This is a genomic window from Streptomyces sp. NPDC055749 (assembly GCF_053617235.1).
The window spans coordinates 1-57671 of record NZ_JBSHFH010000004.1 but is presented as its reverse complement, the minus strand read 5'-3'; the positions used below and the strand labels follow the sequence as shown (position 1 = coordinate 57671).

The 57671-nt window shown below is 71.0% G+C and carries 38 protein-coding genes and 1 pseudogene (1 of these 39 running past the window's edge); 26 read left to right on the top strand and 13 right to left on the bottom strand.

Features of this window, described 5'->3' with window-relative positions:
- Positions 1–757, bottom strand: the 5' portion of a protein-coding gene (locus ACWGO0_RS04240; RefSeq protein ID WP_453527690.1) for a carbohydrate binding domain-containing protein. The gene continues 2270 nt to the left of window position 1, outside the view; only the first 757 of its 3027 coding nucleotides appear in the window; its start codon is at positions 755–757; its stop codon lies beyond the left edge, outside the window.
- A 262-nt stretch (positions 758–1019) separates the two neighbouring features.
- Here ACWGO0_RS04240 and ACWGO0_RS04235 point away from each other — a divergent pair, with 262 nt between their 5' ends.
- Entirely contained in the window at positions 1020–1436 is a 417-nt protein-coding gene (locus ACWGO0_RS04235; RefSeq protein WP_453527688.1) for an acyl-CoA thioesterase, read from the top strand.
- A 28-nt stretch (positions 1437–1464) separates the two neighbouring features.
- Here the strand turns inward: ACWGO0_RS04235 and ACWGO0_RS04230 are convergent, their stop codons facing one another.
- The 3 genes from ACWGO0_RS04230 to ACWGO0_RS04220 all read right to left on the bottom strand — a co-directional run bounded on the left by ACWGO0_RS04230 (position 1465) and on the right by ACWGO0_RS04220 (position 6714).
- A complete protein-coding gene (locus tag ACWGO0_RS04230; RefSeq protein WP_453527685.1) occupies positions 1465–2055 on the bottom strand; it encodes a YdeI/OmpD-associated family protein in 591 nt (196 codons plus the stop codon).
- Positions 2056–2167: 112 nt separating this feature from the next.
- Entirely contained in the window at positions 2168–5368 is a 3201-nt protein-coding gene (locus tag ACWGO0_RS04225) for an alpha-L-rhamnosidase (RefSeq protein ID WP_453527682.1), read from the bottom strand.
- 125 nt (positions 5369–5493) lie between these two features.
- Positions 5494–6714, bottom strand: a complete 1221-nt coding sequence (locus tag ACWGO0_RS04220; RefSeq protein WP_453527679.1) for a Dyp-type peroxidase — start codon at positions 6712–6714, stop codon at positions 5494–5496.
- Positions 6715–6980: 266 nt separating this feature from the next.
- Here ACWGO0_RS04220 and ACWGO0_RS04215 point away from each other — a divergent pair, with 266 nt between their 5' ends.
- The 4 genes from ACWGO0_RS04215 (at position 6981) to ACWGO0_RS04200 (ending at position 10996) form a co-directional block, all read left to right on the top strand.
- The gene (locus ACWGO0_RS04215; protein WP_453527676.1) at positions 6981–8186 is read left to right on the top strand and encodes a cytochrome P450; all 1206 of its coding nucleotides are present in this window, start codon (positions 6981–6983) and stop codon (positions 8184–8186) included.
- Entirely contained in the window at positions 8110–9339 is a 1230-nt protein-coding gene (locus ACWGO0_RS04210) for a type III polyketide synthase (protein WP_453527673.1), read from the top strand. Before ACWGO0_RS04215 ends, ACWGO0_RS04210 begins: the two co-directional genes overlap by 77 nt.
- Before the next feature lie 102 nt (positions 9340–9441).
- Positions 9442–10614: a S8 family peptidase gene (locus tag ACWGO0_RS04205; protein WP_453527670.1), complete on the top strand. Its 1173-nt coding sequence runs from the start codon at positions 9442–9444 to the stop codon at positions 10612–10614.
- Positions 10615–10678: 64 nt separating this feature from the next.
- Complete coding sequence (locus ACWGO0_RS04200; protein ID WP_453527667.1) at positions 10679–10996, top strand: cupin; 318 nt, start codon at positions 10679–10681, stop codon at positions 10994–10996.
- A gap of 21 nt (positions 10997–11017) precedes the next feature.
- On the opposite strand, the gene ACWGO0_RS04195 is transcribed toward ACWGO0_RS04200, so the two are convergent.
- The 4 genes from ACWGO0_RS04195 to ACWGO0_RS04180 form a co-directional block, all read right to left on the bottom strand.
- The gene (locus ACWGO0_RS04195; protein WP_453527664.1) at positions 11018–11881 is read right to left on the bottom strand and encodes a M12 family metallo-peptidase; all 864 of its coding nucleotides are present in this window, start codon (positions 11879–11881) and stop codon (positions 11018–11020) included.
- 315 nt (positions 11882–12196) lie between these two features.
- Positions 12197–12991: a polysaccharide deacetylase family protein gene (locus ACWGO0_RS04190; protein WP_453527661.1), complete on the bottom strand. Its 795-nt coding sequence runs from the start codon at positions 12989–12991 to the stop codon at positions 12197–12199.
- Between the two features lie 797 nt (positions 12992–13788).
- Positions 13789–15957 carry a putative bifunctional diguanylate cyclase/phosphodiesterase gene (locus ACWGO0_RS04185; RefSeq protein ID WP_453527658.1) on the bottom strand — a complete coding sequence of 723 codons (2169 nt, stop codon included), beginning with the start codon at positions 15955–15957 and terminating at the stop codon, positions 13789–13791.
- A complete protein-coding gene (locus tag ACWGO0_RS04180; protein WP_453527655.1) occupies positions 15954–16760 on the bottom strand; it encodes an SAM-dependent methyltransferase in 807 nt (268 codons plus the stop codon). The genes ACWGO0_RS04185 and ACWGO0_RS04180 overlap by 4 nt, the downstream gene beginning before the upstream one ends.
- Positions 16761–16934: 174 nt before the next feature.
- On the opposite strand from ACWGO0_RS04180, the gene ACWGO0_RS04175 reads away from it, so the two are divergent.
- The 14 genes from ACWGO0_RS04175 (at position 16935) to ACWGO0_RS04110 (ending at position 35301) form a co-directional block, all read left to right on the top strand.
- Complete coding sequence (locus ACWGO0_RS04175; protein ID WP_453527653.1) at positions 16935–18707, top strand: glycoside hydrolase family 15 protein; 1773 nt, start codon at positions 16935–16937, stop codon at positions 18705–18707.
- A gap of 111 nt (positions 18708–18818) precedes the next feature.
- The gene (locus ACWGO0_RS04170) at positions 18819–19706 is read left to right on the top strand and encodes an ABC transporter substrate-binding protein (RefSeq protein WP_453527650.1); all 888 of its coding nucleotides are present in this window, start codon (positions 18819–18821) and stop codon (positions 19704–19706) included.
- Positions 19707–19792: 86 nt separating this feature from the next.
- Entirely contained in the window at positions 19793–20452 is a 660-nt protein-coding gene (locus tag ACWGO0_RS04165) for an ArsR/SmtB family transcription factor (protein ID WP_453527647.1), read from the top strand.
- Positions 20449–21792 (top strand): MFS transporter, encoded by a 1344-nt coding sequence (locus tag ACWGO0_RS04160; RefSeq protein WP_453527644.1) that lies wholly within the window; start codon positions 20449–20451, stop codon positions 21790–21792. The genes ACWGO0_RS04165 and ACWGO0_RS04160 overlap by 4 nt, the downstream gene beginning before the upstream one ends.
- Positions 21793–21941: 149 nt before the next feature.
- A complete protein-coding gene (locus ACWGO0_RS04155) occupies positions 21942–22205 on the top strand; it encodes a type B 50S ribosomal protein L31 (RefSeq protein WP_453527641.1) in 264 nt (87 codons plus the stop codon).
- 192 nt (positions 22206–22397) lie between these two features.
- Positions 22398–23414 (top strand): LacI family DNA-binding transcriptional regulator, encoded by a 1017-nt coding sequence (locus tag ACWGO0_RS04150; protein ID WP_453527638.1) that lies wholly within the window; start codon positions 22398–22400, stop codon positions 23412–23414.
- A 69-nt stretch (positions 23415–23483) separates the two neighbouring features.
- The gene (locus tag ACWGO0_RS04145; RefSeq protein ID WP_453527635.1) at positions 23484–25166 is read left to right on the top strand and encodes an ABC transporter substrate-binding protein; all 1683 of its coding nucleotides are present in this window, start codon (positions 23484–23486) and stop codon (positions 25164–25166) included.
- 82 nt (positions 25167–25248) lie between these two features.
- The gene (locus ACWGO0_RS04140) at positions 25249–26226 is read left to right on the top strand and encodes an ABC transporter permease (RefSeq protein ID WP_453527632.1); all 978 of its coding nucleotides are present in this window, start codon (positions 25249–25251) and stop codon (positions 26224–26226) included.
- Between the two features lie 25 nt (positions 26227–26251).
- Positions 26252–27217 carry an ABC transporter permease gene (locus tag ACWGO0_RS04135; RefSeq protein ID WP_453527629.1) on the top strand — a complete coding sequence of 322 codons (966 nt, stop codon included), beginning with the start codon at positions 26252–26254 and terminating at the stop codon, positions 27215–27217.
- Positions 27218–27220: 3 nt separating this feature from the next.
- A complete protein-coding gene (locus ACWGO0_RS04130) occupies positions 27221–28186 on the top strand; it encodes an ABC transporter ATP-binding protein (RefSeq protein WP_453527626.1) in 966 nt (321 codons plus the stop codon).
- Positions 28183–29211 (top strand): ABC transporter ATP-binding protein, encoded by a 1029-nt coding sequence (locus ACWGO0_RS04125; protein ID WP_453527623.1) that lies wholly within the window; start codon positions 28183–28185, stop codon positions 29209–29211. Before ACWGO0_RS04130 ends, ACWGO0_RS04125 begins: the two co-directional genes overlap by 4 nt.
- 2 nt (positions 29212–29213) lie before the next feature.
- Complete coding sequence (locus ACWGO0_RS04120) at positions 29214–30731, top strand: glycoside hydrolase family 32 protein (protein WP_453527620.1); 1518 nt, start codon at positions 29214–29216, stop codon at positions 30729–30731.
- A 38-nt stretch (positions 30732–30769) separates the two neighbouring features.
- Positions 30770–34372 (top strand): GH32 C-terminal domain-containing protein, encoded by a 3603-nt coding sequence (locus ACWGO0_RS04115; protein WP_453527617.1) that lies wholly within the window; start codon positions 30770–30772, stop codon positions 34370–34372.
- Entirely contained in the window at positions 34369–35301 is a 933-nt protein-coding gene (locus ACWGO0_RS04110) for a carbohydrate kinase family protein (RefSeq protein WP_453527614.1), read from the top strand. The genes ACWGO0_RS04115 and ACWGO0_RS04110 overlap by 4 nt, the downstream gene beginning before the upstream one ends.
- 60 nt (positions 35302–35361) lie before the next feature.
- On the opposite strand, the gene ACWGO0_RS04105 is transcribed toward ACWGO0_RS04110, so the two are convergent.
- The 3 genes from ACWGO0_RS04105 to ACWGO0_RS04095 all read right to left on the bottom strand — a co-directional run bounded on the left by ACWGO0_RS04105 (position 35362) and on the right by ACWGO0_RS04095 (position 42250).
- Positions 35362–38688, bottom strand: coding sequence for a S8 family serine peptidase (locus ACWGO0_RS04105; RefSeq protein WP_453527611.1), 3327 nt, complete (start codon positions 38686–38688; stop codon positions 35362–35364).
- Entirely contained in the window at positions 38685–39017 is a 333-nt protein-coding gene (locus tag ACWGO0_RS04100) for a sulfurtransferase TusA family protein (RefSeq protein WP_453527608.1), read from the bottom strand. Before ACWGO0_RS04100 ends, ACWGO0_RS04105 begins: the two co-directional genes overlap by 4 nt.
- Positions 39018–39109: 92 nt before the next feature.
- Positions 39110–42250 carry an ATP-binding protein gene (locus ACWGO0_RS04095; RefSeq protein ID WP_453527605.1) on the bottom strand — a complete coding sequence of 1047 codons (3141 nt, stop codon included), beginning with the start codon at positions 42248–42250 and terminating at the stop codon, positions 39110–39112.
- A gap of 158 nt (positions 42251–42408) precedes the next feature.
- Between ACWGO0_RS04095 and ACWGO0_RS04090 the strand changes: the two genes are divergently transcribed.
- Positions 42409–43428 (top strand): helix-turn-helix domain-containing protein, encoded by a 1020-nt coding sequence (locus tag ACWGO0_RS04090; RefSeq protein ID WP_453527602.1) that lies wholly within the window; start codon positions 42409–42411, stop codon positions 43426–43428.
- Between the two features lie 192 nt (positions 43429–43620).
- Positions 43621–47436: a S8 family peptidase gene (locus ACWGO0_RS04085; protein ID WP_453527600.1), complete on the top strand. Its 3816-nt coding sequence runs from the start codon at positions 43621–43623 to the stop codon at positions 47434–47436.
- A 531-nt stretch (positions 47437–47967) separates the two neighbouring features.
- On the opposite strand, the pseudogene ACWGO0_RS04080 reads toward ACWGO0_RS04085, so the two are convergent.
- Both ACWGO0_RS04080 and ACWGO0_RS04075 read right to left on the bottom strand, forming a co-directional pair.
- A pseudogene (locus ACWGO0_RS04080) lies at positions 47968–49011 on the bottom strand (AAA family ATPase); the annotation flags it as partial.
- A 336-nt stretch (positions 49012–49347) separates the two neighbouring features.
- The gene (locus ACWGO0_RS04075) at positions 49348–50391 is read right to left on the bottom strand and encodes a DUF2382 domain-containing protein (RefSeq protein ID WP_453527597.1); all 1044 of its coding nucleotides are present in this window, start codon (positions 50389–50391) and stop codon (positions 49348–49350) included.
- A gap of 592 nt (positions 50392–50983) precedes the next feature.
- Here ACWGO0_RS04075 and ACWGO0_RS04070 point away from each other — a divergent pair.
- From ACWGO0_RS04070 to ACWGO0_RS04050, 5 genes are all read left to right on the top strand, one after another.
- Positions 50984–52417 (top strand): NAD(P)/FAD-dependent oxidoreductase, encoded by a 1434-nt coding sequence (locus ACWGO0_RS04070; RefSeq protein WP_453527594.1) that lies wholly within the window; start codon positions 50984–50986, stop codon positions 52415–52417.
- The gene (locus ACWGO0_RS04065; protein ID WP_453527592.1) at positions 52411–53715 is read left to right on the top strand and encodes a KamA family radical SAM protein; all 1305 of its coding nucleotides are present in this window, start codon (positions 52411–52413) and stop codon (positions 53713–53715) included. Before ACWGO0_RS04070 ends, ACWGO0_RS04065 begins: the two co-directional genes overlap by 7 nt.
- A 201-nt stretch (positions 53716–53916) precedes the next feature.
- On the top strand, positions 53917–54726 hold the full coding sequence (locus ACWGO0_RS04060) for an IclR family transcriptional regulator (RefSeq protein ID WP_453527589.1): 810 nt from the start codon (positions 53917–53919) through the stop codon (positions 54724–54726).
- Positions 54727–54851: 125 nt separating this feature from the next.
- Positions 54852–56522 carry an OPT/YSL family transporter gene (locus tag ACWGO0_RS04055; RefSeq protein WP_453527586.1) on the top strand — a complete coding sequence of 557 codons (1671 nt, stop codon included), beginning with the start codon at positions 54852–54854 and terminating at the stop codon, positions 56520–56522.
- A 52-nt stretch (positions 56523–56574) separates the two neighbouring features.
- On the top strand, positions 56575–57639 hold the full coding sequence (locus ACWGO0_RS04050; protein ID WP_453527584.1) for a hypothetical protein: 1065 nt from the start codon (positions 56575–56577) through the stop codon (positions 57637–57639).
- Positions 57640–57671: the final 32 nt, after the last annotated feature.

The window sequence follows — 57671 nt, the reverse complement described above, 5'->3', positions numbered from 1 at the left end:
ACGGGTCCTTCGCGCCGGCCGTGACCAGCCGGTCCTTCACCGTGGTCAGGCCCGAGGGGATCGTGTAGTCGCCGCCGTTGTTGTTGTCCCACACGCCGTTGCCGTTGTTGAAGGCGGCCTGCATCCCGGTGGCCGAGCCGAGGTCCACCGAGCGCTTCACCCAGCCGGTGCAGGCGGGTTCCATGCCCACACCGGGGACCGTGGTCCAGGCGCCGCCCGTGGGCCGGTAGTGCAGGTTGGTGGTGGTCCAGCCGACCGTGGCCGTCGAGTAGTAGACGGAAGCCGTGTTCCCCTCACCAGGACCGGGGGTGGGATCCGGGTCGGGGTCCGTGCCCGCGCACGGGTCGCTGTGGGCGATCACGCCGTCCTTCACCGTGATGTTCCCGGTGCCCAGCGCGTAGTTCTTGCCGCCGTTGTTGTCCCAGACCCCGGAGCCGTTGTTGAAGGTGGCGGCCAGTCCCGACGCGGTGCCCAGCGGGACGGTCTTCTTCACCCAGTCGGTGCACGCCGCCTCCATCCGTACGCCGGGCACGGTGGTCCAGGACCCGCCGTCCGGTGCGTAATGAAGGTTGTACGCCGTCCAGTTCTTGGTCTTGGTGTAGTAGAAGACGGTCGCCGTGGACTCCACGGCGGCGACGGGCACGGAGGAGCCGGGGGTCACGGCCTGCGGCAGCGCCGTGAGGAGCCCCAGCAGCCCGGCGGCTGCCACGGCTGCTGCGAGGGGGCGTCTCAGCAGCCGGTGAGGGGTGCGTTTCATTGATCTCTCCAGGGGAGTGCCGCGGGCGGGTGGACCGCGGCTGCCGACAGCGCCGCTGCTCAGTGAGCAGCAGCGGTTGTCCCGCCGGAGAACCCTGACGCGCCTCGGGGTCCGGGCGAGCAATGCGTTCCGACAGCAAGCGCTGTCAGAATGTTGCTGCAATCTTTTGCGATCAGGAAGTTACCCGTGCATGACAGCTTCGTAAAGGGTTCTGACGCAGCGTCGCAGGAATGACAGAACGCCCGTCCGCGTTGCGGTGATCATGACCTTCTTTGTTGACGTGACAGTGCGTGGCTACGAACTCGACACCCAGGGACACCTGAACCAGGCCGTCTATCTCCAGTACGCGGAGCACGCGCGCTGGGAGCTGCTGCGGGCCGCCGGCGTGCCGCAGGAGAAACTGCTGGCCTCCGGCGTCGGTCCGGTGGCGCTGGAAGTGACGGTGAAATACGCGAGCGAACTGCGCGGCGGAGACAAGGTCCGGGTGACCTGCGCGTTCGTCTACGGGGCCGGGAAGACCTTCCGGATCGCGCAGCAGATCATCAAGGAGGACGGCACGGTCGCCGCCGAGATCACGGGGGTGGGAGGCATGCTCGATCTCACCGCACGCAGGCTGATCGCGGACCCGGGCGGCCACCTCGCTTCGCTGGCCGACGACCCGGAACTGCTCGGCGCCTGAAGCGGCGCGCCGCGGCCCGCCCGCCGGCTCAGCGGATCGGTTCGCCCGCCGCCAGACGCTCCGTCATCCGCCGGAGCCGCGCGGACCTGACGGCCGGGGTCCGCGCCGTCACGAGGCGCAGGATCACCAGGTAGCGGGCCGATCTGCCGAGCTGCTCGAAGTGGCTGGCCGCCTGCGCGTCGCAGGCCAGCGCCGCTTCGAGGTCGTCGGGTACGGATGCCTCACTCTGCGAGGGGTACGCGGCGGCCCACCGCCCGTCCGCCCGGGCCGCCCGCACCTCGGCGAGGCCCGGCTCCCGCATCCGCCCCGCCGCGGTGAGCTCCTCGACCTTGCGGACGTTGACCTGGGACCACAGGCTCCTCGGCCGGCGCGGCGTGATCTTCTGGAGGTAGTACACCTCGTCGCAGGACTTGCGCTGCCCGTCGATCCAGCCGTAACAGATCGCGGTGTCGATCACCTCGGCCGGACCGATCGACACGATGCCCGAAGCCTTCTTCGCGATCCTGATCCACAGCACCGAGCGCGTTGCGTGGTGGGTGTCGAGCCAGGACTCCAGCTCGGCGGCCCGCTCGAAGAACAGTGTCTCCGCGGCCGCTGTCCCCGTCGGTTCCGTCTGCATCGCCGCCTCCTGAGGGAGCGTGGGTGTCGCCGTCATGCGACACGGTAGGCGCCCATCAGGACAGAAGCTGTCCTGATGGGCGCCTACCTCGTGCGTCAGCCTTCCTCGTGCGTCAGGAGGAGAAGCGGTGCGTCCCCGACCCGGCGGTGAAGACGGCGCAGCCGTCCTCCTTCCGCAGGAACCGCGCGGAGCCGTCGGCGACCCCCGCCCTGCCGGAGTCCGGGATCCACACCTCGGCCGTGGTGTTGGCGGGCAGGGACAGGCTGAGCCGGAAGCCGTCCGCGTCCTTCTTCCAGCGGGTGGTGACCGCCCCGTAGAGCGAGTCGAACCGCCCCTGCGCCTCCGTCACCCCGCCTCCCGGACGAGGCCGGACGATGATCTTCCGGAACCCCGGGCCGCCGGGGGCGATGCCCGCGATGTTCGCGTACATCCACTCACCCACCGAGCCGTACGCGTAGTGGTTGAAGGAGTTCATTCCCGCGTCCTGGAAGCTGCCGTCGGGCCTGATGGAGTCCCAGCGCTCCCACATCGTCGTGGCGCCCCGGTCGATCTGGTAGCCCCAGCTCGGGAACGTCCGCTGGAGCAGCAGCCGGTACGCGACATCCGTGTGCCCGGTCTCGGTCAGGACGGGCAGTAGCCTGGGCGTGCCGAGGAAGCCGGTCGTCAGATGCCAGTCCTTCGCCTCGATGAGCGCGACGAGTCGGCTCGCCGCCGGCCCGCGCTCGCCATCGGCCAGCAGGTTCATGGACAGGGCGAGTACGTACGCCGTCTGCGTGTCGCCCTTCACCCGCCCGTCGGCGGAGACGTACGCGGCGCGGAACGCCTCGCGTACCTGGCCGAACAGGGTCCGGTACGGTGCCGGGTCCTTGCCCAGGGCCTCGGCGGTCCGGGCGACGAGATCGGCGCTGTGCGCGAAGTAGGCCGTGCCGATGACGTCCTTGGGCGTCTCGTCCTGGATGTTGAGCCAGTCGCCGTAGCCCTCGGCGGGGCGCAGCAGACCGCTGCTGTGGGCCTTGAGGTACTCCAGCCACTTCAGCATCGAGGACCAGGACTGCTCCAGCACCCGCACATCGCCGTACGCCTGGTACAGCGCCCACGGGACGGTGACCCCGGCGTCACCCCAGCCCGCCACCCCCTTGCCGACGGGCCCGATGTAGGGCGCCACATCCGTGAATGCCCCGTCGGCCGCCTGGCCGTCGCGCAGGTCCCAGAGCCACTTGGTGAGGAAGCGCGCCGATTCCATCGTGTACGCGGCCGTGGGCGCGAAGACGTTGATGTCCCCGGTCCACCCGAGGCGCTCGTCACGGGCGGGAGTGTCGGTGGGTATGGAGAGGAAGTTCCCCCGCTGTCCCCAAGTGATGTTGCTGTGCAGCTGGTTGAGCATGGGGACGTTCGTGGCGAAGTCCATGGTGAACGGCGCCGATGTGTGGATGACGCGCCCCACGACCGCGTCGCGCGGCGGCCTGCCGGGATAGCCCGTCACCTCGACGTAGCGGAAGCCGTGGAAGGTGAAGCGCGGTTCGTACGTCTCGGGGCCACCTCCCTTGAGGGTGTACGTGTCCGTGGCGCGGGCGGTGCGCAGATTGGTCGTGTAGATCGTGCCGTCCGGGTTGAGGACCTCGGCGTGCCGCAGCCGTACGGTCGTTCCTGCGGGGCCCGAGACCTTGAGCCGGGGCGTGCCCACCATGTTCTGGCCGAGGTCGAAGACGAAGACACCGGGCTTCGGCTCGGTCACCTCGCGGGCCGTCAGTTCCTGCTCGACGCGCGAGGGGCCGTCCACCGCCGCGACGAGCGCGACCTCGACGTCCTCGACCGCGTCGGCCGTGAGCCACCCGGCCTCGTCGAATCCGGCGCGCGTCCACCCGTCGGTCTCCAGCCGGGCGTCGTACTCCTCGCCCGCCATCAGATCGGCGGCGGTGACGGGTCCGGCCGCCGCCCGCCAGTCGGTCCCCGACACCACGCGCTCGATGGAGCCGTCGGTGAAGGTGACCTCCAACTGGGCCAGGACCGCGGGCTGTTCACCGTACTGATGGGGACCGAACCAGCCGATGCTCCCGGCGTACCAGCCGGTCGCCAGCGTCACACCGAGCGCGTTGGCGCCCGTCGAGAGCAGACCGGTCACGTCGTACGTCTGGTACTGGACCCGCTTGCCGTAGTCGGTCCAGCCGGGCGCGAGCCGGTCCTCGCTCACCCGCTTCCCGTTGAGGAACACCTCGTACAGACCGAGAGCCGTGGAGTACAGCCGGGCCCGCGCGACCTCCTTGCGGCCCATCCGGAACTCCTGGCGCAGCTGAGTGGCGGGGGAGTGCGCCACCTGCACCTTGCCCCAAGGGCCGGAGCCCCACGGGGCGAGGACCTTCGCGGCGGCCCACGCGCTGTCGTCGTACTCGGGCGACCGCCACTGCGCGCCCGGCTCCTTGTCGGCTGCCTTCCAGTCGGCGCCGGTGGTGAAGGTGCGCACACCGTCGGCAGTGGTCAGTTCCAGCACGCCGAGCAGTCCCGCCGGACCGGTCGTGGTGTTGGTCGCGGACACGGCGATCACATGGGCGCCGGGGCCGAGTTCCGCGGTGACATCGCTCAGGACGGGCCGCCGCCAGTTGTCCGCCGTGCTGTCGCCCTCGGTGCCGGCCACCTCGCGGCCGTCCACGTGGAGCGTGAAGCCGTCGTCGGCGGTCATGACGATGCGGGCGCGCGTGACGCCCGACGGGACATCCACCCGCCCGCGGAACCAGCGCCTGGCGGCCGGTGCGCTGACGGCCGGGTCACCCTCGGGGAACCAGATCCAGGAGGCGCCGTCCAGCGCGGGGGTTCCGATGAGAGCGGCCGGTGCGCCGATCCACTGTGCGGACCAGTCCGACGGGTTCAGCAGCCCGGTCTCCCACCAGGACGGCTCACTCCATTCGGAGCCCTTGCCCTCGGCGTCCCAGACGCGGACCGACCAGTAGTAGCGCGTACGGGACTTGAGCGCGGGACCCGCGTAGGGAACCAGGACCGACTCGTCCGACGCGACCTTGCCGCTGTCCCAGACATCGGGCGACGCGAGGCGCTGGACGCTGCCGGCCACCCGTATCCGGTACGCGCTCTGTGTCTGGCCCGGACGGTCCGAAGCCAGCGGCCAACTGAACCTGGGATGCGGGGTGTCGAGGCCCAGCGGGTGGCTCACGTACTCCACGACGGGTTCGGTGACCCGTACCGCCTCCGCGCCCGCCGCGTCCCGTCCGGCGGCGCGGGCACCGGGAACGGCGGAGGCGGCCAGTGCTGTTCCGATGGCGGTGCTTGCGGTGGTGCTGAGCAGTCGTCTTCTGCTGATCACGGCGCGACTCCGATGTGCGACTCGATGATGAATCGTTTCACGCGGTGAAGTTAGGGTGACGGGTGTTGCCTGTCAAGGTCCTGAACGGAAACTTGGAAGGGGGATTGAAACCGTTCACCGCATCGCTATACGCTGAGCAGCCCCGAAGCGAACCAGTCCGCCTTGTCCTTCACGCCGGGCAGGGTGAGGAAGTACCCGCCGCCCGTGGTGCGGGTGAAGTCCGCGAACCGCTCGCCCTCCAGGCGCTTCTGCACCGCGGCGAACTGCCGGTCGATGTCCTGCTGGTAGCAGCAGAAGAGCAGTCCCAGATCGAGCGTGCCGTCCTGCGCGATGCCCCGGTCGACGTTGTAACTGCGGCGCAGGATCTGCGAGTCGGCGGTCTCCGGGGTGCGCGGATTCGCCAGCCTGATGTGGGAGTCGAGCGCGATCCGCCGGCCGTCCGGGTCGGCATCGTAGGCGGGCACGTCCGATTCCTTCTTGCCGGTCAGGGGGGCGCCGGTGGCCTTGTGGCGGCCGAGGATCTTCTCCTGCTCCCGGATGGGCACCCGGTCCCACGCCTCCGCGTGCAGCCGGATGGTCCGGAGCACCTGGAAGCAGCCGTCCCGGGTCCAGGCGGGTCCGCCCGCCGACGCGCCGAGCCACAGCAGCCGGTCCGCGGCGCGGGACGAGCTGAGATCCGGGTGGGCGATCCCGTCCTTGAATCCGATGAAGGTACGGGGGGCGCCGGTCGGCCGGGGAGGATTGAGGAAACCGTCGACCCGCCACCGCGGGCTCAGCGCCCCGTGCGTCTCGCGCGCCAGGTCCCGGATCACATGCAGCACGGCATCGGGGTGCTGTGCGCAGATCTGCAAGGAGAGGTCCCCGTGACAGGCCGCCTCGTCCAGCTCGTCGCCCTGGAACGCCGGCATCGGAACCAGGCCCGCCGGCTTCCTCGATGCCAGCCCGAAGCGTTCGTCGAAGAGTGAGGCCCCCACGCCGACAGTGATGGTGAGGCGGTCCTGCGGGCCCTGGAGCGCGGCCACGTCCGGGTCGGCCGGTGTGAGTCCTGTGGTGAGGGCCCTGGCCCGCCGGGTCAGCTTCTTGAAGAAGGCGGCCAGTTCCTGCCTGCTCTCGCAGCGCACGTCGAAGGCGACGAACGCGGCGAACGGCTGCTGCGGAGTGAGGATGCCCGCCTGGTGCCGGCCGTGGAACGGGACACGGCCCGCGCCGCCGGACCCGGCGGTGAGCGCCGCGGCGTGCGGGGACGAGGCCATGAGACCCGCCAGTCCGGCGGCTCCCACGATGAAGGTCCGGCGGCCCCGACGGAGCGTGGGCTGCTGGTTTCCGCGGTCGTCGATGTTCTCCATGAGCACGCCTCGTCCGGGTCTGTGGCCTGGGTCCTTTGTTCCTGGAGCACTACCCGGGAGGGCCGCCGGCGAGCGGAAGTTCATCCGTGTGTGTCCCTCCCGCTCGGCCCATCGGCCCTGCCGTTCGGAATGATCACCCTCTGATCGGCTGATTACGGAGTGTGGGTGACATGTTTCCCAGAGTGACGGGGGACACAGGGGAGGTCTGTTCCCGGTCCCGGAGCAGGCACCCCCGCATTCCCTGACCGGTCCTTGGGAGAACCTCGGTGGAGAACACGGAAACCGTGCGCAGCTGTCCCTTCGATTACGCGCAGCAGCTCGACTTCGACCCCCAACTCAGGGAACTGCTCACCGAAGAGCCCGTTTCCCGTATCCGTATGCCGTACGGAGAGGGTGAGGCATGGCTCGTCACCCGGTACGAGGACGTCCGCACCGTCACCACCGACCGGCGCTTCAGCCGCAGCGCCGTACTCGGCAGGGACTTCCCGCGGATGACCCCGGAACCCATCGTGCAGGCCGAATCCATCAACCTGATGGACCCACCGGCCAGCAGCCGGCTGCGGAGCCTGGTGGCGAAGAGCTTCACCGCACGCCGGGTGGACCACATGCGCACCCGCACCCAGGGCATCGTCGACGAGCTCCTGGACGGGATGGAGAAGGGCGGCACCCCGTCCGACTTCGTGGCGTGCGTCGCCGCGCCGCTCCCGCTGATCACCATCTGCGAAGCACTCGACATCCCCGAGGCGGACCGACCCTGGCTGCGCGGCCACGCCCTCACCATGATGAACACGGGCGCCGCGGGCCGGGAGAACGCGGTCCGCGCCAAGGCCGAACTGCGCTCCTACTTCACCGAACTGACGGCCGAGCGCCGCCGTTCACCCGGCGAGGACCTCATCAGCACACTCGCCACCGCCCGGGACGGCGACGAGCTCCTCGACGACCAGGAACTGGCCGTCATGGCGATGGTCCTGCTCATCACGGGCCAGGACACCACGACGTACCAACTCGGCAATATCGCCTACACACTGCTCACCCGGCCCGCGCTCCTGGAATCGCTGCGGGCCGCGCCGGAGCGGCTGCCCCGCACCATCGAGGAACTGCTGCGGTACATCCCCTTCCGCAAGGGCGTCGGCATCCCGCGTATCGCCACCGAGGACGTCGAGCTCAGCGGCGTCACGATCCCGGCCGGCGACGTGGTCCACGTCTCCTACCTCACCGCCAACCGGGACGGCCGGAAGTTCGAACGTCCGGACGAGCTGGACCCGGACAGGCCGTCCATCCCCCATATGACCTTCGGCTGGGGCGCGCACCACTGCTTGGGTGCACCGCTGGCCACGATGGAACTGGAGGTGGCCTTCTCATCGCTGCTCGCACGCTTCCCGGCCCTGCGCCTCGATGTCCCGCCGGAGGAGATCCGCTGGAACACCACGTCGATCTGGCGTTACCCCCTCGCACTGCCCGTCACCTGGTGACGAGAGCCTCCGCATCCGAGAACGAGGAGAATCCATGGCGACCCTGTGCCGACCGGCCATCGCTGTGCCCGAAAACGTCATCACGATGCAGCAGACCCTGGACCTGGCCCGGGAGACCCACGCCGACCACCCCCAGCGCGAGCTGGTTCTGAGGCTCATCCAGAACACCGGGGTCCAGACCCGGCATATCGTCCAGCCGATCGAGGACACGCTGCGCCACCCCGGCTTCGAGGTGCGCAACCGGCTGTACGAGGCCGAGGCGAAGACCCGGGTACCGGAAGTCGTACGCCAGGCCCTCGTGAACGCCGAAGTGGAACCGGCGGACATCGACATGATCGTCTACGTGTCCTGCACGGGATTCATGATGCCCTCGCTCACGGCATGGCTGATCAACACGATGGGCTTCCGCGCCGAGACACGTCAGCTCCCGATCGCGCAGCTCGGCTGCGCCGCGGGCGGCGCCGCGATCAACCGGGCCCACGACTTCTGCACGGCGTACCCGGATGCCAATGTCCTCATCGTGTCCTGCGAGTTCTGTTCGCTCTGCTACCAGCCCACCGACATCGGAGTCGGCTCGCTGCTCTCCAACGGGCTCTTCGGCGACGCCATCTCCTCGGCCGTCGTGCGCGGCCGGGGCGGCGCCGGGATGCGTCTGGAGCGCAATGGCTCCCATCTGGTGCCGGGCACCGAGGACTGGATCTCCTACGCGGTGCGCGAGACGGGATTCCACTTCCTGCTCGACAAGCGGGTGCCCGGCACCATGGAAATGCTGGCCCCGGTGCTCCAGAGCCTGGTCGACAAGCATGGCTGGACCGTACCGGCCATGGACTTCTTCATCGTGCACGCGGGCGGACCGCGCATTCTCGACGACCTCTGCCACTACCTCGAACTGCCTCCGGAGATGTTCCGCTTCAGTCGCGCGACGCTCACGGAGCGGGGCAATATCGCCAGCTCCGTGGTCTTCGACGCCCTGGCCCGGCTCTTCGACGACGGTGGTGTGGCGGAGTTCGGTCAGGGCCTCATCGCGGGATTCGGCCCCGGCATCACCGCCGAGACCGCACTCGGACGGTGGGTCGGCACCGGCAGCGCGGATGAAGCCGACGCCGAACTGGCGGACCTGTCGCTGACCGCCGGTGTCGCCCTGTCCGGCTGACCCACCCGGGCCGCCCCGCTCTCCGCCCTGCCGCGCGCCCCGCGCGTTCCGTGCGCGGGGCGGCCCCTGTTCGATCACCCACACGCCCCGTAAGGAGAACGCATGCGCCTGCGCGCCCGTTGGGCATCAGCCGCTCTACTGCTGATCGTCCCACTGATCGGCTCCACCCCGGCCACGGCCGACACCGGGCGCTCCGCCGCTCCGGTGCGGCAGTCCGACCGAGCGGTCGTCGGCCAGTACATCGTCAGGCTCGCCCCCGGAATCTCGCCGGACACCGTCCTGCGGAGGCTCGGCCTCCGCTCGATGTTCAGCTACACGAACGTCCTGAACGGCTTCGCCGCCGTCCTCGGCCCGGCCCAGCTGTCCGCGGTACGCGCCTTCCCCGGCGTCGAGTCCGTCGAGGAGAACGGCCAGGTCGCCACCGACCCGCTGCCCGCCGAATCCCGTGCGGTGCCCGCGAGTTGGGGTCAGGACCGGATCGACCAGCAGGACCTGCCACTCGACGGTGCGTACACCACGACCGGTACGGGCCGGGGCGTGACGGCCTATGTCGTCGACACCGGAATCGCCTCCGGGCACCGTGAGTTCGGCGGGCGCGCGACCTTCGGGTTCGACGCCATCGCCGACGGACGCCGGGGTCAGGACTGCAACGGGCACGGCACCCATGTGGCCGGCACGGTCGGCGGCGCAACGGCCGGGGTGGCCCCCTCCACCTCGCTCGTCACGGTGCGGGTGCTCGACTGCCGGGGCAAGGGGACCTGGGCCGGGATCCTCGCCGGGTTCGACTGGATCGCCAGGAACGCCCAGCAGCCCGCCGTAGTCAACGCCTCGCTCGGCGGTCCCTCGTCGGAAGCGGTCGACCAGGCGGTCGGCGCCCTCTGGGACAGGGGCATCCTGCCCGTCGTAGCCGCGGGCAACGACAACGTGGACGCCTGCGACATCTCACCGGCGGGCGCGGACCGTGTGGTCACCGTGGCGGCCTCGGACGCCATGGACCGGCAGACGGACTTCAGTAACTGGGGCACCTGCGTCGAGCTGTACGCCCCGGGCGCGGCCATCGTCTCCGCCGCGCTCGACGGCGGCTACCAGCCGCTCGACGGAACCTCCATGGCAAGCCCGCACGTGGCGGGGGTGGCCGCCCTGTACCAGGAGCAGAACCCGGACGCGTCACCGCAGGAGATCGCGGACTGGTTCGACGAGCACTCCACCATGGGCGTGCTGTCCGGCCTGAGCCCCGGCTCACCCGACCGGCTCCTGTACACCGACGGACTCTGACCGGAACGCACACGCCGGGCCGCGCGGCCGAACGCGTGGCCCGGCAGCGTGGCACAGTGGGAATATGGACGATCTGAACGCCCTCGCCGTCGAGCACCTGGCCACGGCCCGTACCTCCGCCCACGGCCGCAGTGCCCACCTCCTGCTGCACGAGGACACCCTGCGGCAGACGGTCATCGCGCTCACCGGCGGCTCGGCCCTCGACGAACACAACGCGCCGCCCGCCGCGTCCCTCCAGGTGCTGCGCGGCGCGGTACGCCTCACCGCCGCCTCCGGCGACGTGGAGCTCGCCGCCGGGACGCTGCACCCGATCCCCCAGGAGCGGCACGGACTGCTCGCCCTGGAGGACGCGGTGGTGCTGCTGACCGCCGTGAACGACTGATCCGGCCTGGCGGCGACGCCCCTACCGGCCGAACGGGCCGGGGGAGGCGCGGTACCGCGCGACCACGGGCATCGTCTCGCGAAGCGCCCGCGCGCTGTCGTTCGACGCGTCGCCCAGCGGTTGCCCGTGCCAGCTCCTGTCCGGGTTGGAGAACTGCCCGACCCTGGCACAGTCACCGCACGAGGATCCGTACGCCATGATCGTGTAGAACTTGCGGTCCGGCGTGATCCAGCCCGTGTTGTACGGGCGGTCCTCGCTCACCTTCATCGCACCGCCGGGAGCGGTCGCTATCGTCGTGCGGTCGTGGGCGAGGCCCAGATTGTGCCCGATCTCGTGACTGACCGAGTCCAGCGCGATCCCCTCGACATCGGCGACCGAATAGGCGAATTCACTGGAGGACTCACCGAGCGTGGCCGTGTAGTCCGCGATGCCCCCGCCCTTCTGCTGCCGGTTCACGATGACGGCGACCAGATCGGCCGCGTGCCGATCGCGCAGCTCGTGGGCCGGTCCCCCCAGGGTCGGATCGTCCTTGTCCTTGAGCCGCTGGTGTGTCGCGGTGAAGTCCTCCGAGCCGTCGTACCCCGTCGCCGTGTAGGCGTGCGTGATCCGGATCGAGCCGCACACCCCGCTCTGCTTGAGCGAGCGGTTCATCCTGGTCGCGATCTGCTGCGCGGACACGGACACACGATGCTCCCCGCCGACATGGGCGGCGGCCTTGGGCGTATAGGCCACCATCACGTCGACGACGGCGCATGCGGCCTGGGCCTGGGCGGGCTCGGGGGCCGCGGACTTCCGGTCCGCCGGGGGGCTGTAGGGCGATATGGCGCAGAGCGAGGCTCCGACGGTCGCGGTCAGCGCGATCCTCAGCAGGGCGGTCGAGGGCATGCGGGGTCCCTTCACGGTGCGACGGGAGAGGGTGTCGTCGATGCGCGATGATCACGCCGGGTTGTTCATGTCTAACAGGTGGTGAAGGGATGTGCCTGTGTGCGGGTGTGGAACGAGTGAACTTCACCCCGACCACGGGCCGGGCCGCTCCGCATCCCTCACCCTGGCCGGTTGCCTTTCAACCTGCCGCCTTCGCCGCCGAGTTGACGATCCCGCCGGTCGCCGGCCGTCGCGTGCGGGGGCGGGCGCACAGCAAAACGCCCCGCGGGGCGTACGGCGGGGCTCGGAGGGTGACGTGGTGGTGAGCGGGAACTCTCAGGGGTAGTGCCCGGTCATGAACCTGGCCCTGCGGTAGAGCCGCCTCCCCCTGGTCCGGAGGGACTCGTGCGGTGATGCGACCGGGGCGCCCTCGCCGTGGAGCCAGCGGTCGAATTCCGCCGGACCGCTGTCGGCGCGGACCATCAGGCGGGAGATGCGCCACGGGTCGTCGGCCTCGGAACTGAACGCGTCACCCGCTGCCGCGGCCGAGCTCCAGCCGGCCTCCCGCACCGTGCGGCGCAGCGCGGTGCTGTGATAGCCGTGCGGGTAGGCGAAGGAACTCACCGGGTGGCTGAGCGCGTCCTCCAGGCGCCGCTTGCTGTCGGTCACTTCGCGGCGGGCGCGGGCCGCGGGCAGGATGTCCAGCTGCGCGTGCGTACGGCTGTGGCCGCCGATCTCGATGTCCAGGGCGTCCAGGGTGGCGATCTGGCGCCAGTTGAGCATGGCGGCGGGCGGCAGCAGGCTGCCCTCGGGGCCGGCGCCGGGTGCGTGCACGGCGCCGGTGGTGATGTAGAGCGTCGCGGGGAGCCCCCGCTCGGCGAGCATGGGGGCGACGGTCCAGTAGAAGTCGGCGAACCCGTCGTCGAACGTCAGCACGGCGGACCGTTCGGGAAGCGGCTTGCAGCCTCTCAGCGCGGCCACCAGCTGGCGCAGCGGCACAACGGCGAGCCCGGCATCGGCGATTCGGTCGAGCTGCTCGGTGAAGGTGCGCGGGGTCACCGAGAACGGGGCGATCCACGGCGCGGGTTCACGGGCCACCGAATGGTAGGCGAAGACGGGCACGGCGCTCATGATCAGTCCTTTTTCATACCCTGAGCTCGGGATCTCCGGGCCGGCAGGCGGCGGCCGAGGTGGAAGCCGCCTGCCCCGGAGGGCGGCGTAGACCGGTGCGGGGGCACTGACCTGCGGGATCTCATTTCGGAGTCGCAGGTGCCGGCCCGGCCCGAGCGGGTGTCGATGCGGTCGCACCAACGCCAACACGACTCCGCCCGGTGGTGGGCGGGTGTGCAGAGCGAATAGTGGGCGGCAGGGCGAGGACAGGCCGTGGGCTTGCGCCGGGCTGTGCCGGGTCACCGCTCAACCCGCACCAGGAGACTTCCTGGGGGCTGCGCGGCCGGCCGGTACCGCCGGACTGACGCGGCGCCGGACCGGTGGCGGGCCGGTCGCGCGCTGTTCGGGCCGGCGAACCGGAGAGCTGCCCTGTTCCGACGGTAGGACGGAACGCATGGGTGCTGCCTAACGGGAAGTAGCGGTCGCGGCCACGGCGTTACGGGCCGTGGCAGGGCCGCGGGGACGAGGGGGTACGAGGGCGGGGCGCCCATACGGACGTGCCCGGCACCCCCTGGAACCGAAAGTGGAGAGCGGCCTGCGAGGCTGCGGGGCGAGGGGAGCATCTCCGCTCGCCGGGCCTTCGGGCGCTGAGCGCCTGGCCGGTCTCGGACGCCTGAGAGGCGTCGACCACCACAACTGGCCAATGAACCGTGCGTACGGTGACCGGATCCGGTGTCCGTAACGCACTCGATGCCAGATATCCATCGTCGACCCGGTGGGGCGTCAGGTCAAGCGGAGCCGTTCGCCGGCAAGGCTCTTTACTCCGATTTCGCGTCGGGAGGTGCGCCCCGGCCGGCCCCGGCGATCCTCTTCGTGATCTCCGCGGGCCCGGCAGGGCGGCCGTAGTACCAGCCCTGGGCCCAGTCGCAGCCCATCGTGCGCAGCCGCTCCGCGTCCGCCGCCGCCTCGACGCCTTCAGCCGTCACGGTCAGCCCGAGCGTGTGCGCGAGCGAGACCAGGCCGCTGATGATCCGCCAGCCCACGTGGTCGCTGCCCGCGCCCGGGTGCAGGTCCGTGACGAACGAGCCCGCCAGTTTCAGTCCCGACACCGGCAGGTCACGCAGATAGGCGAGGTTCGACCAGCCGGTCCCGAAATCGTCGACGGTGAGGGAGACACCCATGTCCACCAGGGTGTTCAACGCCTGCAACGCGGGGTCCCGGGGGCCGAGCAGCACACTCTCGGTGATCTCCAGCTGGAGCAGGCCGGGGTCGAGTCCGGTGACCCGCAGCGCACGGTCGATGTCCGGGACGAGCGCGGAGTTCCGGGCCTGCCGTACGGCCAGATTCACATTCATCCGCGGCGCCGCCGGGCCGAACCGCTCCGTCCACCGCGCGGCCTGTTCGCACGCCTGCGTCAGGACCCAGCGCCCCAGCGGGATGATCAGCCCGCTCTCCTCGGCGCTCGCGATGAACTCGTCGGGACCCAGCACCCCCAGCTCCGGATGGCGCCAGCGCACCAGCGCCTCGACAGCGACCATCGAGCCGTCGGCGAGCGCGCACAGCGGCTGGTAGTCGATGAAGAACTCGCCGCGGTCCAGGGCCAGCGGAATCCGTACCGACATCGCGTACCGGGTCAGGGCGACCGCGTTGCGCCGCGGGTCGAAGAACGTCCACCGGCCGCGCCCCTCCTTCTTGGCCCGGTACAGCGTGAGGTCCGCCGCGCGCATCGCCGCACCGGGACTGGTGGCGGACACGGCCTGCTCCACGACGCCGACACTGGCCCGGACCGACAGCTTCTGGCTGTCGATCAGGAACGGAGAGGTGAGGGCGGCCAGCACCGTCTGGGCCACGGCAGCCGCTTCCTGCCGGCCCCGGCAGTTCTCCACCAGAATGATGAACTCGTCGCCGCCCAGGCGCGCCACCAGGTGGCCCAGCGGGGCCACGGCGACCTGCAGCCGCTGGGCCACGGCGCTCAGCAGCCGGTCCCCGGTCTCATGGCCGAGGCTGTCGTTGATGCTCTTGAAGCCGTCGAGGTCCACCGAACAGAGACAGAACCGGCCGCCCGCCTCCGGCGCGGCGAAGACCTGCTCCAGACGTTCGAAGAACGTCCTCCGGTTCGGCAGCCCGGTCAGCGGATCGTGCGTGGCCTGGAAGTGCAGCCGCTCCTGGAGCCGGTGGCGGTCGGTGATGTCCTCCAGCATCGCCACCTGGTAGCGCGGGCGCTCGTCCTCGCCCCGGATCAGCGACAGGACCAGATGGGTCCACACCACCTCGCCGTCCTGGCGGTAGTACGGCTTGTCGCACTGGAAGCTGTCCAGTTCGCCGTCGACGAGCCGCTGGTAGGACTCCCACACCCCGGGGCTGTCCTCGGGGTGGACCAGCATGTCGACACTGAACTTGCGGATGTCCTCGGCCCGTGCGCCGAACATGTCCTGGAGCGCGGTGTTCACCGCCAGGATGTTCCCGTCCAGGTCGCCGATCCCGATGCCGATCGCGGCGTTCTCGAACATGGCCCGGAATCGTGCCTCGGAGGCGTACAGAGCCCGCTCGGCGCCCGTGCGCGCCGCGTCGGAAGCCTGGCGTACCGCCTCCTGGTCGTGCAGCGTGCGGTCGCGCAGCGCGGTCGCCCAGCCGGCCGCGAAGGCGCCGGTGAGGGCGGGGCCGCGGTCGTCGTGGGCCGGCCAGCCCTGGAGGAGTTCGACGGAGCGCGCCAGCAGCTGCGGATCGGTGAACTGGTGCTGCACCAGCAGGGAGCCGACCCGTGCGGCCAGGGAGGCGTCGAACGGGTCGTCCTGGTGAGAGCGCATCAGGAGTTCGGTCGTGCCGGTCACCAGGTGGCTCAGCAGACCCGGGCGTACGGCTGTCCCGTGCCCCTCACCCAGGAGACGGGCCCAGGCCGCCGCGAAGCGGGCGGCGGAATCGTCGCCGGATGATCCCTCGCCGGAGTCCATGGCTTCACTGCCCCGCCCGGCCGGCGGAGCGCTCATGGCAGGAGCCCCACTCCGGCCAGACCTGTCATCCTCTCCGGGTGAGGTCCTACGGACGCCGGGTCCAGCGGCTTCCACTCGGGGAGGAAGACGATCCCGGGATCCTCCAGCTCGAATCCGTCGAAGAGCGTCGCGATGCTGCTCCTGGAGCGCATGGTCAGTGGCATCGTCGACCGCTTGTAGAGATCCTGGTGCTCCTTCGCCCGGTCCGGCCGTCCTTCGTCGGACGCGTGGGAGAGCGCGAGCGCGCTGCCGGGCGGCAGGGCGTCCCGCAGGACCCGGACGATGCCGGCCGGGTCCTCCTCGTCGGTCACGAAGTGGAGGACGGCCACGAGCAGGACGCCCACCGGTTCACCGGAGCTCAGCAACTCGGCCACGGGGGGCTCGGACAGCAGCCGCCCGGGGTCGCGCATGTCCGCACGCACCACCGCGCACCGCGGGTCGTCGCCCAGGATGAGTCTGCTGTGCTCGACGGTCACGGGGTCGATGTCGACGTAGACGACCCTGGCCTCCGGGCGGATCTCGCGTGCGGCCTCGTGCACCGTCCCGAACGTCGGAATTCCCGATCCGATGTCGAGGAACCGGGTGATGCCCGCACGGGCGAGGAACTGCACGGCCCGCTGGAGAAAAGCCCGGTTGCTGCGCATGATGAGCGGGAGGTCGGGCCACATCTCGATGGCCTTGCGTGCCATCGCGCGGTCCACGGCGAAGTTGTGGGAACCGCCCAGGTAACAGTCGTAGACGCGTGCCACATTGGGCCGTTCGAGGTCGGCTCCCTCCGGTACCCACTCCTCGTGCGCCATCGAAGTACCCCTTACGGGAAGGCAGCAGTCCGGGACCTCCAGAACGAGCCTCCAACGATCCCCGACCCACCGCAACCGTAACCACACAGCGTGGCCGCCCGTGCGCCGGAACGCGCGGGCCGTGCGGAGAACGCCCCGGCACCGGAGAATGAGAGAAGCTCTAGGGGGTCGCACATGCCCGGTCGCATCGAGGACTACGCCCTCATCGGCGATCTCAGTACCGCGGCACTCGTCGGCAGGGACGGTTCGGTCGACTGGTTCTGCGCACCGCGCTTCGACTCGCCCGCCTGCTTCGCCGCGCTGCTCGGCGACGAGGAGCACGGGCGGTGGCGGCTGGCCCCGGTCGGCGCCGGGCAGTGCACCGAGCGGCGCTACCGCGGCGACACACTCGTCCTGGAGACGCTGTGGGAAACCGGCGGCGGCACCGTCCGGGTCATCGATTTCATGCCCCACCGCAACGGCGTCCCCAGGCTGATGCGGATCGTCGAAGGAGTCAGCGGCACCGTCGAGATGCGCGGCGAACTCCGGCTGCGCTTCAACTACGGCCGGATCGTCCCCTGGGTGCGCCGCACCGCCCACCACCGGGTCGCCGTCGCGGGCCCCGACTCCGCGTGGCTGCGCGTCCCGCCCGGGGTGCACACCTACGGGCGGTCCACCGTCACCTGCTCCGACTTCACCGTCCGGGCGGGCGAGCGGGTCCCGTTCGTCCTCACCTGGCAGCCCTCGCACCTGCCGAACGGCTCGCGCATCGACGTCGAACGGGCGCTGGGCGCGACCCTCGGCGAGTGGGAGCGCTGGGCGGCGGGCTGTCGGTACGAGGGGGAGTGGCGGGACCCCGTACTGCGCTCCTTGATCACGCTCAAGGCCCTGGCCTACGCCCCGACCGGCGGGATCGTCGCGGCGGTCACCTCGTCCCTGCCGGAGAGCACCGGAGGCGTACGCAACTGGGACTACCGGTTCTGCTGGCTGCGCGACTCCAGCATGACGCTGTCCGCACTGCTGCGCGGCGGCTTCCGGGAGGAGGCCACGGCCTGGCGCCAGTGGCTCGTGCGGGCCGTCGCCGGTGACCCGGGGGACCTGCAGAGTCTGTACGGGGTGGGAGGCGAGCGCCGGCTGCCGGAGACCGTCGCCGACTGGCTGCCCGGTTACGAGAAATCGGCACCCGTGCGGTTCGGCAACGCCGCCGTCGAGCAGTTCCAGCTCGACGTGTACGGCGAGGTCATCGACACCCTGTATCTGGCGCTGCGCGCGGGCATTCCGATGGAACGTCACGTGTGGGGCCTGGTCCGCAGCCTGATGTCCTACCTGGAGACGCACTGGAGCGACCCCGACGAAGGACTCTGGGAGGGCAGAAGGGCACGCCGGCACTGGGTGCACTCCAAGGTGATGGCATGGGTGGCCGCCGACCGCGCCGTACGGATGGCCGAGGCGACCGGGCTCCCGGCGCCCGTCGACCGCTGGCGTGCGCTGCGCGACACCGTCCACGCCGATGTCTGCGCGCGCGGCTACGACCAGGGGCGCGGCATTTTCGTACAGCACTACGGCGGGCAGGAGGTGGACGCCGCGACGCTGTTCGTCGTCAAGACGGGCTTCCTGCCGCCGTGGGACCCCCGGGTGGTGCGCACCGTTGCCGCGGTCCGCGACGAACTGGACCAGGGCGGATTCGTACGCCGCTATGTGCCGGACGTGTCGGCCGACGGACTGGCCGGCTCCGAAGGGGCCTTCCTCGCCTGCTCGTTCTGGCTGGCCGACGCGCTCGCGGCCACCGGACACCCCGCCGAGGCCCGGGAACTCTTCGGCCGGGCGGTCGCGGCAGGCAACGACCTCGGGCTGCTCTCCGAGGAGTGGGACCCAAAGGCGGGGCGCCAACTGGGCAACACACCACAGGCGTTCACTCACGTCGCTTTGGTCAACACCGCGTTCACCCTTGCGGAATCGGGCCGTTGAGACCTGCTCCGCCCGGGCCGTCCATCCAGGGGTGTGACGGCGACCGGCTGGGCAGGTACAGCTGTGCGAGCCCGGCAAGGGCCGGGAAGCCGGTGCAGAGGGGCGGATGACGTGACGGATCAGAGCGCATGGCGGTTTTCCGACGACCGGGGCCAGGTGTCGACGGCCGGACGGCCCCCGGCCCGGATACTCGCGTATATCCAGGCCGGGGCCACTCTGTGGGACTACGGGATACGGCCTGCGGGGATCTTCGGCTCCGGTCACGACGGCCCCGCACCCGACCGGGCGAAGGCCGGCGCCCTGCCGCTGGACACGGTCGACTACCTCGGAGCGGGCGGAGCGCTGGACGTCGAGACCCTGCTGCGGGGAGCGCCCGACCTGGTCGTCGCCGTCTCCTACGGCGGGGGACAGGTCTACGGGCTCGCTCCGGAGACCGCCAAGCAGCTGGAGGAGCGGGTCCCGGTCGTCGTGATCGACGTGGGCAGGGCCCGCGGCTTCGCCGCGACCGGCGACCGGTTCGCCGAACTGGCCCGCTCGCTGGGCGGTGAGGCCGCTCCGGCGACGGATGGCGAGGCGGCTGCCGCCGGGGAACGGCTGCGCGCGGTCGCCGCGGGCGCGCGGCACCGGCCCGGGGTGCTCGCACTCTCACCGGCCGGCCGGGAGGAGGTGCACCTCGCCCGCCCCGGGATGTGGCCGGAGCTGCGGGTGCTCGCCGAGCTCGGCGTGAACATGGTGGAGCCGGCCGAGGGGCCGGGCGCCAGCTGGTCCACCGTCGACCGCTCGCACGCGGCGGAGCTGCGGCCCCATCTCGTCCTCGCCGACGTCAGGGCCCACGCCACTCCTCTCGACACGTTCGTGGCGGGCCCCGGTGGTCCGGAGCTGTGGGAGGCGGCGCATGTCGTGCCGTGGAACCCGGAACCACTGTGCAGCCCCCGGGCCCATGCCCGCTTCCTGAACCTGGTGGCGGATGCCCTTGAGGCGGCGGTGGGCGCGCCCTGAGCCCGGCGGGAGGCCTCCAAGATTCCCCCAAAGGAATTTTGCAAAAATACTTTGGGAAAGAGCTGGGTTCGCTCTAGGCTGCCGCCATGGACAGCGACGAGCAGCACCGCGTACTCGATCCCGAGCAGGATTCGGCGGCTCTGAAAGCACTCACGCACCCCCTGCGCATCCGGCTGCTCGGAATGCTGCGGCAGCACGGCCCGGCCACCGCGAGCGAACTGGCGGCCCGGACGGGGGAGACGTCCGCCTCCACCAGCTACCACCTGCGGGTCCTGGCCAAGTACGCCTTCGTGGCCGAGGCCGAACACCGCGACGGCCGCGAGCGCCGCTGGAAGTCCGTGCACGCCATCACCTCATGGAGCAATGAGGCGATGCATGCCACCCCCGGCAGCAGGGCCGCGCTCGGCGCGCTGCGCCGCAGGCAGATCGAACACCTGCAGACCGCACTGGCCCAGCACGAGGCGGACATGGAGGCCGGGCGGCTGGGCGCGCAGTGGCAGGAGCCGTCGAGCATCGGCGATCTGCTGCCGCGGCTGACGCCGGAGTCCCTCGGCGAGCTGTGGGCCACCCTCGACGCGAAGCTCGCCGAGCTGACGGCACGCGACGCGGCGGACCCGAGGGCCGAACAGGTCGTCCTGTTCACCGCCGGACTGCCGCTGGCCGGCGGCGCCGCCGAATCCGGCGCAGCGCAGGACCCGGAGCGATCCGGCGGAGCGCGGGACGCGGAGTCCGAGGGCGCCTCGTGACCACGACGTCCGGGCCCGCCCGGAGAACCCTCCCGGCCGCGATACCCGGCGAGCAAGCCGCCCGACGCCGCTTCGTCGCCGTGTCGTTCCTGTTCTGGCTGCCCCTCGGCCTGACCATCGCCCCGCAGGTGCTGCTCTTCACCGAGCGGGGCATGTCGCTCGCCGCCGTCGCCGGATTCTTCGCCGCGCACTCGCTCACCGCCGCCGCCCTCGAACTCCCCACCGGCGGACTCTCCGACGTCATCGGCCGCCGTACCGTCCTGGCCGCCGCCGGACTCCTCAACCTGGCGGCCCTCACCCTCCTCGGCCTCGGCACCGCCGCCTGGGTGCTCACCCTCGGCATGGTCCTCATGGGCGCGGCCCGCGCCCTGTCCAGCGGACCGGCCGAAGCCTGGTACGTCGACACGGTCCACGCGCACGCCGGACCCGATGCCGACCTCCGTACCGGTCTGGCCCGGGGCAGCTCCGCCTCCTCGGCCGCGCTCGCCGTGGGCACACTCCTCGGCGGAGCCCTGCCCTGGCTGCTGGGGCTCGTCCCCGGCCTCGCCGCCGGACTGCGCACGCACACCTCCGGCCTCGTCCTGCCGCTCTCCGTTCCGGCGCTCCTCGGCGCGGTCGTCGAGATCGTCTTCGTGCTCTACGTCCTGGTGGCCCTGTCCGAACCGCCGAGGGTGCCGGTCACCCTGCGCGGCGTGCTGCGCGGCGTTCCTGTCACGATCGTGGACGGGCTGCGGCTCGGCACCCGCGACGCCCTGATCCGCAGAATCCTGCTGAGCGCGGGCGCGGCGGGCACCGCACTGGTCACGATCGAACTGCTCACCCCCGGCCGCGCCGCCGCGCTGACCGGAGCCGCCGAGTCCGGTGCGGTGCTCTTCGCCGGACTCGCGTCCGCCGGGTTCGTCTGCTCCGCCCTGGGCAGCCATCTCGCGCCGCTCGTCGCCCGGCTGGCGGGCGGCGGCGAGCGGGCGGTTCTGGCGGGTCTCGCGGCTGCCGCCGCCGGTCTTCTGCTCCTCGGCGCGACCGTGACCTCGTCCGGCGCGCTCTCCATGGCCCTCGCCGTCGGCGGATACGGGCTGGTGTATCTGGGGCTCGGAGCGGCCGGGCCCAGCGAGAACGAGCTGCTGCACCGCCGGGTCGGCGCCTCCGGCCGGGCCACGGCTCTCTCCGTACAGTCGCTCTCCCTGCAACTGGTGGGCGCCGCAGCCGGGCTGGCGGTCGGCACTCTGCCGGCCGGACCGCTGCCGTGGCTGCTCGGCGCCTTCGCGCTGCTGGCCGGGGCCCTGCTGTGGACGCGGCGCACCGCGCGGGGGGCGGACGCGAGGCCCGGACCGGCCGCGTAGAGCCCCGCCGGGCGCGCCGATGGCGAGAGGGGCGGCGGCCACACCGCCGGCAGCGCCTTACACCCCCGTACGGACGCCTGCGATCGCGCGCTCGGCTCCCGTTGGCAAGGCTGGCCGCAGCCGGAAACCGTACGTTCCCAGGAGCAGGCATGCAGCAGGACAAGCACCCCTCGTACCGCCCCGTGGTCTTCCGTGACCGGTCCGCCGGTTACGCCTTCCTGACCAGGTCCACCGCGTCGAGCGAGCAGACGATCGACTGGGACGACGGCAACAGCTATCCCGTCATCGACGTGGAGATCTCCGCCCAGAGCCACCCGTACTTCACCGGCCAGGCCCGGGTCGTCGACACCGAGGGGCAGGTCGCCAAATTCGAGCGGCGGTACGGGGAAGAGGGCGGCGCGGACGCCTCCTGAGCCCGCCCCCGTGCGTCCCGAAGCGAGAATCTCCCGGCACTCCTCCCGAGCGCCGGGAGATTTTGGCTGTCGGACCTCTTGACACAGCTGGTCAACCGCTCGTAACTTGCGTGCAACATCGTACTAACGCGCGTTACTAAAGCGCGTAACCAAGAACGACCCGCTGTCGGCGGGACGCAGGGAGCAGGCAAAGTGGCCACGAGCAGGACGCGTCGGGTGACGATGAGTGAGGTGGCCGAGCGGGCGGGCGTCTCGCGCACCACCGTCTCCTTCGTCCTCAACGACCGCGCCGACGCCGCCATCCCCGAGGAGACCCAGGCGCGCATCCGGGCCGCGATCGAGGAGCTCGGCTACCGGCCGAACGCCGGAGCCAGGGCGCTCGCGGCCAAGCGCAGCGAGTGGTACGGGCTCATCACCGAGATCGTCACCGCGCCCTTCGCCGTCGACGTGATCAAGGGGGCGCAGGACCGGGCCTGGGCCGACGGGAAGTTCCTGCTGATCACCGCGGGTGACACCGACCCCGCCATGGAGGCCGCCGCCTTCGACAAGCTCCTCGAACAGCGGGCCGAGGGGCTGCTGTACGCCACGACCTGGCACCGCGCGGTGAAGCTGCCGCCGGCCGCGCGCGAGGTGCCTGTCGTCCTGGTGAACTGCTTCGACGCGGACGGCGCACTGCCCTCCGTCGTCCCCGACGAGGTCGCGGGCGGGTACACCGCCACCCGGCGGCTGCTCGACGCGGGACACCGGCGCATCGGGTTCATCAACCTCGACACGGGCATCCCGGCCGCGGTCGGACGGCGCCTCGGTTACGAGCAGGCGCTGCGCGAAGCGGGCCTCGGCGTCGAGGACAGCCTGGTCGTACCCGGCCATGCCACCGCCGACGGCGGGTACGCCGCCGCCTGCTCGCTGCTGGACCGTGCCGACCGGCCGACCGCGCTGTTCTGCGGCAACGACCGGACCGCGATGGGCGCCTACGACGCCATCAAAGAACGTGGACTCCGGATCCCTGACGACATCGCCGTCATCGGATTCGACAATCAGGAGCTCATCGCCGCCTATCTGCGGCCCGGCCTCACCACGGTCGCACTGCCGTTCGAACTCATGGGAGCCAAGGGCGTCGACATGCTCGGCGCTCTCACAGCGGGTCAGCCGCTCACCACCACGCAGGTGACGGTCGACTGCCCGCTGATCGAACGCTCGTCGGTCTGACTGCGAATCAGCCCGACGGGATTCCTCACCCGTCTCCGGTCAATGTGAAGAGAGAGAAGAGACATCATTATGCCACCGTCGATACGTGCCCGGCGCTTCCGGACGGCCGCACTCGTCGCCCCCCTCACCGCCGCGGCCCTGCTGCTCACCGGTTGCAGCGGCGCGGGAACCAGCGCCGCGGGGAACTCCTCCGGCAGGCAGCTCCTCACCATTCCCCGTGAGGACTTCGCCACCTTCACCCGCAACTTCAACCCGTTCGCGCCCGGTCAGGTGATCGCACCGCTGACCACCCAGGCCGTCTACGAGTCGATGCTCGTCTACAACCCCGCCAACGGCAGGACCACCCCGTGGCTGGCCACAGCCTGGGAGACCACCCCGGACGGGAAGACCGTCACCTTCACCCTGCGCGAAGGCGTCAAGTGGTCCGACGGCAAGCCGCTGACCGCCGAGGACGTGGCGTACACCTTCGGCCTCCAGAAGAAGCTGCTCGGCGGCTACGAGTTTCTGAAGACGGCGAAGGCCGAAGGCACGAACAAGGTCGTCTTCTCCCTCACCAAGCCCTACTCGCCGGGAGTCTTCGAACTCGGCAAGCAGGTCATCGTGCCCAAGCACGTGTGGGAGAAGGTCAAGGACCCGGCGAAGGAGACCAACCCGGAGCCGGTCGGCTCCGGCCCGTACACCGAGGTCGCCGGCTTCCAGAGCCAGTCGTACGAGCTCCGGAAGAACCCCGAGTACTGGCAGCCGGAGAAGCAGCGGATCGAGGGCATCCGGGTCCTCGGCTTCAGCGGCAACGACAGCGCCAACCTGGCGTTCGTCAACGGTGAGGCGGACTGGACCCAGTCCTTCATCCCGGACGTCGAGAAGAGCTTCGTCGCCAAGGACCCGCAGCACAACGCGTACTGGTACCCGAAGACCGGGTCGATGATCAACTGGACCATGAACACCACCAAGGCGCCGTTCGACGACGCCGCGGTGCGCAAGGCGCTCAGCCAGGCCGTCGACCGCGAGAGCGTCACCAAGGTCGGCATGAACGGCTACACGGAGCCCGCCGACTGCACCGGCCTGTCCGGCGGTTACGACAAGTGGCGCGACGCCACCGTCGCGGGCTCCTGCACCTGGACGAAGCACGACGCGACCGCCGCCGGCAAGGCGCTCGACGCGGCGGGCTACAAGAAGGGCTCCGACGGCAAGCGCAAGCTGAGGAACGGCAAGCCGTTCAGCTTCGACATCTCCGTCGGCTCCGCATCCTCCGACTGGCTGTCCGTCGCCAACATCATCAAGCAGAACCTGGCGGAGATCGGCGTCACCGCCACCGTGAAGTCCCCCGACTGGGCCGCGGTCGTCAGCGGCTACGAGACGGGCGACTACGACACCGGCATCGTCTGGAGCGACAACGGCGCCACGCCCTACCAGTTCTACAAGACCACGATGGGCACCGAAACGGTCAAGCCGGTCGGTGACAGGGCGCTGAGCAACTACCACCGCTTCGGCGACAAGCAGGCCGACACGCTGCTGAACGAGTTCGCCGCCGAGTCCGACGCGGCCGGACAGCAGACCAAGCTCACCGCCCTCCAGAAGCTGTTCGCGGAGAAGGCGCCCGTCGTGCCGCTCTTCCCCGGCCCGGAGTGGGGCGCGTACACCGACAGCCGGTTCACCGGCTGGCCCACCGAGGACAACCCGTACGCCACGCTCACCAACCGTGGCGACACCACCGTCCTCGTCCTGACGAGCCTGAAGCCCGTCAAGCACTGACACCCCGTCACTCCGGTGGCTCCGCCGACGCCGACCCGTGCGGCGGGGCCACCGGCCCCTCACAGAACCGAAAGAGGGACCAGTGCGTTACATCCTGCGCAACCTGGGCTTCTACCTGCTCGCCTTCTGGGCCTCCGTCACCCTGAACTTCCTGCTGCCCCGCTTCATGCCGGGCGACCCCGTCTCCCGCATGTTCGCCCGCTCGCAGAGCCAGATGCAGCCGGAGCAGATCGACCAGATCCGCCGCCTCTTCGGCCTCGACAACCGGCCGATGTGGGAGCAGTACATCGACTACATCAAGGACATCTGCACGGGGAACATGGGCATCTCGCTGTCCCGCTTCCCCACGCCCGTCTCCGAGGTCATCGCCTCGCAGATCGGCTGGACCCTGCTGCTCGGCGGAACATCCCTGGTCATCGCCGTCGTCATCGGCAACCTGCTGGGCATCCTCGCCGCCTGGCGCCGCGGCGGAGTCCTCGACTCGGTGTTCCCGCCGCTGCTCGTCTTCGCCGGCTCGTTCCCGTACTTCTGGCTCGCCATGGGCGCGCTCTACCTGTTCGGCATGACGCTGGGCTGGTTCCCGATGCGCCACGCCTTCGACGTCGGCTTCACCCCCGAACTGTCCTGGGCGTTCATCTCCAACGCGGCCACCCACCTCGTGCTCCCCGCACTGACGATCGTCCTCGTGTCGATCGGCGGCTGGATGCTCGGCATGCGCAACACCATGATCGCCACGGTCGCCGAGGACTACATCACCATGGCCGAGGCCAAGGGCCTCAAGCCCGCCCGGATCATGTTCCGTTACGCCGCACGCAACGCGATGCTGCCTTCCGTCACCAACTTCGGCATGGCGCTCGGCTTCGTGGTCGGCGGCGCGCTGCTCACCGAAGTCGTCTTCGCCTACCCCGGCGTCGGCTTCCAGCTGCTTGCCGCGGTCCAGGGCCTCGACTACCCGCTGATGCAGGGCATCTTCCTCACCATCACCGCCGCCGTGCTGGTCGCCAACTTCCTCGTCGACCTCGTCTATGTCCGTCTCGACCCGCGTGTGCGCGTCCGCTGAGCGGCTGAGAAGGAGAAAGACCCCCATGAGTGTCCTCGACTCCCGAGCCTCCCGCGACTCACGCACGGAACAGGCCGCACAACCGGCCGAACCACCCGCCACCCCTCCCCGGCGTGGCCGCACCGGACTCCTGCGCGCCCTGCTCGCCAACCGCAAGGCGCTGTTCGGAGCCGCCGTCCTGGCGCTGTTCGTCCTGCTCGCCCTGCTGGCACCCCTGATCGCCCCCGGCGACCCGTCGAAGATCAACAGCCTGGGTGCATCGGCGCCCTCGGCACAGCACATCCTCGGTACGACCGCGAAGGGGCAGGACGTCCTCGCCCTGACGCTGTGGGGTGCGCGCAGTTCGCTGTTCACCGGATTCTCGGTCGGCCTCGCGGCGACGGCGCTCGCCGTGCTCGTCGGCATGGCCTGCGCGTACTTCGGCCGGATCGTCGACGACGTCCTGTCGCTCGTCACGAACATCTTCCTGCTGGTGCCCGGCGTACCGCTCCTCGTCATCCTCGCCGCGTTCATGCCGCCCGGCACCGGCACCGTGATCCTGGTCCTGGTCGTCACCGGCTGGGCGGGCTCCGCCCGGGTGCTGCGCGCCCAGGCCAAGTCGATCCGCGGCAAGGACTTCGTCGCCGCTGCCGTCGTCACCGGCGAGCGCCCTCTGCGGATCATGTTCCGGGAGATCCTGCCGAACATGGCCTCCGTCGTCATGACGACGCTCCTCGGCTGCGTCATCTTCGGCATCGGCGCCCAGGCGGGCCTGGAGTTCCTCGGTCTCGGCGACGGGAGCGTCGTCAGCTGGGGCACCAACCTCTACTGGGCGGGCAACGACGGCGCCCTGATGACCGGCGCCTGGTGGGTGTTCGTGCCCTCCGGCCTCTGTATCGCCCTCGTCGCCTTCGCCCTCGCGATGGCGAACTACGCGGTCGACGAGATCACCAACCCGCGACTGCGCGCCCGCCGCGCCAAGACCGCCACCACCTCATCGAAGAAGGGCTGACCGATGACCTCGTCCTCTCACCAGCCTGTGCTGGACGTACAGAACCTCCGTGTCGAGTACGGCGGCGACGGCCGCAGCGTCGTGGGCGCCGACAACGTGTCCTTCACCATCGGGGCAGGCGAGATCTTCGGCCTCGCGGGGGAGTCGGGCTGCGGCAAGTCGACCGTGGCCAACGCCGTGATGCGCCTGCTCAAGCCGCCCGCCCGGATCACCGGCTCTGTCGTCTTCAAGGGCCGCGACATCCTCACCATGGACGCGAAGGAACTGCGGGCGTTCCGCTGGCGCGAGATCGCCATGGTGTTCCAGTCCGCGATGAACTCGCTCAACCCCGTCCTCACCATCGGCGAGCAGATCGGCGACATCTTCACCACCCACGAGAAGATGAAGAAGCGCCACGCCCGCGAGCGCTCCGGCGAACTCCTCGAACTCGTCGGCATCGACCCGGCCAGGCTGAAGTCCTACCCGCACCAGCTGTCCGGCGGAATGCGCCAGCGTGTCGTCATAGCCATGGCCGTCGCCCTGAAACCGTCCCTGCTCATCATGGACGAGCCGACCACCGCGCTCGACGTCGTGGTCCAGCAGGAGATCATGGCGCAGATCGGCGACCTCCAGCGTGAGCTGGGCTTCTCCGTCCTCTTCATCACCCACGACATGTCCCTCATGGTCGAGCTCTCCCACCGGATGGGCGTCATGTACGGGGGCCGGCTCGTCGAGCTCGCACCGGCGAGGGAGATCTTCGCCGGGCCGCTGCACCCGTACACCAAGGCCCTGATGAACGCGTTCCCGCCGCTGACCGGTCCGCGTACCGAGCACACGGGCCTCGCCGACACTCCGCGTACCGGGGACAGCTGCGGCTTCCACAGCGCGTGTCCCGCCGAACGCTCCGACTGCTCGACGAACATTCCCGACCTGCGCGAGGTGGCCACCGGCCGGTTCGTCGCCCGCACCATCGGAGGCGACCCGCGATGACGCCCACGGCCACCACGACCCGTGCCCCGCTGATGAGCGTGCGCGGACTCACCAAGGACTTCCGGATGGGCGGCCTGTTCTCCCGCGACCGCCACCGGGCCCTCCACTCCGTCGACCTGGACATCCCGCACGGGCGGATCGTCGCCCTCGTCGGCGAGTCCGGCAGCGGGAAGTCCACGCTCGCCCGCTGTCTCGCCCGACTGGAACAGCCCAGCTCCGGGCAGATCCTGCTCGACGGCCAGGACGTGCTCAGGACCCAGAAGCGGGGCGCATCGCGCGCCTACCGCGGCGCCGTCCAGATGGTGTTCCAGGACCCCTTCGGCTCCCTCAACCCCGTCCACCGCGTCGAGCACTTCCTCAGCCGCGCCCTGCTCGTGCACGGGCGCCCCGCAGGGGAGAGCGAACTGCGGGAGCTCATGAGGACGGTCGGGCTGACCGAGGACATGCTCCAGTCCTATCCGCACGAACTCTCCGGCGGCCAGCGCCAGCGCGTCGCCATCGCCCGCGCCCTCGCCGTCGACCCCCGGCTCGTCCTCGCCGACGAACCGACCTCGATGCTCGACGTCTCCGTACGCGTCGGCATCCTGAACCTGATGCGACGCCTGCGCGACGAGCACTCCATCTCGATGCTCTACATCACGCACGACCTGGCATCGGCCCGCTATGTCGCCGACACCACACAGGTGCTGTTCGCCGGTGAACTCGTCGAGGGCGGCGACTCGCTCGCCCTGATGGACCGGCCCGCCCACCCGTACACCCAGCTCCTGCTCTCCGCCGTGCCCGACCCCGAGCGGACGACGCCGTACGACCCGGTCCTGCGGGCGCGGCTGCGCGCCGCCGTACTGACACCGCAGAGCTGCCCGTACGAGGACGAGGGCGCGTGCAGCCGCACCGAGCCCGTCCGCCACGTCGTCGGCGAGGACGACGGGCAGCCCCACTGGGTGCGCTGCCACCTGTACGCCCCCGCCACGCCCACCGCGCGCCGCGTCCTGACCGCGGCCACCCCGGAAACCGAGAACGCCTGATCATGACCCACGACCTCACCCTGCCCCGCGCCGCCCGCCACGAGGACGCGCCGAAGGGCCTGGCCGAGCGTGCCGTCCTCGACCCGCACCGGCCCCGCTTCCACTTCACCGCCCCCGGCGGCTGGCTCAACGACCCCAACGGGCTGGCCCATTGGGACGGCGTCTACCACCTCTTCTACCAGTACAACCCCCTCGCCGCCGCCCACCACCGCATCCACTGGGGCCACGCCACCAGCCGCGACCTGGTCACCTGGACCGACGAACCCGTCGCCCTGGTCCCCGGCACAGAGGGCCCCGACCGCGACGGCTGCTGGTCCGGCGTCCTCGTCGACGACGGCGGCACCCCGACCCTCGTCTACTCCGGCCGGCACGGCGAGAGCGAACTCCCGTGCGTGGCCACCGGATCGGCCGATCTGCGCACGTGGCGCAAGGACCCCGCCAACCCGGTGATCGCCGCCCCGCCGGAGGGCGACCTCACCGCGTTCCGCGACCACTGCGTGTGGCGCGAGAACGGCGTCTGGCGTCACCTCGTCGGCTCCGGCATACGTGGCGAGGGCGGCACGGCCTTCCTGTACGAGTCCGAGGACCTGCGGAACTGGCGGTACGTCGGCCCGCTCCTCACCGGCGACGCGGGCACCGGCACGGCCGCCGACCTCGACTGGACCGGCACCATGTGGGAGTGCGTCGACCTCTTCCGGCTCGACGGCGCCGACATCCTCGCCTTCTCCGCCTGGGACGAGGGCGCCACGCACTACCCGCTGTACTGGACCGGCACGTACGAGGGCGACTCGTTCGTCCCCCGCGCACTGCACCGGCTCGACTACGGACAGCGCTACTTCTACGCCCCGCAGTCCACCAAGGACGCACTCGGCCGCCGCATCATGTTCGGCTGGCTCCAGGAAGGACGCGACGAGGACGCCATGGCGGAAGCCGGCTGGTGCGGGGTCATGTCCCTGCCCCGCGTCGTCACCCTCGGGAGCGACGGCAGCCTGGTCCAGGCCCCCGTCCCCGAGCTCGCCCGGCTGCGCCGCGAAGCCGTAAGGACGGGCCCGCTCACGCTCACCGACGGCACCCGCGTACAGCTCGACGGCATGCGCGGCGACCAGCTGGACATCGAGGCGACCTTCCGGCTCGCTCCCGGTGCCGTCGCCCGGCTCGTGGTACGGGAGTCCGCCGACGGCTCCGAGCGGACCGTGATCGAAGTGGCACGGGCCGAGGACGGCACCGGCACCCTGCGGCTGCGCCGCGAGGCGAGCAGCCTCGACCCATCGGTGGACACCGAACCCCGTTACGGAGAGCTGCCGTTGAACGGCGAGGGCGTGGTCGACCTCCGGGTACTCGTCGACCACTCCGCACTGGAGATCTTCGCCAACGGCCGGGCGCTGGCCGCCCGCGTCTACCCGACCCTCCCCGACGCGCTGGGCGTGGCGGTCGCCGCGGTCGGCGAGGTCGCCGTCGAGCGTATCGACGCCTGGCAGATGGCCGCCGTCTTCGACGGCCCCCGCCCGCTCTGGCCCTAGGGCCTGCCCCCCACCCTGCTTCACCAGAGGAGACGACGATGTCCATCTCTCGGCGTGCGCTCTTGTCCACGGCCGGTCTCACCCTGCTGACCCCACTGATCCCGCTCACCGGAGCCGCCCCGGCAGCGGCCTCCGCACCGGCCGGGCCCCGCCCGGCGGCCCTGCCGGGTGACCTCGCGGCGATCCCCGATCCGCTCGCGGTCACCGGCACCTGGTCCCGTACCGCCGACGGCGGACAGCGGGTGGTCACCGGGGCCGACCGCAACGCCCTCGCCCTGTCCGAGCAGCGCGTCGGAGCCGTCGCCGGTTACGCGGCCCGCGTCACCGTGGATCCCAACTCGCCGTACGCGGTCGGATCGTTGGTGGTCCGTGCCACCGACGACGGCACGGCCGGATACGCGGCGAGTCTCGACCCCAACCTCGGCCGGGTCCGCCTCTTCGACCTGGCGACCGGCCGCGACCTCGCACCGCCCGCCGCCCTCACCGCCCGCCCCGGGACCGGCTATCTGCTCGAAGTCGAGATGGACGGACCGCAGTTGACGGTCTCCGTCGACGGGACCCGGCTCCTCACCGCACGGGACACCGCCTACGCGCACGGAGCCGCCGGACTGCACGCCTACAACGGCACCGTCCTCTTCGGCGCCCCGGGAATCCGCACCGTCACCACCACGGCCACCGGCTGGACCACGACCGGCGGCACCTGGAGCGCCACCGCGTTCGGCTGGCGCGCCACGGCACCCGCCGACACCAACACCCGTGCGGTCGCCACCACTCGCGTCCACGACACCGCCTACCAGGCGGACATCCAGATCCACGATCCGTACGCCGTCGCCGCCCTCCTGCTGCGTACCGACGCGGGCGCCGGTTCCGGCTACGGCGTGCAGATCGACCCGAACCTGAACAGGCTGCGGCTCTACCGCATCGACGGGGACGCCACTCTCGGCACGTACAGCACACCGGTCGAGGTCGGCGAGGTCTACCGGCTCATGGTCAGGGCGGACGGCAAGCGGCTCACGGTCCGCTGGCAGACCGACTTCATCACCCCCGACGGTTACGCCCCGGTGATCACGGCCGAGGACGCCACCCACACCGCCGGGCAGCTCGGCGTCCAGACGTACAACGGCTCGGCCTCCTTCGAGAACGTCGCGGCCACCGGCCTGGTGACGGACCTTCAGGGCTGGTGGGACGTCACCGGCAGCTGGACCCCCGACCTGCGCGGTATCCGGTCCGAGGGCGCCACGGCGCTGCGTACCGCACCCTTCCCGGGCGGCGACGCGCTGCTGAGCGCCGATGTCCTCCTGGCGGGGGCGGCGACAGCGGGCCTCGTGGTACGCGCCGGCGCCACGGGCGAGGGCGGCTACGAAGCCCGCCTCGACGCGAGCGGCGTACGCCTCGTGGACCGGGCGGACGGCCGCGTACTCGCCCGGTCCGCACCACCCGTACGCCCCTTCGTCGCCGGCTCCACGTACCGGACGGAGATACGCGCCCTCGGTACGCGGCTGACGGTGACGGTGGACGGGGTCCAGGTCCTCACCGCCACCGCGTCCCGCACCGACGGAGCAGCCGTCGCACTCGCCGCGACCGGGGGAACAGCCGTCTTCCAGGAGGTCCGCGCCCGTACTCCGCAGACGTACTACACGGACACCTACCGACCCGGCTACCACTACACCCAGCTCGCCTCGCGCACGAGTGACCCCAACGGACTCGTCCGGTACGAGGGCGAGTACCACCTCTTCCACCAGGACGCGGGCCAGTGGGCGCACGCCGTCTCCACCGACCTCCTCCACTGGCGTGCACTGCCCGTCGCCCTGCCCGTCTCCGAGTTCGGCCACAGCTGGTCCGGATCGTGCGTCGTCGACACCGACGATGCCAGCGGGCTCTTCGGCGGCGGCTCCGGGCTGCTCGCCTTCTACACCAGCTACCACCCGGACAAGCCCGGCGGGAACCAGTCGGTGCGCGCCGCCTTCAGCCTGGACAGGGGCCGCTCCTGGCAGTGGCACGGCACCGGGCCCGTCGTGCAGAACCCCGGTGGGCCGGACGGTGGTTGGGACTTCCGCGACCCGAAGGTGGTCCGTGACGAGGAGCACGGTCAGTGGGTGATGGTGGTGTCCGGCGGCGACCATGTCCGCTTCTACACCTCCACCGACCTCCTCCACTGGGCCCACCGCTCCTCCTTCGGCTACGGGGACTGGGTCGTCGGCGGAGTCTGGGAGTGCCCCGACCTGTTCCCGCTGCCCGTCGACGGCCAAGCGGATCAGGTGCGTTGGGTGCTCGCTCTGTCGACGGGCGCGGTGCGTGAAACGGACGGTTCGGCGGCTGAGTACTTCCTCGGCGACTGGGACGGCGCCACCTTCACCACCACCAACACGGCGGGCACGCCCCTGCGTGCCGAGGCGGGCCGCGACTACTACGCCGCCATGACCTTCGCCGGACTTCCGGACGGGCGACGCGTCCAGCTCGGCTGGCTCAGCAACTGGGACTACGCGTTCAGCGCACCCACCGGCGAGTGGAACGGCGCCCTGAGCGTTCCCCGCGAACTCACCTTGTCCAGCAAGGGGCTGGTACAGCGCCCGGCCGTCGAGCTCGAAACCCTGCGCTCGGGAAGCACCACCATCAGCGGTGTCACCGTGCGGCCGGACTCCGCCAACCCGCTCGCGGCCGTCCACGGGCGCTCGTACGAGATCGAGGCGGAGATCGCCCTGCCCGGCACCGGGCCCGCCACCGAATTCGGCCTCCGCCTGCGAACCGGAGGAGACCGGCGGACCGTCGTGGGCTACGACGTTGTCGCCCAACGTCTCTTTGTCGACCGCACCGAATCCGGCGTCAGCGACTTCACGGAGCACTTCGCCGGAAGGACCACCGCCCCGCTGCCGCTCGCCACGGTCGAGGGTGAACGGCGGCTGCGCATACGCCTGTTCATGGACAGCTCATCGGTCGAGGTATTCGGCGGCGACGGACAGGTCACCATCAGCAGCCTGCTCTTCCCCCGCCCGGACGACCTGGGCATGGCCTTCTACGTCACCGGAGGCTCCGCGCGGATCGTCGGACTGACCGTGCACCGACTGCGAGACGTCTTCCGGGTGACGGACGCCGACCCGAAGCCCGCCGAGGTGCCGGGCGGCGGAGAATTCCGCAATGGGGGACTCGGGGAGCTCGCCGTCGTCCCCGCCGGGCACTGGGAGACCACCGGCGCGGGCCGCACCGGCGTCTTCGACCGGGACTCGACCGCCGTCTCCGCCACCGAGTACGGCGACCTCGAACTGACCACGCTGGTGCGGTTCGGCGGACCCGACGGGACCGGCGGTGCGGGCTCCGTCCTGCTGCGCGCCTCGCCCGACGCGGCCGACGGATACGCGGTCAACCTCGACCCGAACCTGCGGACGGTCCGGCTGTTCCGAAAGGAGGGCGGGCAGACGACCGTACTCGTCGAAGTGCCCCTGCTCCTGCGGGCCGGCATCAGCCTGCCGCTGCGGATCAGGGCACTCGGCAGCCGGATCGAGGTGTTCGTCGACGGGCGGCCCGTCATCGACACGACGGACACCCGTTTCGTACGAGGCAGGATCGGGCTCAATGTGTTCGGAGGCCGCACCGCCTACCAGGACACCTTCGTCACCGCACTCCAGGGAGACCCACCCTCATGACTGACAGACTCGACGTGCTGGTCATCGGCGAATGCGTCGCCGACATCGTCCGGCTCCCCGGTGCGGCCGACGTGGTCCACCCGGGCGGCAGCCCGGCCAACGTCGCTTACGGTCTCGCCCGGCTCGGGCGGAACGCCACTCTGCTCACCCAGCTTGGTCCCGACGCCAACGGGCGGCTGATCAGGGACCATCTGACGGCCGCCGGGGTGCGGGTGCGTACCGACGGCGCCACGGCTCCGACACCGTCCGCCTCCGTGACCCTCGACGGTGGCGGCCAGGCCGCGTACACCTTCGAGATCACCTGGACCCTGGCACCGACCGGCTCCGGACAGCCGCACCAGCATGTCCACACCGGGTCGATCGGCGCGGTGATGGAGCCGGGCGCGGCCACCGTACTGACCGCCGTCGAGGCGTCGCGTGCGGCGGCGACCATCAGCTACGACCCCAATGTGCGGCCGGAGTTGATGGGCGACCACGACACCGCCGTACGCCGGGTCGAACGCTGTGTCGCGCTCAGCGATGTCGTCAAGGCCAGTGACGAGGACCTGGAGTGGCTGTACCCGGGGGAGGACCCGGAAAGGGTCGCCGAGCGCTGGCAGGCCACCGGGCCCGCCCTCGTCCTCGTCACCCGCGGAGCCGAAGGCGCGCTGGCCGTACTCCCCGGCGGCCGGGTCGCGGTCGACGCGCTGCCCACCGAGGTCGTCGACACGGTCGGAGCGGGCGACGCGTTCATGTCGGGCACAGTGCACGCACTCGCCGCGCTAGGGCTGCTCGGCGCGGACGGCCGCGAGCGGCTGCGCTCCATGGGCCCGGACGCCGTGACGGAGGTGCTGCGTCACGCGGCGGCCTCGGCCGCCGTGACCGTGGCGCGGGCCGGTGCGAATCCTCCTGACGAGGATGAGCTGAAGGCGGCACTCGGCCGCTTCTGAACATGACGGTGCCACCGCCCCTCCAGGGGACGGTGGCACCGTCATGTCGTCAGCGCGGGATCATCCGACCGGGATGGCCCGGGGAAGCGCCGAGTCGACGGTGTTGCCCTGCCTGTCCTCGGCCGTCACACGGACGCCCAGGAAGCCACCGGACGTGAGGGCCGAACCCGGTGCGGTGAACCGGTAGTCGCCGTTGTCGTCCCGGTGCGCCGAGACCTGCTGCCAGGTGACGCCGAGGTCGGAGGTCACCCAGGCGCGGACCTTGCTCAGGCCGTCGACCGCACCCGTCACGTCGGCCTTCACGGTCAGCGAACGGCCGGCGCGGGCCTGGTTCATGTTGTTCAGCGGCGCGTCGAGCGACACGTTGAGCAGCTTCACCGGAGTCGCCGCTTCACCCGTGCCACCTGCGGTGAAGTTCCACTTGGAGGTCGACTCGCCACCCATCGGGAAGATCCCGGCGGAGGTGACGGTGCGCCGAAGCTCGTACGAGGCCTTGTCCGCGTTCTCGAACGTCTTGTCGATCCGTGAGCCCGAGCCGGAGACCAGCGTGCCGTTGCGGTAGAGCTGGCTCGTGGACTGGGTGCGCTGAGGGAAGTTGAAGTCGGCGTTCCGTGCGACGAGTCCGTCCGGGTTGACGCTGTCGTCGATCTGCAGCTGGAGACGAGAACCGGTCGCCTGGCCGGTGGCGAGCACCGAGAACGGTCCGTCGAACCAGGTGTCCTTCGTGGAGGTGCCCGGCTCGTAGGTGAACTGGGTCGGCGGGTAGTTCATCTGCACGCCGCCCTGGTTGCGGTAGGTGAACCGCAGCCAGATCCTGTCCTCGGCCTGGATGTACTCCGTGCGCTCGTGCGGGACGGTCAGGTAGGACGGCGAGGACGTGTTGAGGCCGCCGAGCCCGGTCCCGTAGACCGTGCTGCCCTCCTGGTAGCGGAGCCTCTCGTTCATGCCCCGGAACGTCGTGCGGACCTTGGCGAACTTCTCGACCTCACCGCGGGTCAGCCGTCGCTCGGGGTTGTCACTGACATCAGTCTGCGCGTAGGCAGCGTCGTAGAGCGCGGAGGTGTCGCCGACCGTGATGTCGCTGTCCGCGTCGGCGAGCCGCCAGCGCTCGTTGAACGCGACCTTGCCGAGGTGGGGTTCGGTGGTCGGCGTGATCCAGAGCGCGTCCTTCGGGAAGGTTCCGTAGGCGCCACCGGCCAGCATGCTGTGGCGGATACCGAACCGGCCGTCGTCCGTGGTACGGGTCAGGTTGCCGAGCATGAACTCGGGGCGGGTGTCCTTGCCCTCCAGGGACGCGGTCCAGCGGCGGGCCTTGCGGGCGTCGAAGACGAGCTCGTTGGAGCCGGCCTTCAGGTCCGCGCTGACGATCGCGATCTGACGGAGTCCGTCGATGGTCATCGCGATCATCGCCAGGCCCATGTACTGGCCCTCGGGAACCCGCAGGTCGCGCGTTCCCTCGGCGCGGACCTCCGCGTTCAGGGATGCGCCGCTGTCCGCGTTGAGCAGGGAGATCTGGGCGGGCGCGGGCTTGCCCGCGCGGTCGAGCGTGGTGATCTTGACGGACTGTGCACGGTCCAGGAGAAGCGGGACGCGCAGCGCCTGGCCGCCACCGGCGGGGAGCGCCGTCAGCGCGCCGGTGTAGGTACCGGTCGGAGTGCCGGTGGTGTCGACGGTCAGAGTGACATCCGTGGACTCACCGGCACCCAGCGTCACGGAGGAGGCGGAGAGCTTCAGCATGCCGGCCGGAGGCGTCGAACCTGGTGTCGCCAACGTGCCCATGAGGCCCAGGGTGACGGAGGCCCCGCCCTTGTTGGTGAGCTTCACGGTACGGGTCGCGGTGCCGTCGGCCACGTCCAGGCGCCCGAAGTCGACTGCACCGGCGTCGGCCACGACCGTCTGCTTCAGCGCGGCCGGCAGGTTCACCACACCGGTGCCGACGTCATAGACCGTCTGTCCAGACTGGAGTGACGGCGCTGTCGCGCTGCCCATCAGGGTGTGCTTCAGCTGGTCCGGGGTCCAGTCGGGGTGCTCCTGGGCCAGCAGTGCCGCGGCGCCCGCGATGTGCGGGGCGGCCATCGACGTACCGGACAGGGCGGTGTACGCCGGGTCGGACTGCACGGTGCCGATGTTGGTGCCGGCGGCGCGTGCCGCGACGATGTTGACGCCGGGGGCGGCTATCTCCGGCTTGACCGTGCCGTTGAACGACGGCCCACGGCTGGAGAACGAGGCGGTGCCGCCCGCGAAGTCCACGGCCGCGACCGACAGGGCGTGCGGGGCGATCGACGGGGCGGACACGGTGGAGATGTTGGGACCGTTGTTGCCCGCCGACACCACGAACAGCGTGCCGGACGAGGTGGCCAGCGCTTCGAGCGACTGGGTGACCGGGTCCTGTCCGTTGGTCGGGCCGCTGCCCAGCGACATGTTGACGACCTTCGCGCCCTGCGCGACGGCCCACTCCATACCGGCGATGACCTGCGAGTCCGAACCGGAACCCTTGTCGTCCAGCACCTTGCCGACGATCAGGTCGGCGTCCGGCGCGACGCCGGTACGGAGGCCCGGTGCACCCGCGCCACTGCCGGCCACGGTCGCCGCGACATGGGTGCCGTGACCCTGCCTGTCGACCGCGCTGCCGCTGCCCGAGAAGTCCTTGGTAGCGCTGATCCGGCCCGCGAGGTCCGGATGCGTCGGGTCGGCGCCCGTGTCCAGCACGGCGACCTTGACCCCCTTGCCGGTGCGGCCGGCCTGCCACGCGGTGTCGGCGCCGATCTGGGTGAGGTTGCGGTCCAGCGCGTCCGCCCGCACCTTGCCGTCGAGCCAGATGCTCTTGACGCCGTCCAGCGCGCCCTTGCTGTCGAGGGCGTCACCGACGTCGTCCGCGTCGTCCTTGTCGAGGACGGCCGTGCTCGCCTTCAGCGCGTGGAAGTCCCGCTCGGCGGGCATCAGCCCATCGCTCTTGAGCGCCTCGGGACGGTCGGTGCCGGTGCGCCGCACGATCAGCGGCAGCGCGTCGACGCGGGAGTCGTCGTAGCCGTCGCGGACCAGCCCGTCGACGTTGAACAGCTGCGGGTCGAGGAGGGAACCGACCTTGCCGATCACATCGCTCGGGTAGAAGTACGCGTCGCCGTCGATGTCCGTACGGGCGAGGACCGTGCCCGGGGCCGAACCTTCGGCGGGCACCGCGCTGTACGATTTCCGGCCGTCCGGCGTGGTGGTGACCGTCACCCGGTCACCTGTGATCAGGGTGACCGTGCGGCTCACTGACGCACCGAACGCCGTGACGGACGGCTCCGGTACGGGCCCGGCGGTCGCCGACGGCAGGACGGCCGGCGAGCACAGGGCGGCGACGGTGACCGCCGCCACGAGTCTGGCGCGAGCAAGGGGCTTCATGGGGACTCCGGCTTCTGGAGGGGGAACGGGGTCGGTGTGCCGTGCACGGGGGGCGGCGGCAGCCTGATGCGGTACGCACTCACGTCGCCCGTCTCCTCCTCGGAGAGCAGGGTGGAGCCGGTGAGCCGGCACCACCCTCGGAGGGACGAACGGACCTGTGGGTTGGCGCTGTGCAGTTCCAGCACGCTGCCCACGGGCAGCTCGCACCGGCGCCGTTCCAGCAGACCGAGGATGCGGGCCCATGGCTCGCCGCCCGCGTCGACGACGGCGCGGACCGATTCGTCCGGACCGGCGGCGCCGGACGACGCGTCGGGGGCGGCAGCAGACATGGGTACGTTTCCTCGGAGGCTGGAACACGGGGCACACACGCCCTGGTGTTCCAGGGCTGGCCAGACCGTAGGAAACCCGCGTTACCCACGAATTACCGTGGTGCGGGTACGGCTTTCGCAGCAGCCTTCCTGGTGGCCTCCGCGGCGGCGAGCTCCTCCGTGAGCCGCCGCATCCCGTCCAGCACCTGCGGGTCACGCGCCAGAGTCACCGCGTCCGCGCAATCGGCCAGTGCCTTGTCCGCCTCCGCCAGGCGCCCGCAGCGCAGTTCGACCTCGGCGAGCCCGACCAGCGCGTAGGGAAGCACCCAGGAAGGTCCGAGCGAACGGGCCAGCCGCACCGCCGCGTTGGCCAGCGCCGTCGCCCGCCCGTGCTCGCCCACCAGAAGCTCGGCGCCCGCCAGGTTGCTCTGGTCGAAAGCGAGGACGGTGGGGTCCCCGGTCCGCCGTGCGATCGACACCGCGCGCCGCGCGTAGTCCCGCGCGGCCTCCGACCGGCCCTCCTCACGGGCCAGTTCGCCCACGACGGACAGCGCGCTGGAGAGCAGCGCCGCATCGCCGGCACGCTCGGCCGTCAGCAGCGCCGCCTCGGCCGCCCCACGGCTCTCGCGCACCTGCCCCGACACCATCAGAGCGGCGGCGCGGATCGTGAACAGCCGGGAGAGCAGCGGGTCCCGGTCCGCTTCGGGCAGCCGGGCCGTCTCCAGTTCCGCCCGGCGCAGGGCGGCCATCGTCTCGTCGTACTGTCCGGCGTAGAAGGTGAGCGCGCCGATGGCCAGGTGCAGCGCGGCCCGGTCGGCGACTGCCGACCGGCTGTTCGCGGGCGCCGCACGGAGCACGTCGAGACCTTCGAGCGGACGTTGCGCCCGGCCGAGCACTTCGGCCAGCGACACGGCCGCGCGCAGCGCCCCGCCGTGGTCGGCGGCCGACTCCAGGTCCCGCAGGGCCCAGCGCAGCACCTTCTCGGCCTCCGGATAGCGCGCGGCGCGGCGCAGCACCTGCCCCCAGGCCAGCCGGGCGTCGGCCGCCGCGGCCCGGTCCGCGGCGTCGAGATGGGTGACCAGCTCCTCGTAGTAGTCGCAGGCGCTGTCGTTGGCGTACAGGGCAGCCGCCCGGTCGGCGGCGGCGCGGAGGTAGACCGGCGCCCGTGCGTCGTCAGCCACCGTCATGTGGAAGGCGAGAGTGTCCACGGCGTCCGGCCGCAGCCGCAGCACCGTCTCCGCGTACGCCTGGTGGAGCAGGCGGCGCGCGGCCCTGCCCAACTGCTCCGTACACGCCAGCCGTACCAGGGGGTGGCGGAACGCGTAGCCGAGGACCGGCCTGCCGCCGAGGACGACATCGCGTTCCTCGACGAGTCCCGAACCGACGGCCGCGTCGAGCGCGGCCGTCACCTCGGGCCCGTACAGCGGTGGATGCAGACCGGAGGCGGCGACCGACTCCAGCTCGGTGAGCGAGACCGCGGTGCCGCCCGCGAGGGAAAGCGCCGCGAGCGTGTGTCTGGCCCCTCCGGGCAGTCGGGCCAGCCGACTGCGGACGAGTCGGCGGATGCTGTCGGGAACGGCCTCGGCACGCGGCTCCGCGGTGGTGCTCGCCCGCGGCACCATGTGCTCCAGGTCGGCCTCGGGGCCGGTGGTCAGTTCGAGGGCGAACAGCGGGTTGCCGAGCGAGAGCCGGAAGATACGCGACGCCGTTCGACGGTCCTGCGCCCGCCCGTCGAGGCCTGCCGCCGCAGCGGCGAGACCCGAGCAGTCCGCACGGCTCAGCCGCAGCAGATCGATCTCCACCGCCATCCGCTGGCGCAGAATGCCGTCGAGCACCTGCTGTCGCACGTCGTCCGGCTGAAGACTCTCGTCGCGGCAGGTGGCGATGAACTGCCAGCGCCTGGTCTGCGCGGTCCGCACGAGATGGTGGAGGAGGCTCAGCGACCCGGGGTCGGCGGACTGCAGATCGTCGAGAACGACGAGTACGGGACGCGTCGCCGCGAGATCGGTGAGGACCCCGGCCACGGCACGGAACAGCCGGGCGCGCTCCTCCTCCGGGCTCGCCGCGGCGGGCGGCCCGCCGCCCAGCGAGGGCACCAGGGCGGCCAGGCCCGGGTGTTCCGCGCTCACCCGGGACCGCTCCTCGGTGCCGCAGCCCGCGAGGTGACCTTCGAGAGCGTCCGCGAACACCCCGTACGGAGTCTGCCCCTCGGCCTCGTGACTCGTGCCCCACAGCACACGGACGCCCTGCGCGGCCGCCTCCCGGGCGGCCTCCGCGACCAGCCGGGTCTTGCCGATACCCGCCTCACCGCGCACCACGACGAGCCGGGTGTCACCGCCCGTCGCCGAGGCGTGCCCGGCCAGGAGGGCGAGCGGGCGCTCGCGGCCGAAGAGGGGCAGCGGCTCGGGGCGGCGGATGGCCGGGGGCAGCGGCGCCTCCTCCGGCACGGCACTGGCCGGCGGCGCGGAGCCCAGTGCGTCGAGCGCGGACAGCGCGGACCGGTGCAGCGCCTCCAGTTCGGCCCCCGGCCGCACCCCCAGCTCGTCGGCGAGCGCCTCGCGGCACGCGTGGTACTGGCGGATGGCCTGGCGGGGTCTGCCCATGTCGTACCAGGTGCGGGCGAGCAGCAGACTCAGAGCCTCGTCGGCGGGGGACCGGTCCACCGCGCCGCGGAGCAGCGCGACGGCGTCGTCGGTACGGCCGTCGGCCAACAGCCGCCCCGCCAGGGCCGGGACGAGCTGTTCGCGCAGTACGTCGATACGGCGGCGGCGCTCGACGGCCCAGTCCGCGTACCGGTCCTCCGGCAGCAGCTCCGCTTCCAGCGCCTGCCGCGCGCCCTCCAGCGCCTCGGCGTCGCCCGCGGCGAGCGCCGCGCGTGCGGCCTCCTCCGCCTCGTCGGCGTCGACCCGGACCAACTCCGCTGCGAGGAACACCAGATCACCATCCGCCACGAGGTACGCGGAAGGGACGCGGGGCTTCAGCTCCGGCTCCAGCGCATGGCGTGCGGCATGCAGGGTGACCCGCAGATTCCGTACCGCCGCCTCCGCCGGAGTGTCCGGCCAGAGGAGATCCATGACCTCCTCGCGGTGACGGCGCCGGCCGGGCGCCACCGCCAGCAGTTTCACCAAGGTCTGCGCGGTGCTCCGCCGCCACCTCCGGGGAATGGCCACCCCGTCGTCACGAACCGCCGCGAATCCTCCCAGGAGGTGCAGGGACAGCCCTGGTGCGCGCGGGAGTTCGGCCGGACCTGACATGGCGCACACCTTAGCGATCAGCTGTCACCCGTACGACAGCTGTCTACAGGCTGAGCGTTACTGCGGCGTTACTGTGCGCGCCGATGCCGGAGGAGGCGGTTCCGTGCGCCGGGCGGGGCGGCGACCCTGGGGCGACTGTGCCGGGCCAGGGAGGGATTGTGGTGTTCGAAGCTCTGGGACTGACCGATGGGGAGACCCGGATCTACGCGGAACTCGTACGCCAGGGACCGTGCCGGATCGACCGGCTGCCGGCCCTGACCGGGCTGCCGGCCGAGCAGATCGAGGGGGCGCTTCAAGGGCTGGTCGAGCATGGGCTGCTCACGCACACGGAGGAAGAGCCGCCCCGGGTGATCGCCTCGCCGCCGGACATCGCGGGAGAGGTCCTCCTGCTGCGCCGCATGCAGGAACTGCACACCGCACGCGCGGCCATGGGACAGCTCGCCGCCGCGTACCGCACCACCGCCCGGCGGCGGGAGACGGACCGGGTTCCGGTGGAGTTCACCCCGGACGCGGCGGTCGCCCAGCGCATCGACCAGATCCAGAGCAAGGCGCGCGACGAGGTCCTCATGTTCGACGTGCCGCCGTACACCTCCCTCGGCGGTGACACCGACGTGCTCTCCAACGACCGTGAGATGGAGCAGCTTTCGGCAGGGGTGCGCTACCGGACGATCTACGACCGCCGGTCGCTGGAGGGCCCGGGCGGCCTGGGCCGGATCAGCCGGTACGTCGATGCGGGAGAGGAGGCCCGGTCGGCGCCCCGGCTGCCGATGAAGATGGTCGTCGTCGACCGCGAACTGGCGATCCTGCCCGCTCCGGACGACGGCCTCGGCGGGCACCGCGGCTCCGTGCTTGTCCGGCCCAGCCCTCTGCTGGACGGTCTGATCGCGCTGTTCGAGCAGTTCTGGGCGACAGGGCTGCCGCTCACGACGATCACCGGACCGCCGGGCGCGACGGCGTCGGAACTGGGCGAGTCGGACGTCCGGCTGCTCACGCTGCTGCTCACCGGAATGACCGACGAGGGGATCGCCAGACAACTGGGCCTCGGCAGACGGACAGTGCTTCGCCGGGCGCGGGCCCTGATGGACCGGGCGGGCGCGGAGACCCGTATGCAACTGGGCTGGTACGCGGCGCAGCGCGGCTGGATCCGGCCCACGCCGCCACCGGAGGGCGGCAAATGAGGTGAGGGCGGTCGCCGGTCCGGCGCTTAGGTGACCCTGGCACCAATGCGCCGTCACTTGCCCTTCTTTGCCGTGAGAAGCCGGTTGTAGCGTCCCGGACTGCGACGCCGTACCTGTACATGACACGAGGGGCGTTCCCCCTTCGCTGTCGTTCCGCGGCGTGCGCCATCGCCCCCGATCTAGGAGGAGCACGTGCAGCACTCTTCGCGAGGGAGAACCAGGAAACGACTGCTGGCCACCGCCGCGGTCGTAGCCGTCACCGCCACCCTGCCCGGCCTCACCGGTGCACTCGGAGCCCAGGCGGCGCCTTCCGCGACCGGAGTCGTGCAGCCCGCAACCCGGGCCGCCACGACCGTCGACATCACTCTCGTCACCGGCGACACCGTCTCGGTCGCCACCGGGACGGACGGCAGGAAGTCCGTGGATGCCCGGGCGGCGGCGGGCACCTCGAAGTACTTCGAGACCCTTGCCGAGCCCAACGGCGATCTGTACGTATTCCCCTCGGACGCGAGCGACGCCGTCGCGTCCGGAGCTGTCGACAAGCGGCTCTTCAACGTGACGCAGCTGATCAAGGACGGCTACGGCAACGCCGAGTCCGGTGAGATGCCGGTGATCGTCTCGTACGCCGAAAAGCTCTCGGCGGACACCCTGAAGCAGCGCGTGGACGCCCTCCCCGCCGGCGACCGGGGTCCGGTCATCGACCGCCTGGACATGGCCGGAGTACGCGTCGACAAGAGCGGGGCGAAGTCCTTCTGGCAGGCGGTCAAGCCGGTCAGCAGGAAGCCCGCCAAGGGCAGGACCGTCACCGCTCCCGGCGCCGCCGACGTGGCGAAGCTCTGGTACGACGGCAAGGCGAAGGTTTCACTGGACAAGAGCGTGCCGCAGATCGGCGCCCCCGAGGCGTGGGCCGCCGGGTATGACGGCGCGGGCACGAAGGTAGCCGTCCTCGACACGGGCATCGACCTCACCAACGCCGACGTCAAGGACCGGATCACCAAGACGGCCAGCTTCGTGGACGGCCAGACCGTGGACGACGGCCAGGGCCACGGCACCCATGTCGCGGCCACCATCGCGGGCAGCGGAGCCAACGCGGGCGGCAGGCTCAAGGGCGTGGCACCGGCCGCCGACCTGATCATCGGCAAGGTCCTCAACAACGCGGGCTCCGGCGGCTACTCCGGGATCCTGGCCGGTATGGAATGGGCCGCGAACGAGGGCGCCGACGTCATCAGCATGAGCCTGGGCGGCCCCGCCACGGCGGGCGGCGACGTGATGACCGAGGCGGTGGACAGGCTCAGCGCGTCGACCGGCACCCTCTTCGTGATCGCCGCGGGCAACGCGGGCCCCGGCGCGATGAGCATCGGCAGCCCCGGCACCGCCGACTCCGCGCTCACTGTCGGTGCGGTGGACAAGGCCGACGCCCTGGCCGGGTTCTCCAGCCGGGGCCCGCGCAAGGGCGACTACGCCATCAAGCCGGAGATCACCGCACCCGGAGTCGCGATCGTCGCGGCCCGCGCGGCGGGCACCTCCCTGGGTACGCCCGTCAACGAGCACTACACCTCGCTGAACGGCACATCGATGGCCACCCCGCACGTCGCGGGCGCCGCCGCCATCCTCGCCCAGCGCCACCCCGACTGGACCGGCCAGCGCATCAAGAACGCACTGACCGCCCACGCCAAGCCCGCGCCCGCCTACACGGCGTACCAGCAGGGCAACGGCCGAGTGGACATCCCGGCCGCCCTCGACCCGAAGCTGGAACTGTCCGGCAGCGGCGACTTCGGCCTCGTCGAGTGGCAGGAAGGGGCGTACGAGAAGGAGACCCGCACCATCACCCTCTCCAACCCGACCGCCACCGGCACCACCGTCACCCTCGCCTCCGAGGCCGGCGGCACTCTCCCGAGCGGAGCCGTCACGCTGCCCGCGCAGCCGGTCACGGTCCCGGCGAACGGCACCGCCGAAGTCCCCGTCGTCCTCGACCCGGACGGCGTCGCGGAGGGCGAGTACAGCGGCCGGGTCACCGCGACCACCGCTGACGGCGCCACCGCCCACACCGCCGTCGCCTTCACCAAGGAGGGCAAGCGCTACGGTCTGACACTCGACTTCAAGGACCGGCGCGGCGGCGCACCGGAGGGTGTCCGGTACCTGCTCATGGGGCTGGACAACGACTACTTCACATCGGTCGATCTCGCCGGGGGGCACCAGGAACTGCGGCTGCCCGCCGGGAAGTACACCGTCACGGGACAGGTGAACACCCGTGGCACGGGCAAGGCATCCACGCGGTACGCGACCGACCTGTTCAACGTCGCCGAGATCGACCTCACCGGCAAGGACGGCAGCGCCACGGTCGACGCCACGAAGGCCACGGACTTCCGGATCGTCGCGAGCGACGAGAAGCGTGCCCTGGAGAACTCCGACTTCTCGCAGCAGCTCACCAGGACCTCGGCCACCAACCGGCGGTCCATGTCGGGTGTCGCCGGACTGGCCAACTGGTCCGACCAGCACTTCGGCGCCATTCCCAGTGCCGAGCCGGCCACCGGCGAGCTGTGGGCCTCCTTCTATCAGAGCCGGCGGGAACCGATGGTGCGGGCGACCGTCACCCGGCCCGACGCCTTCTCCATCACCGCGAAGACGTCCAGTTACCTCAACCGCTTCGACGGAACGCAGTCCTTCGACGTCGTCGACGTCGGTACGGGCTCGGCCGCCGACCTCGCGGGCAAGGACCTCAAGGGCAAGGCCGCCCTGCTGCACGTCGACTCCACCAGCGGAGGCTCCACGCTCGTCAGGTCCGTCGAGACGGCAGGAGCCTCCGCGATCATCCTGGCGCCCAACGACGACTCCCCACAGGGCATCGTCATCCTCGGTGTCACCGTCCCCTACATCGCCACGAGTCACGCCGACGCCGCCAAGCTCGCGGCAAGCCTGGCCAAGGGCCGTACGACGGTCGCGCTGAAGGGTGTCGAGGAAGCCGGTTATGCCTACTCGGGGCAGTGGGACTTCAACGAAGGCATCCCGGCGAACCTGGGTATCACTGCCCGGTCCGGGGACTTCGCCAAGATCAAGAACTCCTTCCACAGCGATGGCGCCGATCGTGTCGGCTACTTCACGACGCACTCCTGGGGCCCGTACCCCATGACCTCGTTCCGCTCCGGCCAGTTCCTCCAGCAGGGGCATCAGCGGGACGACTACGTCCGCGCCGCAGCCTCGGTGACGTACGGCCAGAACGTCTCGGCCCGTACCGACTACCCCGCATCTCTCAACGAGACGGCCAAGAGCTACCGGCCGGGCCAGGTGACGGAGGAGAGCTGGTCCGAACCGGCCATGCATCCGTCCAACTGGACCCAGTACATCTGCAACTTCTGCCGCACCGACGTCGGCACGGTATTCGGCAGCCAGCTCGGCGGCGACTCCGACCCGGACCACTACATCAGGGGCAGCCGGTCCCGCGCCTGGACGTACTACCGCAACGGCGAACTCATCACCGACACCACGCAGCTCATGGTGAAGGAGAAGGCCGAGTACCGGTTCGTCGACACCAACACCCGTCCCAGGGACTACACGGGCGTCAACCTCGGCAACAAGGTCGTTACCGAGTACGGGTTCTCCTCCGCCGCGCCCACGGAGATGCAGGTCGACAACTGCAAGGCCACCGTGCCCGCGGCCACTAGGTGCGAGGCACTGCCGGTCGTCCTGCTCGACTACGGGATGAACACCGACATCCTGAACCGGGTACCGGCCGGTGACCGGTACTCCTTCACCGTGGACGCCTCCCGCGCCAAGGGCTGGGAGGGCTCCACCCGGATGGCCGGAGCCAAGGTGTCCGTCAGCTACGACGACGGCGCCACCTGGAAGTCCGCCGACGTGGACCGGATCGACGGCAACTCCTTCCGGGCTTCGTTCCGCAACGCCGAACTCGCCGACACCAACGGGTTCGTGTCCATCAAGACAGAGGTCAGCGACGACGCGGGCAACCGGACCGTCCAGACCATCACCCGGGCCTACGCCCTGAAGTAACCCCGCACCGGCTGCCGTTCGCACCCCGTGGGCGGCAGCCACCGCACGCCCGACCGGCAGCGCGACCGTGTACACGACGCCCTCCCTGCCGGGCCCGGCACGCAACCAGCCCAGGCACAACGCCTGTTCGAGGCCGGCCAGGACCCGCGCACGCGATTCCTGGCCGGCCCGCCGCGCGAGCGCGGCCGGTGACAGACCTCCGGGATGCGGCGCGATCAGCGTCACCACCTCCCGTACCTGCGTCACTTCCCGCCGCAGGCGCCGGTCGACCAGCCCCGCTCCACCCCGCATCGCGTCCACGGCGCACAGCGGGTTGCCCCCCGAACGGGCGAAGACCTCGTGCCCCGCATGGCCACCACCCGCCAGCCGCACACACTGCGCCTCACTCAGTCCGCCGAGCACGAGCCGGTGCGCCGCACCGATACGACCCCGCCAACGGCGCTCCCGGCTGCGGTACGCCACCACGAACCTCACCGGAAGCCGAGCACACCGCGCCACCAGCCCGCGCAGCACGCGCACGGCGTCCGGACCGGCCCGGTCCAGGTCGTCGACGAGGAGGACGACGGGACGGGACCGGGCCAGACCGGTGAGGAAGGCGCACAGATCCCCGACACTCGCGTCGTCCACCCGCTCCATGTCCCCGTACAGGGAAGGCAGTACGGCCGCGAGGTCGGAATGCGCCAGCGCGACCGAAGCGCGGGCGTCGGCGTCGAGCCGCCGTACGAAGTCGTCGAGGGGCGCGAGCACCGCCTTGTACCCGCTGCCAGTGCCTTCCGCGGCGGCGTGCAGGACATGCGCCCCGCTCCCGCGCAAGCGGGCGGCGACCTCGGAGAGAGTGCGCGACAGACCTATGCCCGGTTCGCCGGTGAGCTCGACGACCGAGGGCCGAGCGGGGCGGGGGAGTGCCGTGAGTAGCGTCAACTCAACGTCCCTGCCCACGAATTCGAGCTCGTCGCAGCCGGAGGGACTGGTCGGGGGCGGCGTGGACAGGGCCCGCGCAAAAAGCTCACGGAGTGGTGCGTCGGGCTCGGTGCCGCAGGCATCGACCAGTGCCCTGCGGTACGCGTGATACTGCTGCACCGCCTCGCCGTGGCGGCCCGCCGCGATCAGACGTCGCAGCAGCGCACGGCAGACGTCCGCCGCTAACGGGTCGGCAAGAAGGACCTCCCTCAGTACATCGTTCACACCTGCGCCCGCATCGTGCCCGTGTTCCGCACAGTCGACGGCCAGCGCGCGCCGCAACACGCGCTGCGCACCGCGAGCGGCCCGCACGAAAGGCTCGTCGCCGTCGTCCGGCAGTATCTCCGGCAGCAACGCCCGTACCAGTCCGCCCAGTTCGTACGGGCGACACCGCTCCGCCGCCTCCCGGACCACAGTCAGGTCCACCCGCACCCGCCCGTCCACCAGACCCACCGAACCGTCCTCGCCCGACACGATGTACGAGGACGGGCCCCTGGCGGGCAGGCCGGGTTCCAGCGCCCGCCGTACCGCGTGCAGGGCCACCCGCAGACTCCGCGCCGCCGATGTGCGGTCCGCGCGGGGCCACAGCAATGCGGCGAGCCGGGCGCGGTCCATCCGGCCGCCGTCCGCCAGCGCCAATGCCTTGAGCAGCCGCCGTGCACTGGGCCGCGACCACCGCCCGGCGGGCAGCGCCCGGCCGCCGCACTCCACCCGGAAGCCACCGAGCACTCGGATGGTGACCGTCTCCACCGCTGGCACTGTCACCGGATTTTCTCCCTCCGCGAGCCGGACCACGACGCCGCGACACGGTAGGAAGACCTCGTTACCCGCCCATTACCCGTTGCCCGTTGCTCAGCGCCCCTCGGATCCGGTACGCGACGAAGGGGCGGGCCCGCACGGTGCGGGTCCGCCCCCTGTCTCTGGGGTGCATCGGTCGTCGCGAACAGGGGGTCAGCGGCGGCGTCCCTGGCCGAACTCGCCGCCCGTGTCCTTGCCGCTGCCCATGTCCTTCCCGTCCGCGTAGTCGATCTTCTCCTTGCGGATCTCGGCGGAGACTTCCTTCTGTTCGGTGACCTTGTTGGTTTCGAGGCGGACACGCTCCACCGGCACGGCCTCCTTGCGGACGGTGGCCCGTTCCGCGTGAAGGGTGACCTCGACGTCCTGTTCCCCGAAGTCGGTCTGCCCGGTGGACTTCTCGTCCGGCCGGAGAGGTTCGCGGACGATGCGTACCTCTTCATGGGAGACGGGGACGGTGCGAGTGACGTTCTCGGTCACCACGTACTTGTGCAGGCGTGCCTTTCCGCTCTCGTACTCCTCCGTGCCGACGTGCAACTGCTCCTCGGAACGGATCATTTCGTCCTTGCCGCCACGGTCGGCCGCGGACCGTTCGGCCCCGGCGCCCGCGAGCGGACGGCTCGTCGTCGCGGAGGTTTCACGGTGCCGGCCCGCGCCGGTTCCGCCGCCCGTTCCGGCTCCCGCCATTCCGGTCGTGCCGGCGGTCGTCGTCTTGGCGGTACCGGTGCCGGTGGTGCGGCCCTTCCCCGCAGCGCCCGCGGCTCCCGCCGCGCCGGCAGCTCCCGCGGCACCCATCGCGCCGGTGCCGGCCACGGTCGGTGCGCCGGGGCCCGTGCCGGTCCCCATGCCCGCCGATCCTGCGGCCTTTGTGGTCGACTTCTTCGTGAGGCCGTAGTGGCGGTAGAGCTCTTCCTCCTCCGATACGGAGAGGTGGGCGTCCGCGTCCACGCGCGGGGCGCCCTTGACCGTGTCCTTCGGATGAGAGATGTGCAGGTCGGAGGCGACCCGGCGGGCTCCGGCGAGCGGTACGAAGCTCTCCTTCATACCGAACATGCCGGTCTTGACCGTGATCCAGTCGGGCTTTCCCGTGACGTCGTCGACGTACACCCGCCCCACGCTACCGACCTTCTCGCCCTCGCTGTCGTAGACGTTCAGACCGTCAAGCTCTGCGGAATCCGTGAAACCGTCTGCGGCTCCCATGGCCGATTCCTCCTCGCCCGGGCGCGTCCTGTGGGTGGCTCCAGCAGGGAAGGCGCGTCCGACCTCCATCGCGCCTCACCCGGATGGACGCTGCAACTTCCCGGCCGGTTGGGGTAGGGGGTCAGGGGCCCGGCAGGTGGGCCTCGGCCCCGTACCGGGGCGGTGCGGGACCCCAGTCAACGTTAGGCCGAACGGGTGACGCCGGGGCTGGGGTGGGCCCGCCCCGGGAACCGGACGGGTGAATCCCGGGTCCATCGGCCGGGACCGGCCGAAAACGCGTGCCGTAAGCGGCCGGGCAAAGCACTTGTTCGGTGACATCGCGGGATCGGGAATCAGCGGTCCCACGGGTTCGGACGGTGCGGGACGGTTCCTTTTTACCCTTGCGCAGGATGTGTATGCATGTGGCCGTACATTGTTTCCGGGCAATATGTGACGGCAGGGGAGACGTACTTCGGCCATGCGTCCCAATTCGATCCCTGGACACTCTTTTCTCCGCCATTCATGATGAGTCGCGGTTCGAAACTCACGAATACCGACACGGAGGAAATCTGTGACAACGGAGTCGCGGGGATCAGGGAATTTTGACGTCGTCGTGGTGGGGAACGGGGCCCTGGGGCTCTCGCTCGCGCTCACCATGATCCGGCGCGGGGAACGGGTCGCTCTGATCGGGGAACCCCACCGGCCGATGGCTGCCTCCACGGCCTCCGGCGCGATGCTCGGCTGTTTCGGCGAGGTCACCGGCACCACGCTCGGCAGCGAGCACGGGCGGGCCAAACTCGACCTGGACGTGGCCGCCACCCGGGTCTGGGACAGCTGGCTGGCGGAACTCGCCGAGGACGCCGGCGACGAGGAAGCCGGCGCGATCAGGACCGCGCGCGGCACCGTCGTCATGCACAACACCATCGGCGTCCCGGAGATCGACGACGCGAGCATGCTCGCCATCAGGCAGTCGCTCGACCTCTACGACGAGCCGTACGAGGACATCGACGTCGCCTCGCTCGACTGGCTGGACCCCCAGCCCACCGCCCGCCCGCTGGCCGCGCTCTTCATCCCGGGCGAGCACGGCGTCAACTCGGCGGCCCTGCTGCGCTCGCTGGAGCGGGCCTTCGTCCGCCGCGGCGGGACGCTCGTCGCCGACCGGGCCGCCGAGGTCGTGGCCGGCAACGGGGTCGCGCACGGCGTCCTGCTCGGCGACGGCAGCCGGCTCAACGCCCCCGTCGTCGTCCTCGCCGCCGGTGTCGGCTCGCAGGACCTGCTCGACGGCGTCCCGGGTGCGGCGGCCGGAATCCCCCGGCTGATCAGCGGGTTCGGCATCTCGGCCCTGCTGCGGACCGACCCGGCCGTGGCGCTGCCCGAGAGCGTCATACGCACACCCAACCGGGCGTTCGCCTGCGGGCTGCACCTCGTGCCGCGCGGCACGGGCCAGGTCTACGTCGGGGCCACCAACACCATGCGTCCCGAACCCAGCCGGCTGTCGAGCGTGCGCGGCATCCAGTTCCTGCTCGACTGCGCCGTGCGCCAGCTCCGCCGCGACCTGTGGTTCAGCGGCATCGAGAAGGTGCAGGTCGGCAACCGGCCGGTCACGCTCGACGGCTTCCCGCTGCTCGGCGAGAGCGCGGTGCGCGGTCTGTGGCTGATGACCGGCACCTACCGCGACGGCCTCCATATGTCCCCGCTGCTCGCCGCCCGTATGGCCACCTGGATTCTGGAAGGGAAATCCGCACCCGAACTCGAAATGTTCCGCCCGGTGCGCGCGCCGATCGAGACGATGAGCCGTGAAGAGACCATCCGCTATGCGGTGGTCCACCGGCTCGCCACCGGACACGAATGGGACTGGAGCATTCCGGTGGAATGGCCGGGAATTCTGGAAGGTCTCTTCGAGACGTCGTACAGAAAGCACGCGGATGACATAGACGATTCCTTCACGCCGCCGCCCGACATTCTCGCTTTCGTGCCGGCCTTCCCGGTACTCGGGGATATGCTCCGCCAGTACTACGCGGATACCCGTGAGGCGGCCGGGTGCTGAAGGTCTACACCGGAAAACGCCTCCGCCGGCTGGTCGAGGAACGCACGGCGGACCGGGAGCTCGCCCACGACGTCGACATCGTCGGCCGGGTGCTGCCCTTCAAGGTGAGCTCGTACGTCGCCGACGAACTGATCGACTGGTCGCGGGCCCCCGACGACCCGCTGTACCGCCTCGTCATGCCCCACCGCGACATGCTCGCCCCCACGGACTTCGCGACCGTGGAGCGCGCCGCCGCGCTCGGACCCGAGGCGCTGCGCACGACCGTCGCGGACATCCGGGCCCGCCTGAACCCGCACCCGGGCGGTCAGCTCGAACTCAACGTGCCCGAGGACGGCTGGGGCCTCCAGCACAAGTACCCGGAGACGCTGCTGGTCTTCCCCCGCCAGGGACAGACCTGCCACAGCTACTGCGCCTACTGCTTCCGCTGGCCGCAGTTCACCGGCGACAGCTCCCAGCGCCAGGCGCTGACCGGTCCCCAGGTCATGACCAGCCATCTGGACCGGCACCCGGAGATCACGGACGTGCTGCTGACCGGCGGCGACCCGCTCGTCATGCGGACAGCGCTCCTGCGCGAGTACGTGGACCCTCTGCTCGACCCGTCGAGACGGCAGGTCAGAACGGTGCGCATCGGCACGAAGGCGCTCTCGTTCGCGCCACAGCGCTTCCTCGAAGGACCGGACGCCGACGCGACCCTGCGGCTCTTCGAGCAGGTGGTGAGCAGCGGCCGGCATCTGGCGCTGATGCTGCACGTCTCGCACGCCCGTGAACTGCGCACTCCGGCGGCCCGCGCGGCACTGGCGCGCATACGGTCCACCGGCGCCGTGCTCCGTACCCAGGCGCCCGCCGTACGCCACGTCAACGACGACGCGGCGGTCTGGGCCGACCTGTGGCAGACGCAGGTCGAACTGGGCGCCGTGCCGTACTACATGTTCGTCGAGCGCGACACGGGCCCGCGGCGCTACTTCGGTCTGCCGCTCGCCCGCCTCGTACGGATCTACCAGGACGCGATCCGAGGGGTGTCGGGCCTGGCGCGGACCGCCCGCGGGCCCGTCATGTCGACGGAGATCGGCAAGATCGTCGTCGACGGGGTGCAGGAACTGGACCAGGGGCCCGCCTTCATGCTCCGGATCCTCCAGGCACGGCGCCCCGAACTGGTGGGGCAGCTGGTGCAGGCCCGGTACGACCCGCTCGCCGAATGGTGGACGGAACTCGTACCGTACGCGGCCCGGGACCGGCCGTTCTTCGAGCCCCAGGAGCGGAGCAGCGTCCGCGAACAGCCGGTACGGCTCATGGGCTGACCAGCACCGCTCCCCGCCCAGCACTGGCCCGGCAGGCATCCTGCCGGGCCACTGCCATGTCCCCGGCGCGGCCGAGGCGAATTCCTGGCAAACCCTTGACACCCACCGAACGCGCCCGCATCCTTTCGCCAGAAATCGCAACGGCGTTGCGATTTCCGCACCGACAGACAGCCGTCGACCTGGACGAAAGAGGGCCGGACCATGGCGGAACGCGCCACGACCACCAGTACCGGAGCCGAAGCAGGCACCCAGCCCGCCGGCGTGCTGCAGACCGTGGACCGCGCCCTGCTCGTCCTGCTCACCTTCACCGAGCAGCGGCCCGAATGGGGCGTCAGCGAGCTCGCCCGCCACCACGGCTGGGACAAGGCGGTCGTCCAGCGCCTCCTCACCACTCTGGCCGCCCGAGGCTTCCTGCTCTGCGACGACACCAGCCGCCGCTACCGTCCGGGGCCCGCGCTCTCCCGTCTTGCCAGGGTCGGCGAACACAGCGGCATCCTGTCCGCGCTCTCCCGCCCCGTACTCGCCCGGCTGCTGCGCGAGACGGGGGAGAGCGTCGTACTGAACGTCCCGCACGGCGGCAGCTACCGCTGCGAAGCCGCGGTCGACGGCACGGGCCCCGTCCGCTACACGGCGATAATCGGCGCCGTCATGCCCGGCCACGCGGGCGCGTCAGGACACACCATCTTCGCGTACCACCCCGAGCGCGAGATCCGGCAGATGTTCGGCCCCACCGGCGCCACCGGCCTCACCCGCTTCAACGACCGCACCATCACCGACCTGGACGCCCTGCTCACCTGCTACGCCCAGGTCCGTGCCGACGGTTTCTGCGTCAGCCACGGCGAGTACGACGAGGCCGTGACCGCAGTCTCCGCACCCGTCTTCCAGGGCGACGGCGTCCCCGCGTCCCTCACCGTCATCGGCCCGTCCCACCGGGTGAACCGGGCCACCGACACCCTCGTCCCCCTGGTACGCGCCGGAGCGGCGGAGATCACCGCCGCCCTCGGCGGCTGACCCCACCCGCTCCGCACCACCCCCATCACCCAGCGGCCCCCGGGCCACGGGTGCGCCCCGCCGTACCCGCGCACCCACCCGGGACAACCGCCCTCCCCAGTCCCGCTCACCGAAGGAGGTGCCCCATGGCGCACCAGGCCTCCGCCCCGCACCGCGTCCCACCGCCAACCGGGGCCGAAGACAACCGGACGCATCCGCGCGTCCTGGAACCCCTCATGATGGTCGTCCTCGTGGTGCTCGCCGCCGTCGGCGCCATCATCGGTATCGACCTGGTCACCAAGCTCGGGATCTCCGCCAACACCTCCGTGGTCGGCGCGCTCGTGGCGATGCTCATCGGCCGCATCCCACTGAACTTCCTCCGCAAAATGCGCTCCGTGCACCGCCAGAACCTGGCCCAGAGCGCCATCTCCGCCGCCACGTTCGCCTCCGCGAACGCCCTGCTCACCTCGGTCGCCATTCCCTACGTCTTCGGGCGCGAGGACCTGGTCTGGCCCATGCTCGCCGGATCGTTCGTAGGACTGCTCGTGGACGCCTGGGTGCTCTACCGCGCCTTCGGCTCCCGGCTGCTGCCCGCGGACGCGGCCTGGCCGCCCGGCGTAGCAGCCGCCGAGACCATCAAGGCAGGCGACCGGGGAGGACGCCGCGCCCTCATCCTGGTGGGCGGCACCGCGGTCGGCCTCGCCGGAACCCTCTTCAGCCTCCCGCTCTCCGCCGCGGGCGTCGCCTTCCTCGGCAACGTCTGGGCGCTGCTGATGTTCGGCATCGGGCTGCTGCTGCGCCAGTACGGCCCCGACCTGTTCGGCACCGACCTGGGCGCCGGGTTCATCCCGCACGGCGTCATGGTCGGCGCCGGAATCGTCGCCCTGGGGCAGGCCGTCGTCCTGCTCGTCGGCCACCGCGACCGCAAGCGCCGCAAAGCGGCCGAGGCCGAACCGGTGGCCGCACGGCAGGCCGAACCCGCGGACCCCACCACGGTGTTCACCGTCGACGAGCGCGGACTGCGGCTCGCCCTGATCCGTGGCTACGCCCTGTTCACCGGGGGCGCCGCGCTCCTCGCCGTCCTCGGCGGACTGCTCGGCGAGATGAGCCCGCTCGGCATCGTCGGCTGGGTGCTGTTCGCCGCGTTCGCCGCCCTCGTCCACGAGCTGATCGTGGGCCTGGCCGCCATGCAGTCCGGCTGGTTCCCCTCCTTCGCCGTCACCCTGATCTTCCTCGTACTCGGCCTGGCCATAGGCATTCCGTCCGTACCGCTGGCCCTGCTCGTCGGTTATGTCTCCGCCACCGGACCCGCCTTCGCCGACATGGGCTACGACCTCAAGGCCGGCTGGCTGCTGCGACGCGAGCACCGCCCCTGGGACCCGTACGAGCGCGAGGGCCGCCGCCAGCAGTTCCTGGCCGCCCTCGTCGGGTTCGCCGTCGCCCTCGTCGTCGTCGCCCTGGCCTGGAGCTCCTACTTCGGGCAGGGCCTCATCCCGCCCGTCGCCAAGGTGTACGCCGACACGATCCGCACCGGACTCAGCGACCCCGACGCCATCCGCACGATGCTCATCTGGGCCATCCCCGGCGCCGCGATCCAGCTGCTCGGCGGCACCCGCCGGCAGATGGGCGTCATGCTCGCCACCGGCCTCCTCATCCTCACCCCCCAGGCTTGCTGGCTCGTCCTCGGCGCACTCGTCGTACGGACCGGCTACCGCAAACTGCGCGGCCCGGCCGCCGACGAAGAGCTCAACCTCGTCGGAGCCGGCCTGATCGCGGGCAGCTCGCTCGGCGACTCCGCCCAGATCCTCAAGACCTGATGACTCATCAGCGTCATCGGAAGCACCACCCGCACGGCAAGGAGAACCCTCCATGGACATGTACAGCAGGCTCGAACCGCGCCCCGAGTACCTCACCTTCGAACTCGCACTGGCCGCCCGCAAGCTCGTCGAGGAGGTCATGCTCGTCAAGCCCGGAGAGGACGTCGTCCTCACCGGCGACACCAGCAGCGACCGCCGGGTGATCGAGGCCACCGCACAGGCCGTCGCCGCGGCCGGGGCACACCCCGTCATCGTCTGGTACGAGACCCTGCCGGGCGCCTCCATGGAACCGCCCCGGCCCGTCGCCGGAGCCATCTCCGACGCCGACGTGTGGATCGAGTTCGCCGTCTCGTACCTGATGCACTCCGACGCCTTCCGTGCCGCCATGGCCAACGGCTGCCGCTACACCAACCTCACCGCGATGGACGTCCAGATGCTGGTCGCCACCGTCGGCCGCCCCGACTTCCAGGGCGTCATCCGCCTCGGCAAGGCCCTCGTGGCCCTGCTGGAGGCCGCCGACGAGGTCCGCATCACCTCCGCCAACGGCACCGACCTGGTCGGCCGCAACGGCGACCGGCCGATCAACCTGCGGGGCAAGCCCGCGGAGAAGCCCGGCGAGACGGTCATGCTCTCCGGCCAGATCTCCTGGAACCCCCTGGAGGAGACCCAGGACGGCGTCCTCGTCTTTGACGGAGCACTGTGGCCGCCGGACGAGATCGGCCTGCTGCGCTCCCCGGTCCGCTGCACCGTGGAGAAGGGTGTCGTCACCAAGATCGAGGGCGGCGCCGACGCGGACGTCTTCCGACGCTGGATGGAGTCCTTCGACGACCCGAACATGTTCCGGGTCGCGCACTGGTCGCTCGGCTTCAACCCCGGTGTCCTCGCCCCCACCGGCCGTATCGTCGAGGACGAGCGGGTGTTCGGCTGCGTCGAGCTCGGCATCGGCACCAAGGGCGCCTGGATAGGCGGCGAACCCTGGGTGGCCGCCGCCCACACCGACGGCAGCATCGTCGGCCCGTCCATCTACCTCGACGGAGTCGCCATCGAGGAGAACGGGCGGTACGTGCACCCGGAGCTCGTCCGGATCTGCCGCGACCTCGGCGTCGCCGGCTACTGAGCCCCGGGGCCTGTCGCCGAACCGCCGCCGCC

Excerpts from the sequence above, each read along its gene's own strand:
- ACWGO0_RS04235 (WP_453527688.1), top strand. The coding sequence starts at position 1,020 with ATGACCTTCTTTGTTGACGTGACAGTGCGTGGCTACGAACTCGACACC.
- ACWGO0_RS04230 (WP_453527685.1), bottom strand. The coding sequence starts at position 2,055 with ATGCAGACGGAACCGACGGGGACAGCGGCCGCGGAGACACTGTTCTTC.
- ACWGO0_RS04220 (WP_453527679.1), bottom strand. The coding sequence starts at position 6,714 with ATGGAGAACATCGACGACCGCGGAAACCAGCAGCCCACGCTCCGTCGG.
- ACWGO0_RS04210 (WP_453527673.1), top strand. The coding sequence starts at position 8,110 with ATGTCCCGCCGGAGGAGATCCGCTGGAACACCACGTCGATCTGGCGTT.
- ACWGO0_RS04205 (WP_453527670.1), top strand. The coding sequence starts at position 9,442 with ATGCGCCTGCGCGCCCGTTGGGCATCAGCCGCTCTACTGCTGATCGTC.
- ACWGO0_RS04200 (WP_453527667.1), top strand. The coding sequence starts at position 10,679 with ATGGACGATCTGAACGCCCTCGCCGTCGAGCACCTGGCCACGGCCCGT.
- ACWGO0_RS04195 (WP_453527664.1), bottom strand. The coding sequence starts at position 11,881 with ATGCCCTCGACCGCCCTGCTGAGGATCGCGCTGACCGCGACCGTCGGA.
- ACWGO0_RS04190 (WP_453527661.1), bottom strand. The coding sequence starts at position 12,991 with ATGAGCGCCGTGCCCGTCTTCGCCTACCATTCGGTGGCCCGTGAACCC.
- ACWGO0_RS04185 (WP_453527658.1), bottom strand. The coding sequence starts at position 15,957 with ATGAGCGCTCCGCCGGCCGGGCGGGGCAGTGAAGCCATGGACTCCGGC.
- ACWGO0_RS04180 (WP_453527655.1), bottom strand. The coding sequence starts at position 16,760 with ATGGCGCACGAGGAGTGGGTACCGGAGGGAGCCGACCTCGAACGGCCC.
- ACWGO0_RS04175 (WP_453527653.1), top strand. The coding sequence starts at position 16,935 with ATGCCCGGTCGCATCGAGGACTACGCCCTCATCGGCGATCTCAGTACC.
- ACWGO0_RS04165 (WP_453527647.1), top strand. The coding sequence starts at position 19,793 with ATGGACAGCGACGAGCAGCACCGCGTACTCGATCCCGAGCAGGATTCG.
- ACWGO0_RS04155 (WP_453527641.1), top strand. The coding sequence starts at position 21,942 with ATGCAGCAGGACAAGCACCCCTCGTACCGCCCCGTGGTCTTCCGTGAC.
- ACWGO0_RS04145 (WP_453527635.1), top strand. The coding sequence starts at position 23,484 with ATGCCACCGTCGATACGTGCCCGGCGCTTCCGGACGGCCGCACTCGTC.
- ACWGO0_RS04135 (WP_453527629.1), top strand. The coding sequence starts at position 26,252 with ATGAGTGTCCTCGACTCCCGAGCCTCCCGCGACTCACGCACGGAACAG.
- ACWGO0_RS04130 (WP_453527626.1), top strand. The coding sequence starts at position 27,221 with ATGACCTCGTCCTCTCACCAGCCTGTGCTGGACGTACAGAACCTCCGT.
- ACWGO0_RS04125 (WP_453527623.1), top strand. The coding sequence starts at position 28,183 with ATGACGCCCACGGCCACCACGACCCGTGCCCCGCTGATGAGCGTGCGC.
- ACWGO0_RS04120 (WP_453527620.1), top strand. The coding sequence starts at position 29,214 with ATGACCCACGACCTCACCCTGCCCCGCGCCGCCCGCCACGAGGACGCG.
- ACWGO0_RS04115 (WP_453527617.1), top strand. The coding sequence starts at position 30,770 with ATGTCCATCTCTCGGCGTGCGCTCTTGTCCACGGCCGGTCTCACCCTG.
- ACWGO0_RS04110 (WP_453527614.1), top strand. The coding sequence starts at position 34,369 with ATGACTGACAGACTCGACGTGCTGGTCATCGGCGAATGCGTCGCCGAC.
- ACWGO0_RS04105 (WP_453527611.1), bottom strand. The coding sequence starts at position 38,688 with ATGAAGCCCCTTGCTCGCGCCAGACTCGTGGCGGCGGTCACCGTCGCC.
- ACWGO0_RS04100 (WP_453527608.1), bottom strand. The coding sequence starts at position 39,017 with ATGTCTGCTGCCGCCCCCGACGCGTCGTCCGGCGCCGCCGGTCCGGAC.
- ACWGO0_RS04095 (WP_453527605.1), bottom strand. The coding sequence starts at position 42,250 with ATGTCAGGTCCGGCCGAACTCCCGCGCGCACCAGGGCTGTCCCTGCAC.
- ACWGO0_RS04075 (WP_453527597.1), bottom strand. The coding sequence starts at position 50,391 with ATGGGAGCCGCAGACGGTTTCACGGATTCCGCAGAGCTTGACGGTCTG.
- ACWGO0_RS04060 (WP_453527589.1), top strand. The coding sequence starts at position 53,917 with ATGGCGGAACGCGCCACGACCACCAGTACCGGAGCCGAAGCAGGCACC.
- ACWGO0_RS04055 (WP_453527586.1), top strand. The coding sequence starts at position 54,852 with ATGGCGCACCAGGCCTCCGCCCCGCACCGCGTCCCACCGCCAACCGGG.
- ACWGO0_RS04050 (WP_453527584.1), top strand. The coding sequence starts at position 56,575 with ATGGACATGTACAGCAGGCTCGAACCGCGCCCCGAGTACCTCACCTTC.